38 protein-coding genes (2 of these 38 cut by a window edge) are annotated in these 57671 nt (G+C 71.0%); 13 read left to right on the plus strand and 25 right to left on the minus strand.

Annotated elements, in window-relative coordinates:
- Both AC1DWJ_RS07420 and AC1DWJ_RS07425 read right to left on the minus strand, forming a co-directional pair.
- A protein-coding gene (locus AC1DWJ_RS07420) for an SDR family NAD(P)-dependent oxidoreductase (protein ID WP_477620412.1) crosses the window boundary here: on the minus strand, window positions 1-570 show its 5' portion. The gene continues 291 nt to the left of window position 1, outside the view; 570 of the gene's 861 nt are visible here — the first part of the coding sequence; its start codon is at window positions 568-570; its stop codon lies off the left edge, out of view.
- On the minus strand, window positions 554-2047 hold the full coding sequence (locus AC1DWJ_RS07425) for a flavin-containing monooxygenase (protein ID WP_477620413.1): 1494 nt from the start codon (window positions 2045-2047) through the stop codon (window positions 554-556). The genes AC1DWJ_RS07420 and AC1DWJ_RS07425 overlap by 17 nt, the downstream gene beginning before the upstream one ends.
- Window positions 2048-2099: 52 nt before the next feature.
- Here AC1DWJ_RS07425 and AC1DWJ_RS07430 point away from each other — a divergent pair, with 52 nt between their 5' ends.
- Entirely contained in the window at window positions 2100-2744 is a 645-nt protein-coding gene (locus AC1DWJ_RS07430; protein ID WP_477620414.1) for a TetR/AcrR family transcriptional regulator, read from the plus strand.
- On the opposite strand, the gene AC1DWJ_RS07435 is transcribed toward AC1DWJ_RS07430, so the two are convergent.
- The 7 genes from AC1DWJ_RS07435 to AC1DWJ_RS07465 form a co-directional block, all read right to left on the minus strand.
- Window positions 2727-3704 carry a Ppx/GppA phosphatase family protein gene (locus tag AC1DWJ_RS07435; RefSeq protein WP_477620599.1) on the minus strand — a complete coding sequence of 326 codons (978 nt, stop codon included), beginning with the start codon at window positions 3702-3704 and terminating at the stop codon, window positions 2727-2729. The genes AC1DWJ_RS07430 and AC1DWJ_RS07435 overlap by 18 nt on opposite strands.
- A 16-nt stretch (window positions 3705-3720) precedes the next feature.
- On the minus strand, window positions 3721-4236 hold the full coding sequence (locus AC1DWJ_RS07440; RefSeq protein WP_457252810.1) for a DUF501 domain-containing protein: 516 nt from the start codon (window positions 4234-4236) through the stop codon (window positions 3721-3723).
- Complete coding sequence (locus tag AC1DWJ_RS07445) at window positions 4233-4982, minus strand: FtsB family cell division protein (protein ID WP_477620415.1); 750 nt, start codon at window positions 4980-4982, stop codon at window positions 4233-4235. Before AC1DWJ_RS07445 ends, AC1DWJ_RS07440 begins: the two co-directional genes overlap by 4 nt.
- A 23-nt stretch (window positions 4983-5005) precedes the next feature.
- On the minus strand, window positions 5006-6295 hold the full coding sequence (gene eno / locus AC1DWJ_RS07450; RefSeq protein WP_457254512.1) for a phosphopyruvate hydratase: 1290 nt from the start codon (window positions 6293-6295) through the stop codon (window positions 5006-5008).
- Window positions 6296-6502: 207 nt separating this feature from the next.
- Window positions 6503-7432: a pseudouridine-5'-phosphate glycosidase gene (locus AC1DWJ_RS07455; protein WP_457254513.1), complete on the minus strand. Its 930-nt coding sequence runs from the start codon at window positions 7430-7432 to the stop codon at window positions 6503-6505.
- Window positions 7429-8700 (minus strand): PfkB family carbohydrate kinase, encoded by a 1272-nt coding sequence (locus AC1DWJ_RS07460; protein WP_477620416.1) that lies wholly within the window; start codon window positions 8698-8700, stop codon window positions 7429-7431. Before AC1DWJ_RS07460 ends, AC1DWJ_RS07455 begins: the two co-directional genes overlap by 4 nt.
- A 108-nt stretch (window positions 8701-8808) precedes the next feature.
- Window positions 8809-9126: a hypothetical protein gene (locus AC1DWJ_RS07465; RefSeq protein ID WP_457254515.1), complete on the minus strand. Its 318-nt coding sequence runs from the start codon at window positions 9124-9126 to the stop codon at window positions 8809-8811.
- A 151-nt stretch (window positions 9127-9277) separates the two neighbouring features.
- Here AC1DWJ_RS07465 and AC1DWJ_RS07470 point away from each other — a divergent pair, with 151 nt between their 5' ends.
- Window positions 9278-13462: an nSTAND1 domain-containing NTPase gene (locus tag AC1DWJ_RS07470; RefSeq protein ID WP_477620417.1), complete on the plus strand. Its 4185-nt coding sequence runs from the start codon at window positions 9278-9280 to the stop codon at window positions 13460-13462.
- Between the two features lie 134 nt (window positions 13463-13596).
- Window positions 13597-17793 (plus strand): nSTAND1 domain-containing NTPase, encoded by a 4197-nt coding sequence (locus AC1DWJ_RS07475; RefSeq protein ID WP_477620418.1) that lies wholly within the window; start codon window positions 13597-13599, stop codon window positions 17791-17793.
- Window positions 17794-17898: 105 nt separating this feature from the next.
- Here the strand turns inward: AC1DWJ_RS07475 and AC1DWJ_RS07480 are convergent, their stop codons facing one another.
- The gene (locus AC1DWJ_RS07480) at window positions 17899-18573 is read right to left on the minus strand and encodes a hypothetical protein (RefSeq protein ID WP_477620419.1); all 675 of its coding nucleotides are present in this window, start codon (window positions 18571-18573) and stop codon (window positions 17899-17901) included.
- 151 nt (window positions 18574-18724) lie between these two features.
- Here AC1DWJ_RS07480 and AC1DWJ_RS07485 point away from each other — a divergent pair, with 151 nt between their 5' ends.
- A complete protein-coding gene (locus AC1DWJ_RS07485) occupies window positions 18725-22891 on the plus strand; it encodes an nSTAND1 domain-containing NTPase (RefSeq protein ID WP_477620420.1) in 4167 nt (1388 codons plus the stop codon).
- Here AC1DWJ_RS07485 and AC1DWJ_RS07490 read toward each other — a convergent pair.
- The 3 genes from AC1DWJ_RS07490 to mfd form a co-directional block, all read right to left on the minus strand.
- Window positions 22849-23871 carry a nucleoside triphosphate pyrophosphohydrolase gene (locus tag AC1DWJ_RS07490; protein WP_457254521.1) on the minus strand — a complete coding sequence of 341 codons (1023 nt, stop codon included), beginning with the start codon at window positions 23869-23871 and terminating at the stop codon, window positions 22849-22851. The genes AC1DWJ_RS07485 and AC1DWJ_RS07490 overlap by 43 nt on opposite strands.
- Window positions 23872-23878: 7 nt before the next feature.
- Window positions 23879-24406: a SurA N-terminal domain-containing protein gene (locus AC1DWJ_RS07495; protein ID WP_477620421.1), complete on the minus strand. Its 528-nt coding sequence runs from the start codon at window positions 24404-24406 to the stop codon at window positions 23879-23881.
- 65 nt (window positions 24407-24471) lie between these two features.
- Window positions 24472-28068, minus strand: coding sequence for a transcription-repair coupling factor (gene mfd, locus AC1DWJ_RS07500; protein WP_477620422.1), 3597 nt, complete (start codon window positions 28066-28068; stop codon window positions 24472-24474).
- Window positions 28069-28325: 257 nt separating this feature from the next.
- On the opposite strand from mfd, the gene AC1DWJ_RS07505 reads away from it, so the two are divergent.
- The 6 genes from AC1DWJ_RS07505 (at window position 28326) to AC1DWJ_RS07530 (ending at window position 34692) form a co-directional block, all read left to right on the plus strand.
- The gene (locus AC1DWJ_RS07505; protein WP_457254525.1) at window positions 28326-28742 is read left to right on the plus strand and encodes an FAD synthase family protein; all 417 of its coding nucleotides are present in this window, start codon (window positions 28326-28328) and stop codon (window positions 28740-28742) included.
- Window positions 28742-29542: a CDP-alcohol phosphatidyltransferase family protein gene (locus AC1DWJ_RS07510; protein WP_477620423.1), complete on the plus strand. Its 801-nt coding sequence runs from the start codon at window positions 28742-28744 to the stop codon at window positions 29540-29542. The genes AC1DWJ_RS07505 and AC1DWJ_RS07510 overlap by 1 nt, the downstream gene beginning before the upstream one ends.
- Before the next feature lie 146 nt (window positions 29543-29688).
- On the plus strand, window positions 29689-30810 hold the full coding sequence (locus tag AC1DWJ_RS07515) for a DUF1972 domain-containing protein (protein ID WP_457254527.1): 1122 nt from the start codon (window positions 29689-29691) through the stop codon (window positions 30808-30810).
- An 81-nt stretch (window positions 30811-30891) separates the two neighbouring features.
- Window positions 30892-31989 (plus strand): Gfo/Idh/MocA family protein, encoded by a 1098-nt coding sequence (locus AC1DWJ_RS07520; RefSeq protein ID WP_457254853.1) that lies wholly within the window; start codon window positions 30892-30894, stop codon window positions 31987-31989.
- On the plus strand, window positions 31989-32861 hold the full coding sequence (locus AC1DWJ_RS07525; RefSeq protein WP_457254528.1) for a hypothetical protein: 873 nt from the start codon (window positions 31989-31991) through the stop codon (window positions 32859-32861). The genes AC1DWJ_RS07520 and AC1DWJ_RS07525 overlap by 1 nt, the downstream gene beginning before the upstream one ends.
- A gap of 118 nt (window positions 32862-32979) precedes the next feature.
- A complete protein-coding gene (locus AC1DWJ_RS07530) occupies window positions 32980-34692 on the plus strand; it encodes a tyrosine-protein kinase domain-containing protein (protein WP_457254530.1) in 1713 nt (570 codons plus the stop codon).
- A gap of 24 nt (window positions 34693-34716) precedes the next feature.
- Here the strand turns inward: AC1DWJ_RS07530 and AC1DWJ_RS07535 are convergent, their stop codons facing one another.
- Window positions 34717-35400, minus strand: coding sequence for an arsenate reductase/protein-tyrosine-phosphatase family protein (locus AC1DWJ_RS07535; protein WP_457254531.1), 684 nt, complete (start codon window positions 35398-35400; stop codon window positions 34717-34719).
- Between the two features lie 114 nt (window positions 35401-35514).
- On the opposite strand from AC1DWJ_RS07535, the gene AC1DWJ_RS07540 reads away from it, so the two are divergent.
- Window positions 35515-36837, plus strand: a complete 1323-nt coding sequence (locus AC1DWJ_RS07540) for an O-antigen ligase family protein (protein WP_457254532.1) — start codon at window positions 35515-35517, stop codon at window positions 36835-36837.
- On the opposite strand, the gene AC1DWJ_RS07545 is transcribed toward AC1DWJ_RS07540, so the two are convergent.
- From AC1DWJ_RS07545 to AC1DWJ_RS07585, 9 genes are all read right to left on the minus strand, one after another.
- Entirely contained in the window at window positions 36789-37937 is a 1149-nt protein-coding gene (locus AC1DWJ_RS07545; protein WP_457254533.1) for a glycosyltransferase family 4 protein, read from the minus strand. The two genes, AC1DWJ_RS07540 and AC1DWJ_RS07545, sit on opposite strands and share 49 nt — an antisense overlap.
- Window positions 37938-37942: 5 nt before the next feature.
- A complete protein-coding gene (locus tag AC1DWJ_RS07550) occupies window positions 37943-42655 on the minus strand; it encodes a PKD domain-containing protein (RefSeq protein ID WP_477620424.1) in 4713 nt (1570 codons plus the stop codon).
- A gap of 102 nt (window positions 42656-42757) precedes the next feature.
- The gene (locus tag AC1DWJ_RS07555; RefSeq protein ID WP_477620425.1) at window positions 42758-47737 is read right to left on the minus strand and encodes a PKD domain-containing protein; all 4980 of its coding nucleotides are present in this window, start codon (window positions 47735-47737) and stop codon (window positions 42758-42760) included.
- Window positions 47727-49043 carry a polysaccharide biosynthesis protein gene (locus AC1DWJ_RS07560; protein ID WP_457254536.1) on the minus strand — a complete coding sequence of 439 codons (1317 nt, stop codon included), beginning with the start codon at window positions 49041-49043 and terminating at the stop codon, window positions 47727-47729. Before AC1DWJ_RS07560 ends, AC1DWJ_RS07555 begins: the two co-directional genes overlap by 11 nt.
- On the minus strand, window positions 49040-49699 hold the full coding sequence (locus AC1DWJ_RS07565; protein WP_477620426.1) for a hypothetical protein: 660 nt from the start codon (window positions 49697-49699) through the stop codon (window positions 49040-49042). The genes AC1DWJ_RS07560 and AC1DWJ_RS07565 overlap by 4 nt, the downstream gene beginning before the upstream one ends.
- Complete coding sequence (locus tag AC1DWJ_RS07570; protein WP_477620427.1) at window positions 49699-51174, minus strand: sugar transferase; 1476 nt, start codon at window positions 51172-51174, stop codon at window positions 49699-49701. Before AC1DWJ_RS07570 ends, AC1DWJ_RS07565 begins: the two co-directional genes overlap by 1 nt.
- A gap of 298 nt (window positions 51175-51472) precedes the next feature.
- A complete protein-coding gene (gene pth / locus AC1DWJ_RS07575) occupies window positions 51473-52075 on the minus strand; it encodes an aminoacyl-tRNA hydrolase (protein ID WP_457254539.1) in 603 nt (200 codons plus the stop codon).
- Between the two features lie 84 nt (window positions 52076-52159).
- On the minus strand, window positions 52160-52855 hold the full coding sequence (locus tag AC1DWJ_RS07580) for a 50S ribosomal protein L25/general stress protein Ctc (RefSeq protein ID WP_457254540.1): 696 nt from the start codon (window positions 52853-52855) through the stop codon (window positions 52160-52162).
- A 150-nt stretch (window positions 52856-53005) separates the two neighbouring features.
- Window positions 53006-53980, minus strand: a complete 975-nt coding sequence (locus tag AC1DWJ_RS07585) for an EamA family transporter (protein ID WP_457254541.1) — start codon at window positions 53978-53980, stop codon at window positions 53006-53008.
- A 94-nt stretch (window positions 53981-54074) separates the two neighbouring features.
- Here AC1DWJ_RS07585 and AC1DWJ_RS07590 point away from each other — a divergent pair, with 94 nt between their 5' ends.
- Entirely contained in the window at window positions 54075-54632 is a 558-nt protein-coding gene (locus tag AC1DWJ_RS07590) for a CGNR zinc finger domain-containing protein (RefSeq protein WP_457254542.1), read from the plus strand.
- A gap of 48 nt (window positions 54633-54680) precedes the next feature.
- The gene (locus tag AC1DWJ_RS07595) at window positions 54681-55538 is read left to right on the plus strand and encodes a hypothetical protein (RefSeq protein WP_477620428.1); all 858 of its coding nucleotides are present in this window, start codon (window positions 54681-54683) and stop codon (window positions 55536-55538) included.
- On the opposite strand, the gene AC1DWJ_RS07600 is transcribed toward AC1DWJ_RS07595, so the two are convergent.
- A complete protein-coding gene (locus AC1DWJ_RS07600) occupies window positions 55539-56519 on the minus strand; it encodes a ribose-phosphate diphosphokinase (protein WP_457254544.1) in 981 nt (326 codons plus the stop codon).
- Window positions 56516-57671, minus strand: partial view of a bifunctional UDP-N-acetylglucosamine diphosphorylase/glucosamine-1-phosphate N-acetyltransferase GlmU gene (glmU, locus tag AC1DWJ_RS07605; protein ID WP_457254546.1) — the 3' portion only. The gene runs 368 nt beyond the window's last position; only the last 1156 of its 1524 coding nucleotides appear in the window; the start codon falls outside the window, past its right edge; the stop codon is at window positions 56516-56518. The genes AC1DWJ_RS07600 and glmU overlap by 4 nt, the downstream gene beginning before the upstream one ends.

The following is a 57671-nucleotide window of genomic DNA, read 5'->3' on the forward strand; positions in this document are numbered from 1 at the left end:
CAGCGGGGTGTCGACGAAGCCGGGGCACAGCACGCTCACCTGCACGCCCTGGCTCGCCGCCTCCGCGCGCAGCGCCGTCGAGAGCCCCACCACGGCGTGCTTGGTGGTCGTGTAGGGCAACATCGCCGGGGCCGGGATCAGGCCCGCGAGCGAGGCGGTGTTGAGGATGTGACCGCTGCCCTGCGGGCGCATCACCTCGTATGCCGCCGTGACCCCGTTGATCACGCCGCGCAGGTTCACGTCGAGCGCCTTGGCCCAGTGCCGCTCGTCGAGCTCCTCGAGCAGGCCCCCGATCGCGACGCCGGCGTTGTTGACCATCACGTCGAGGCGACCGTGCTCGGCGGCAACCTTCCTGACCAGGGCGGTGACGGCTGCCGCGTCCGCGACGTCGAGCGTGGCTGCGCTGGCCAGCGGGCCCAGCTCGCCGGCGGCCCGGACCGCCCCGGCGCCGTCGAGGTCGGCGACCACGACGTGGCTGCCGCGGGCGACGAGCTCAGCGGCGATGGCACGGCCGATTCCTGAGGCAGCCCCCGTGACGATCGATACCTTGGGCTCAAATGCCTTGCGCATCAACGGATTCCTTCGCTGGGGAGTGGAGGCTGACTGTTTCGAACTGGGAGTCGTCCACCGTGCGGGTGCGGAGCCAGTAGCCGAGGGTCGAGCCCGGCCACAGGGCGGTGTTGTTGCCGAACCGGTCGAGGTACCAGCTGCGGCACCCGGTGGCCCAGATCGTGTGACGGGAGCGCCGCACCATCTCGCGGGTGAAGGCGTCCTGGGCCTGTCGGGTGGTGACCCGGGGACCAGCCGCGCCCCGGTCGAACGCCTTGAGCACGTAGTCGCTGGCGAACTCGATCATCGTGACGACGCTGTTGTGGCCGAGCCCGGTGTTGGGTCCGAGCAGGAGGTAGAGCTCGGGGAAGCCCGCCACGGTGATGCCGAGGTTGGTGTGCATCCCCTCGCTCCAGGCGTCGGCGAGGGTGCGTCCGCCGAGACCGCGGACGTCGATGCGGTCGGTGCTGCCACTCACGTCGAAACCCGTCCCGAGGACGAGCACGTCCACCTCGTGCCGCGTGCCGTCGGCCGTGACGACCGCGTCGGGCTCGACCCGCACGATCGGGTCGGTCACGAGGCTGACGTCGGGGCGGGCGAAGGTCGGCCAGTAGTCGTTGGACAGCAGGATCCGCTTGCAGCCGATCCGGTAGTCGGGCGTCAGCGCGGCCCGCGTCACCGGGTCGGGGACTGCCGCAGCCAGCTCGCGCAGGGCGATCCGCTCGACGAACCGCGCCAGCCCCGGGAGCCGGACGAACAACGGGGCCCTGGCCTCCAGCGACCAGTAGGTCCGCCAGCGCACCAGCCGCTGCAGGGTCGGCCAGCGCGCGAAGAGGCGTTGCCGCGTGGGGCTCCACTCCTGGTCGTGCTTGGTCATCGTCCAGGCCGCGGTCCGCTGGAAGACGGTGGTGTGGGCTGCGACGGGCGCGGCCTCGGGGACCAGCTGCACGGCACTCGCCCCGGTGCCGACGACGCCGACCCGCCGACCCGCCAGCTCGGTCCCCTCGGGCCACCTGGCGGTGTGCGCCAGCTCGCCGGCGAAGGACTCGAGCCCCTCCAGATCGGGGAGCTTCGGCTCGTGCAGGGCTCCGACGCCGAGGACCACGGCGTCGCAGGTCCACTGGCGACCGTCGCCGGCGGTCAGGGTCCAGCGACCGGTCGACTCGTCGAACTCCGCCGCGCGCAGGTCGGCGCCGAACTCGATCCGGTCGCGCACGGCATACCGGTCGGCGACCTGGCGCAGGTAGGACCAGATCTCGCCGGCCGTCGCGAAGTCGCGGGACCACCTCGGGAACTGGGCGAAGGAGAAGGAGTAGAGCCGCGACGGGACGTCGCAGGCGCAGCCCGGGTAGCGGTTGTCGCGCCACGTGCCACCGACCTCGTCGGCCTTCTCCAGGACGACGTAGTCGTGGTCGCCGCGCTGGGCGAGGCGGATCGCCAGGCCGAGCCCGGAGAACCCGGTGCCGACGATGACCACCCGGTGGTGAGGTGTCGCCATGGCGCCAACTTACCATCAGTAAGTTTGGTCGCCGCCACGGTAGAGTTGCCGCGTGCCGCCGAGTCCCCAGCCGCCCATCGCCACTCCCGTGCCGCGCGTGCGGATGCCGCGTGCCCAGCGCGAGGAGCAGATCCTGCGCATCGCCGAGGAGGTCTTCGCGGAGCGGGGATTCCAGGCGACCACGATGGAGGACATCGCCGAGCGGGTAGGAGTCACCAAGCCCCTGATCTACGAGTACTTCGGCTCCAAGGAGGGCCTGCTCTCCGCCTGCATCACCCGGGCGCGCACCCAGCTGCGGGTGGCGACCGAGGCGGCCTGGCAGGACGTCGGCGCCGACGCACCGCTCGAGGTGGTGTTCCGCGCCGGGGTCCGCGCGTTCTTCGAGTTCATCGACGAGCACGCCAACGCGTTCGTCCTCATCCAGCAGGAGGGGGCGGTCGCCTCGCAGGCCAGTCCGCTCATCGAGAGCATCCGCGAGCAGCAGTCCGCGGCGACCATGGCCACCTTCCGCAAGGCGCCTGCCCTCGCGGGGGTGCCCGACCGGCTGCTCGAGGGCTACGTCGAGGTCATCATCGGCGCGTGCGAGCGGGTCGCCGTGTGGCGCACCCGGCGACCCGGGGTCTCGACGCAGGAGGCGACCGACGTCGTCGTGTCGACGGTGTGGACCGGGCTCGACGCCCTACTCCCCCGCCGCTGAGTCCGGCGGCGTCGCTGACGCTGCCGCCGAGAGCGCGATCCCGTCGAGGATGTCGTGCTCCGACGTGATGACCCGGTGCACGCCCAGACCGGCCAGCCTGCGCACCACCTCGTGCCAGATCAGTGCCCCTGCCCCGATGACGTCGACCCGGCCCGGGTGCATGAACCCCAGCGCCGCCCGCTCCGCGCGGGTCAGGTGCAGCAACGACTGACAGGCCGCCAGGACCTGGTCGGAGTCCAGCTCGGTGAGGTGGATCCGCTGCGGGTCGTAGGCGGCCAACCCGAGCGCGTGGGCGGTGATCGTCGTGACGCTGCCGGCCAGCCCGACCAGCGCCCCGACCCCCGCGAAGTCGACCACCTCGGCAGCACTGTCGATCGCAGCATCGATGTCGCGCACTGCTGCCGCGATCTCGGTGTCGGTCGGCGGATCCGACCGCAGGTGCCGCTCGGTCATCCGCACGCAGCCGATGTCGACCGAGCGCGCAGCCTCGACCGAGTCGGTGCCGCGGACGAACTCCGTCGAGCCACCACCGAGGTCCACCACCAGATACGGACCGGGTATGCCGCGTGCCCGCAGCTCGCCCGTGGCCCCCCGGAACGAGAGCGCGGCCTCCTCGTCACCCGAGATGACCTCGGGCGCGATCCCGTAGTGGGAGAAGGCTTCCCGCACGCCGACCACGAACTCGTCGGCGTTCGCCGCGTCTCGTGACGCGGAGGTGGCCACGAAGCGCACCCGCTCCGCGCCCAGCTCACGGCACTGCGCGGCATACTCACGGGCCATCGCCAGCGTGCGCTCCATGGCGACGGGGTCGATCCGGCCGGTGCGGTCGACGCCGTAGCCGAGCCGCACCACCTCCATGCGACGCGCGACGTCGACGAGGGTGCCGCGGTCCGGGTCGACGTCGGCGACCAGGAGGCGGATCGAGTTCGTGCCGCAGTCGACTGCAGCGACGCGGGTCACCGCACCCATGACGCGCTCACTCCTCGCCATCGGCGGCCGGAGCAGCCACGCAGGAGCCCGACGCCCACCAGTCGTCGAGCAGGGCCAGGGACTCGTCGCCGAGGGGGTTCACGCCGGGGCCGACGGCCAGCGAGTGGCCGACCAGCACGTGGAGGCACTTGACGCGGGTGGGCATGCCACCGGCGGAGATGCCCTCGATCTCCTCGACCTGGCCCAGCTCGGCGCGACGCGTCAGGTAGTCCTCGTGGGCCGCGGCGTAGGCGGCCGCGAGGTCGGGATCGTCGGCGAGGCGGTCGCTCATCTCCTTCATCAGCCCGGTGGACTCGAGCGTCGAGATCGCGCCGGTCAGCTTGGGGCAGGTCGCGTAGAAGGTCGTGGGGAACGGCGTGCCGTCGGGGAGGCGCGGCTCGGTCTTGAGCACGTCGGGGTGGCCGCAGGGGCAGCGGTGGGCCACGGCGGCCACGCCCCGCGGGACGCGACCGAGCTGGGCCTGCACCGCGTCGAGGTCGGCCTGGGTCGGCTGGTCGCTCACTTGGCCGGGGTGCCGGAGGTCGTGCCGGAGGTCGCACCGGTCGCGGCCGGGCCGGCGTCGGCGACCTGCACCGACTCCCAGAGCTGGCCGTACCACGGGTGGTCGCTCGAGGCCGCTGGCGCCGTGGCCACCCCGGGCAGCGCCTTGGCCGAGGGCTTGCCGTCGATCACGGTGTAGGACTTCTCGCCGACCTTGACGAACTTGAGCCGCTCGCGCGCCTGCTGCATCACGTAGGCGTCGTCGTGCCAGCGGGCCTGCTCCTTCTGCAGGTCGCTCACGCCCTGGCGCTGCTGGCTGACCTGGCCGCGCAGGGCGTCGATCTCGCCCTGCTGGCGCAGGTAGGACCGCAGGGTCGGGACCAGGGTGACCGCGAGGAGCACGAAGATCGAGGCGAGCACCACCACGCGCATCACCCCGCGGGAGCTGCGCCGCTCGGGCGGGAGCGGCGAGCCGGCCACCTTGCGGGCCGTACCCGAGGCGGTGGCGCGGGAGCGACCCGGGCCGGCTCCCGGTCGGGCCGACGCCCCCCGCGCCGTGCCGGGTCGCCCGGTGCCGGCGCGAGGGGTGGTCGACCGGGGCGCCGTGGTGGACCGGGTCGAGCTGCCGCGGGACGTCCCGGCGCGGGCGGTCCCGGCGCGCGGGGTCCCAGCGCGCGGGGTCCCGGCGCGCTCGGTCCCGGCGCGGGGCGCGCTGGACCGCCGGACCGGCTTGTCCTGCCCGTCCGTGCCGTGTCCCGAGTCGGCCATCGTCAGTCCCTGCCTGCCCGCCGTCAGGCCTGTGCCGAGAACCGCGGGAAGGCGCCGGCGCCGGCGTAGACCGCGGCGTCGTCGAGCTCCTCCTCGATGCGCAGCAGCTGGTTGTACTTGGCGACCCGCTCGGACCGGGCGGGCGCGCCGGTCTTGATCTGCCCGCAGTTGGTCGCGACGGCGAGGTCGGCGATGGTGACGTCCTCGGTCTCTCCCGAGCGGTGGCTCATCATGCAGCGGTAGCCACTGCGGTGGGCCAGGTCGACGGCGTCGAGGGTCTCGGTCAGCGAACCGATCTGGTTGACCTTGACCAGGAGGGCGTTGGCGGTGCCCGACTCGATGCCGCGCAGCAGGCGCACCGGGTTCGTGACGAACAGGTCGTCACCGACGAGCTGCACCCGGTCGCCGAGGCGGTCGGTCATGGCCTTCCAGCCGTCCCAGTCCTCCTCGTCGAGGGGGTCCTCGATGGACACCAGCGGGTAGGAGTCGACGAGGTCGGCGTAGTAGTCGACCATCTCGGCCGAGGACTTGGCGGCGCCCTCGAACTGGTAGGTGCCGTCCTCGTTGTGGAACTCACTGGCAGCGACGTCGAGGGCCAGCGCGATCTGGGTGCCGGCCTGGTAGCCGGCCTTCTCGATCGCCTCGAGGATGAGGTCGAGGGCCGCGCGGTTCGACTCGAGGTTGGGGGCGAAGCCACCCTCGTCGCCGAGGCCAGTGGCCAGGCCGCGCTCCTTCAGCACGCCCTTGAGCGCGTGGTAGACCTCGGCGCCCCAGCGCAACGCCTCGCGGAAGGTCTCGGCGCCGATCGGCGCGATCATGAACTCCTGCACGTCGACGTTTGAGTCGGCGTGGCTGCCGCCGTTGAGGATGTTCATCATCGGCACGGGCAGGACGTGGGCGTTGGGTCCGCCGAGGTAACGGAACAGCGGCAGGCCGGCCGACTCCGCAGCGGCCTTGGCGACCGCGAGCGAGACGCCGAGGATGGCGTTGGCGCCGAGCTTGCCCTTGTTGTCGGTGCCGTCGAGGCCGAGCATGACTCCGTCGATGAGGCGCTGCTCGCTGGCCTCGTAGCCGACGAGCTTGGGGTTGATCTCGTCGAGGACAGCGTCCACCGCCTGCTCGACACCCTTGCCGAGGTAGCGGTTCTTGTCGCCGTCACGACGCTCGACCGCCTCGAAGGCACCAGTCGAGGCACCGGAGGGAACGGCGGCGCGGGCGATGGTGCCGTCATCCAGCGCCACCTCGACCTCCACCGTCGGGTTGCCGCGCGAGTCGAGGATCTCGCGAGCGCCTACTGCGTCAATGGTGGCCACAGAATTCTCCATCGGATTGCTGAACAGACGGTGCCGGACAGATACGAACCGAGGCTACCCGCCCGCACCCCGCCCAGCGACGACCGACCCGCACCGTGGACGCACCCCGTGGAGCCGGCCCCGCGGCATACCTCACCTTTATCGGGTCAAGGGACTTTGTTGCGCTTCACCCGACAACGCAAGTCGGGTGAAGCGCAACCTTTCCCCCTAAACCCGAGAAAGTGCCTGGTATGCCGTCGCGAGCGCGGCTCCCAGCCGGGCGTTGTGGCGCACCAGGGCGATGTTGGTCTCGAGGCTCGCACCCCCGGACAGCTCGACGATCCGGCCCAGCAGGAAGGGCGTGATGTCCTTGCCGTGGATGCCGCGCTCGGCGCACTCGGCGAGGGCCTGGTCGATGAGCACGCCGATCTCGGCGGCCGGGATCTCGTCCTCGACGGGCACCGGGTTGGTGACCGCGATGCCGCCGGACAGGCCCAGCGACCACTTCGCGCGCATCATCGCGGCGAGGTCGTCCGCACCGTCGACCCGCATCGGCGCCGGGTGGCCGCTCTCGCGCGAGTAGAAGGACGGGAACTCGTCGGAGCCGACGACCACGACGGGCACGCCCAGGGTCTCCAGCGACTCCAGGGTCAGGCCGATGTCGAGGATCGACTTCACGCCGGCGCTGATCACGGCCACGTCGGTCTGGCCCAGCTCGGTCAGGTCGGCCGAGATGTCGAAGCTCGTCTCGGCGCCGCGGTGCACCCCGCCGAGGCCGCCGGTCACGAACACCCTGATCCCGGCCAGGGCAGCCAGCCGCATGGTGCTGGCGACGGTCGTGGCGCCGTGCGCGCGACGGGCGATGACGTAGGGCAGGTCGCGGATGCTGACCTTGGCGACGTCGGGGTGGGTCGCGAGGGTCTCGAGCTCGTCGCGGGTGAGGCCGATCCGCGGCACCCCGTCGAGGACCGCGATCGTGGCCGGCACCGCACCGCCGGCACGGATGATCTGCTCGACCTCGAGCGCCATCTCGACGTTGCGGGGGTAGGGCATGCCGTGGCTGATGATCGTGCTCTCGAGCGCCACGACCGGGAGGCCTGCAGCGAGCGCCTCGGCCACCTCGGTCGTGAGCTGGAGCGAGGGGTGGGGGGTGGTCATGCGCTCTCCTTGGCCTGGCGGTTCTGGGTCTTGCTGGTCGGGGTCTTGCTGTTCGGGGTTCTGCTGGTCGGGGTCTTGCTGGTCGGGGTCTTGCTGCTCGGGGTCTTGCCACTCTGGGTCGTGTCACCCGGGCTCGGGTCACGCAGGGCCTTCCGGAGCTCCGCGTCGATGAGTCGGGGGGTCAGGTCGGGTCGGACCGTCTCGGGGCTGGCGACGGTGAGGGCGGCCGCCATCTGGCCGAACCGGGCTGCGTCGACGGCGCTGTCGCCGCGCATGAGGGCGTGGACGAACGCGGCGGTCATCGCGTCGCCGGCCCCGGTGACGTCGACCGCCGTGACGGGCGGGGCGGGCAGCGTGACCACAGTGGCCCGTCCGGTGTCACCGAGGCTGCTGAGCAGGCTCCCCTTGGTGCCACGGCGGACCCAGACGTTCTGGACCCCCACGTCGTGCAGCCGACGGGCCGCTCGGGCGATCGCCGCACGGGTCTGGGTCACCGGTTCGCCGACGATGGCCGACAGCTCGTCGAGGTTGGGGGTGAGGGCGAGCACGGGCCGCTGCGGGGAGAGCAGGTGGGCGAGGGGACGCGCCTTGGCGACGCTGACCGGGTCGAGCACCACCGGCACCTCGACCGCCGCGGCGAAGTCGAGCAGCCAGGCTGCCGGCGCCTCGGGGATGTTGCCGTCGAGGACGAGCAGGGTCGCGTGGCTGAGCAGGTCGCGCGAGGCCATCAGCTGGCGCACGGTCAGCCGGTCGGTCGCCCGCATGTTCGACACCGCCACCACCAGCTCGCCGCTGGAGTCCAGCACCGCGAGGTAGGTACCGGTCGGGTCGTCCGACGCGATCAGGTGGTCGACGACGACGCCGGCAGCGCGGGTCGCCGCCACGATCTCGTCGCCGAACGAGTCGCCACCGACCGGGGCCACGAGGTGGGTGGGGCTGCCGAGCCGGGCCAGGTTCTCCGCGATGTTGCGCCCCACGCCGCCGGGGGTGCTCATGGCCGCGCCGGGGTTGGACGTGCGCAGCTCGATCGGGTGGTTCGAGTGGGCCTTGATGTCCATGTTCGCGCCGCCCACCACGACGACGGAGTGCGCATCCGGGCGGACGATGTAGCCGCGACCGAGGATCGCGCCCTTCCGCGTGAGGTTGGACAGGTGCACCGACACCGCCGCCTTGGTCGACCCGAGCCGTTCCGCGATCGCTGCGGCATCCAGGAGGGGCTGGGCACGGAGCAGGTCGACGATGTCCCGCTCACGGTCGGTGAGGCTCATGCTTGGAACTCTAAGGGAACTTGGTATTCCAAACAAGAGCCCGATGCAACGCCGGGGGGTCCGACACCTGCTCGGTGCCGGGCCCCCGCGGGTCGGTGTACGGGGCGATCAGGCCGGGTGAGCCAGGTGGCCGTGGCTGCGGCGTGAGAACGCCGCCGCACCCGCACCGGCGAGGGCGATACCCGCGAGCAGGCCGGCGCCGAGCTGCAGCACCTCGACCCCGCTTCCGTCGATCGGGCCGGGCACGGTCCGCTGGCTGCCGCCCGTCGTCCCGCCCTCGTAGCAGTTGGTGGAGCAGTGCTGGTCCGCCCAGTCGCCGTTTCCCGGGACCTGCCGGGCGCTGGCCGGCCCGGCCATCGAGAGGGCGATGAGTCCGGTGGCTCCGAGGATGGAGGCCGACCGGCGGATGCTGGTGTGGTGCGACATGGTCCTGGTCCTTTGCTTGCGCTGGTGGTTGGTGCCGGACGGGGTGTCCACGACCTTTGTCGCACCGACCGGTACCGGGGCAGCGCCGGTCGGGTATCAGCCGGGTATCAGGACCGTTGACGGGGTACCGGCAGAGGGTCACATTCAAGGTGTGCGCATCGCCGTGCTCGGCCCCCTCGAAGTCGATGAGGGACGGATCCTCCTGGCGCCGCGGGACCAGGTCGTCCTCGAGGCGCTGGCCGCCCGCCCCGGTGAGACCGTGCGGGCCGAGGCCATCGCGGAAGCCCTCTGGGGTGAGCACCTTCCCCCGTCGTGGCCCAAGGTCGTCCAGGGGTGCGTCTCCCGGCTGCGCAAGGAGCTGGGGACCCCGGCGATCGTGACCTCCAGCGCGGGCTACCGGCTCGTGCTGCACCGCGACGACTTCGACCACCTCTGCTTCGAGGACCTGCTGCAGCGGGCCGGGGAGCTGCTCGCGACGGGTGAGCCGGAGCGGGCCCGGTACGCCAGCGGACAGGCGCTCGGTCTCTGGCGCGGCGACCCGCTGGAGCGGCTGACCGAGTGGGAGGCCGGGCGGATCGAGTCGGAACGGCTCGGTGAACGCCGGCGCGATGCGGAGGACCTGTATGCGGAGTCGACCATCCGCGCGGGGCGGCACCGCGACGTCCTCGGTGAGCTGCATCGCATGGTCGCCCAGCAGCCCACCCGCGAACGCCGGTGGGGGCTGCTGGCCCTCGCGCAGTACCAGGCGGGCCGTCAGGCGGAGGCCCTCGGGACGCTCCAGCGCGCCCGGGCCACCCTCGTCAACGAGTTCGGGCTCGACCCCGGGCCCCAGCTTGCCGAGCTCGAGGAGGCGATCCTGCGGCAGGACCCCACCCTCGTGACCCAGGGCACGCCCCCCGAGCAGGACGCCACCTGTCCCTACCTCGGACTGGTCGCCTACGACGTCGGTGACGCCCCGGCATACTTCGGCCGCGAGGCGGACGTCGTCGCCTGCCTGCAACGCCTCGACGAGGCCGGCGTCCTCGCGGTGGTGGGGCCGTCCGGGTGTGGCAAGTCGTCGCTGATCCGCGCCGGGGTGGCCGCGGCACTGGTCCGTGACGGTCACGCGGTGAAGATCGTGACGCCCGGGACCCACCCGGAGGAGGTGCTGGCCCTGGCGCCGGCCGGCGTTGGTGCGGTGTTCGTCATCGACCAGTGCGAGGAAGCCCTCGCGCTCCCGGAGACCTCACCGGAGCGGGAGGCGTTCTTCGCAGGACTGGGCGAGTTCGCCGCACGCGGTCGACTCGTCCTCTCGCTGCGCGCGGACCGCCTCGGCGAGCTCGCCGTCCACCCCGAGTTCGCCCACCTCGCCGAGAGGGGCCTCTACCTGTTGGGCGGCATGGGTCCGGCTGAGCTGCGCAGTGCCGTGCAGGGCCCGGCCGCCCAGGCTGGGCTGCGGCTCGAGCCGGGGCTGGTCGACCTCCTGGTGCGCGAGGTGGAGGGCTCGCCGGGGGCGTTGCCCATGCTGTCCCACGTTTTGCGGCAGACCTGGCGGCGCCGCGAGGGCGACACGCTGACGGTCAAGGGGTATGCCGCGACAGGAGGAGTGCGCGAAGCCGTCGCCCAGTCCGCCGAGCGGCTCTACCGCGAGCTGACCCCGAGCCAGCAGGGCATGCTCCGTGACCTCATGGTGCGGTTGGTCTCGTCGGACGACGCCGGGGAACCAGTGCGCACCCGGGTGCCCCGACGCGTCGTCACGGCGGACGACGAGCACACCGCGGTCGTCGAGGCCCTGGTCGGGGCCCGGCTGCTGAGCAGCGACGGCGACACGGTGGAGATCGCGCACGAGTCGCTGGCGGTCGCCTGGCCGCGGCTGCGCTCGTGGCTGGACGACGACGTGGACGGACTCCGGATCATGCGCCACCTCACCGTGGCCGCCGAGAGCTGGGACGAGCTGGGGCGACCCGACAGCGAGCTCTACCGCGGCGTGCGGCAGGCCAGGGCAGCGGAGTGGCGGCGCAGCCACGACCCTGAGCTCACGCCCCCGGAGCGTGCCTTCCTCGACACCTCGGCCGAGCTGGCCGAGACCGAACAGCGCGCCACCGAGGAGCAGGTCCACCGGGAACGGCGCTCCAACCAACGGCTCCGTGCCGGTCTCGCGGCAGTCGCCGTGCTGCTCGCCGTGTCGATCGTGGCCGGGGCGCTGGCCAAGACCGCTGCCGACCGGGCCGACCAGCAGGCGACCGTGGCCGCCGCACAGACCCTGGGCAACGACGCGCGCAGGCTCAGCGCAGAGGCACTTCGATCCACCGAGATCGACCGCTCACTGCTCCTCGCTAGCGCCAGCACTGCCCTGGACGACTCCGCCGACACCCGCTTCGCACTGGCGCAGGTGCTCGACCGGGCGCCTCAGCTGATCCGCGCCACCCGCAACCACGGCGGGTTCATCTCGCTGTCCCTTCACCCGGACGGCAGGACGATCGCCGCTGCCGAGCCCGTGGGAGGAGTCGCGATCTTCGACGCCACCACGCTTGCCGAGGTGGCCCGCAACGACGAGGTCACCACCCGGTCGGTCCGTTTCAGCCCGGACGGCACGCAGCTGGCTGCCAGCGCCAACCCGTGGGCGCCCACGGGCGAACGGCCCGTCCAAGCGATCCCCCTGCGACTGCTCGACCCACGGACCGCGAAGCTGTTGCCGACCCAGCTCGGCGGCATGCCGGCAGGGCGCGTGCTCCACGAGAGCTTCGCCTACAGCGCCAACGGGAAGTGGCTGACGGCCGGCTTCATCCACCCTCGGGAGGCGGACGGCAAGACCGTCTTCCGGGTGTGGGACACCGGGAACCTCAGACGGCCGGTCGCGGCGTTCTCCGTGCCCTACATCACGGGCAGCACGCCCGTGGTCAGTGGCGACGGCCGACGGGTCTTCATCACCTCGGGAGAGGGCGGTCACGTCTACGACAGCTCGACGGGTCGAGAGCTTTCCTCGCTCGCGGCCACGAACCCGGAAGGCTTCGTGGCGAGCCCTGACGGGTCGCGGCTGGGCCTCCGGGACGGCAACCAGATCAGGGTGCTGGACGCCGCAAGGCTGACGACGGTGGCCACCCTGAGCGAGGACGGGCAGATCGATCACCCGCTCGCGTTCGACCCTGAGGGCAAGCGAGTGGCGTACGTGGTCGACGGGACGACGGTGGTCCGCTCCGTCGTCCGGCCCGACCTCCCGGGGGCGCGCTACCCGACGGGTGACAAGACAGCAGCTGCGGGCCTGGCCTTCGGACGAGATGGGACGACGCTGTACGGCGGTCGCACGGATGGGCTCCTGCTCGCCTGGGACCTCAAGGGTGATCGCCGATACGTTCCGTCGTCCGCCTCGGTGGAGCACGAGCTCGCTGGCGACCCGCTCATCTCAGCCGCGTCGCCCGACGGTCGAACGGTCGCCTACTTCGAGCGCACCGAGCACGGGGACGTGCTGCAGTTCAGGGACGTGAAGGGCGGCACCCTCTCTCCGGCGACGCCCACGCGTCAGACGGAGGGATGGTATGTCGGGCTCGCCTGGCGACCGGACAGCCAAGCTGTGGCCTCGCTGCTCGACGACGAGTGGGTCAGGGTGTGGGCCCGCGACGGTGGCCGACTCCTCGAGGAGCATCGAGTCCCCGCTGATGGTGTCTTTGCGGCTGCCTTCACCGGCGACGGCTCTGGCCTCGTGATCGGCACGAGGAACGGCTGGGTGAGGACGTTCGGCATAGGAGGCCGGGCTTCCGGACCCGACATCCAGATCAGCTCACAGAAGCCAGCGGGCGCCGTGGCGGTGACCAGGGACGGCCGGCGCGCGGTCGCCATCGCCGGCGAGCAGGTCGTCCTCCTCGACCTCGAGTCAGGCAGGGAGCTGCGCAGAGCCGACCTCGGGTTCGTTGCCATAGGCCTCCGCTGGGCCCCCGACGGCCGCACGATCGCCGCCAGCGGTCTCGCCCCCTCTCAGGCCTACTTCGGAGCCACGGCGGTGCTCGACGCCACGACCCTCGTCGTAGCTGCTCCCGTGGTGGGACCTCAGGCTGGAGGTGACTTCCCGACCTACTCCCCTGACGGAACGGAGTTCATGACCGTCGGGGACGAGCAGGTGCGGGTGTACGACGGGCACAGCGGACTGGTGGGGTCGATGCGGTCCGAAGGGCTTGCCGCCGCGTCGTTCGAGGCGGACGGGTCGACCATCACGCTCGTGTCGTCCACGGGGGCCCTCTCGCACTGGGACTACCGCCCCGAGGCAGCCCGAAAGGCTGCCTGTCGGATCGCGGGGCGAGGGCTCAGCGACGACGAATGGAGCAAGTACCTCCCCAACCGGGCCCGCGTGAAGGTCTGCTGACAGCGGTAGCCCGCACGCGGCATACGCCTCCCTGACCTGGCTTTAGCCGTCTCGGTGACACCGTCGTGCGGCGCCGGTGTCAGTCCGGTGTCAGGGCTGTTGACGCCGTCTCGGGTGAGGATCACTGTCGAGGCATGCGCATCGCGCTGTTGGGAACGCTGCAGGTCAACGAGGGTCGGACGACTCTCGGCCCCCGCGACCGCATCATCCTGCAGGCCCTCGCCACCCGTCCCGGCACGGACCTGAGCGCGGAGGTTCTCGCCGAGACCCTGTGGGGCGACGACCTGCCCGAGACGTGGCAGAAGGTCGTCCAGGGCTGCATCGTGCGGCTCCGCAAGGCGCTCGGTGCCGAGGCGATCGAGACCTCACCGCACGGCTACCGCCTGGACCTGCACCAGGACGAGGTGGACCACCTCCACTTCGAGCACCTCCTGACCCGGGCTCGCTTGCTGTTGGCGAACGGCGAGCCCGAGCGGGCCCGCTACGTCACCGGGCAGGCCAGGGAGCTGTGGCGAGGCGAACCGCTCGTCGAGCTCGCGGACTGGGGCCCGGGACGGGTCGAGGCGGAGCGGCTCGTAGAGCTGTGGCGCGACGCGGACGACCTCCACGCCGAAGCTGGGCTGAGGTCCGGGCGCTACCAGGAGGTCCTCGGTGATGCCCTGCGGATGGTGGCCGAGCAGCCGACTCGCGAGCGCCGCTGGGGCCTGTTGGCTCTCGCGCAGTACCAGGCCGGACGGCAGGGTGACGCCCTCCAGACCCTGCACCGGGCCAAGCTGACACTCGTCCACGAGCTGGGCCTCGACCCCGGTCCCGAGCTGGCCGAGCTGGAGCAGGCGATCCTGCGCCAGGACCCCTCAGTGGCCGCGCGGACGGTCCTCCCGCCGACCAGTGTCGAGTGCCCCTACCTCGGGCTGGTGGCCTACGACATCGCCGACGCCCCGACCTTCTTCGGCCGGGACGAGGTGACCGCAGCCTGCCTGCACCGCCTCGACCGGGCCGGCGTGCTCGCGGTGGTGGGGCCGTCGGGATCCGGCAAGTCCTCCCTCGCGCGGGCGGGCATCGCGGCCGCCCTGGAGCGCGACGGCCGGGTCGTCCACGTGCTCACGCCGGGCAGCCGTCCCCTGAGCGCCCTGACTGGCGTGCCGACGCGCCGGGGCACGGTGCTCGTCGTCGACCAGTGCGAGGAGGCGCTGGCCGTCGACGAGGCCTCACCGGATCGGGCCGAGTTCTTCGCGACCCTGGTCGAGTTCGCCGAGCGGCACTCTCTGGTGGTCACCTTGCGTGCGGACCGGCTCGGCGAGCTGGCTCCGCACCCAGACTTCGCGCGGCTCGTCGAGGGCGGCCTCTACCTCCTTGGCCCGATGACCGAACCCGACCTGCGACGGGCCATCGAGGGCCCAGCCGCCCAAGCGGGCCTCCGGCTCGAGCCGGGCCTGGTCGACCTCCTCGTGCGCGAGGTGGCCGGGGAGCCCTCGGCCCTCCCGTTGCTGTCCCACGTGCTCCGCCAGACGTGGCGCCACCGGGAGGGCGGCACCCTCACGGTCGAGGGGTATGCCGCGACAGGTGGCGTTCGCGAGGCGGTCGCGCAGTCGGCCGAGGGGGTGTTCCGCACGCTGGATCCTGCGCGCCAGGCCATGCTCCGCGACCTGATGCTGAGGCTGGTCACGCCCGACGAGGGCGGCGACCCGGTGCGCACCCGGGTCCCGCGGCGGTCGGTCACCGGGGACGAGGAGCACCTCCAGCTGGTCGAGCAGCTGGTCGTGGCCCGGCTGCTGGCCAGCGACGGCGACACCGTCGAGATCGCGCACGAGTCGCTGGCGGTCGCGTGGCCGCGCCTGCGGTCGTGGCTGGACGAGGACGTCGACGGGTTGCGCACGCTGCGCCACCTCACCGTCGCGGCCGAGAGCTGGGACGAGCTCGGGCGCCCCGACAGCGAGCTCTACCGCGGCGTCCGCCAGGCGCGCGCGGCCGAGTGGCACCGGCGCACCAGCGCCACGCTGACAGACGCCGAACGCGACTTCTTGCACGAGTCAGCCCTGCTGGCCGACAAGGAACAGCGTGCGACCGAGGCGCAGGTGCGGCGAGAACAGCGGTTGAACCAGCGGCTCAGCCTCGGGTTGGCGGCCGTCGCGGCCCTGCTGGCCGTCGCGATCGTCGCTGGGGCCGTGGCGCTCTCCGCCCAGCATGCCGCGGATCGGCAGGCGAGGGTGGCCGACGCCCGACGCCTCGGTGCCGAGGCGCTGCGGTCCGGCGAGCTCGACCGCGCCCTGCTCCTGGCGGCCGCTGGGGTCACCCTGGACGACGCGGTGGAGACCCGCACCAACCTGCTGGCCACGCTCGACCGCGCACCGGCGCTCGCGGGCAGCGGTCGAAGCGCCGGTCGCATCCTGAGCCTGGCAGCGAACACGGCCACCGATCAGGTCGCGGTGATGGCCGGTGACGGCAAGGGGCTCGAGCTCTACGACGGACCCACGCTGCGCCGGATCCCCCTCCCGGAGAAGCTCGTCGGCGGGTCGGTCTACGCCCGACCCGACGGCCGCGGATATGCGGTGTCGATCGTGGCTGACCTCATCGCTGATGGGCTCGAGCCGCCGATCGTGCTGCTGGACAGTGCTGGCGCGAGGTCCTCGGTCCAGCTGGGCGGCCTCCCGGCCAGCTACCACTCCAAGGACGCTGCGCCATACCCCCACAACCGCTCGTACCTCGGGTACTCCCCCAACAGCCGCTGGTTCACCGCCTCCTTGATCCAGATCCAGGAGGAGGAGCCCACCGCCACCTTCGTCTGGGACCTTCAGTCGCCCGGCCGGCCAGTGGCGAGGCTCGAGCTCGGCAGCGAGGGAAGCGCCCCCACGATCAGTGCGGATGGCCACACGCTCTACTCGGCACAGTACGAAGGGGGCGGACACCTGCTCGTCACGGACGTCCCCAGTGGGAAGACGCGTCGCGCCCTCGCACCCACCGACCTCGGTGTCCGCCAGGTCGACGATGTGCTCGCGCTCAGCCCGGATGGCCGGACCCTGGCGGTGGGTGCCGGCATGGACGCCGTCCTGGTGGACACCGCATCGCTGACGCCCCGCGCCCGCCTCTCTGGTCAGGGCGAGACCACCTCGCTGGCCTTCTCGCCGGACGGCACCCACCTGGCAGCCGCCGGAGATCGCCTCGTGGTGTGGGACCTCAGCGCGAAGGAGCCGGTCGAGGTCTTCGCCCAGGAGGGCGCCGCCGATGACCCGGCGTTCAGCCGCGACGGCACGATGCTCTACACCGCGACCTTCCAGGGCCTGGTCCAGGCGTGGGACCTCGTCGGCGGACGGCGCTTCCTGCCGGCCGCCCCCGCTGGTGACCGCCTCGGCTGGGCCGAGCCGGTCACCAGGTTCTCGCCGGACCTGAAGCGGATCGGCTATGTCGCGGTCGCTCCCCAGTTCCGCGTGCGCGACGTCACCACGGGCGAGCTGGGCCCGATCGTGGCCCCTGACATGACCCAGGCGAACGTCGACGACCTCGCGTGGCATCCCGACGGCATCACGCTCAATGTCACCTCCGGCGCGCAGGACGTCCGGACGTGGGACAGCACCACAGGTCGACAGGTGGCGCAACGACGGCTGGCACCACCCGGCTCGGATGAAGGGGCTGACATCGCGTGGTTCAGCCTCGACGGGAAGTACCTCCTCGTCGGCACGACCAAGGGCCGGATCCACGTGCTCGACGCGCGCACTCTTGCCCCCACCCGGGCGCCGATCCAGGTGTACAAGACCACAGAAGGGGCGCCGAGTCCGCAGGAGATCAGCGCGTTCAGACCCAGTGGAGACCTGCGGACGCTGTGGATCAGTGATGCCATCGTCGACTACACGTCCGGGACGGTCCGTCCGATGCCAGACCTCGGCACGGAGGTCGACGCGATGTACCCCTCCCCCGACGGCAGGCGCGTGCTCGTCAACACCGGACCCACGGGCGCAGGGTTGCTCGACGCCCGCACCCTGAAGTGGATCTCCCGACCCAGCCCCGCCCAGACCGGGCTCGTCGGCGACAACACGAACTGGAGTGCGGACGGGTCCCTCGTCGCCAGCGCCAGCGACGGACACCTGAGCTACTGGGACGGCCGGACCGGAACCTACCTCGGCAGCGCGACCGTGGGCGTGGCTGGGGACCCGTCGTTCTCGGCGGACGGCAAGCGGCTCCTGTTCGCCGGGGCGGACGGCTCCGTCCGGAGCTGGGACCTCGACCCCCGGTCGTGGGTCGCGGCAGCCTGTCGGCTGGCCGGCCGCCCCCTGACCGAGCAGGAGTGGCACAACTACCTGCCAGACCGCCCGTTCGTGCCGGTCTGCGCCTCCTGACCTCGAATCGCTGCCGGGCCACAGCGTTCGGTCGGTGGGCCCCAAGAGGTGGGTGTGGCGAGGCCCCTCCCCCCACATCTGCCCCCCACCCACTCGACCTCGCCGTCAGGTGAGCGCAGCGCAGAGCGGCGCGATGGCCGCTGCGTCGCCATTGACGAAGTAGTCGTCGAACCGGTGCGGTCCGGCCTGGAACTCGATGGTCCCGTCGGCCTCGCGGATCACGGTGCGCCCGGCGTCGACGAAGATCGTGGAGCCCGCGTCGTTGACGACCCTCAGCCGAGTGGTCATTTCCTCGGTGCCGGTGGTGTTGTCGCCGGGCACGGCCAGGTCGTGCAGGATCCGGTCGGCCTGCGCGTAGGTCGCCGAGCGGTCACTGACCCTGTTGGTCATCGTGCCCGCCCACTCGTCGCGGAAGTGGCGCCGCAGCAGAAGGCCGTCCCCGTCGTAGAAGCGCTTTCCGACGACCGACCGGGTGTTGGTCTCGATCAGCTCCACCGGTCCGGCTGGGGTGTCACAGACGACACCGTTGGGTTCGTGGTCGAGCACGACCTCGGTGAAGTGCAGGTCGCAGGTGATGCCGACGCCGTTGTGGGTGCAGGTGGCGTTGAAGAAGTCCGGCGGCGCCGGGGTGAGGGTCGCCGGGTCGACGGGTGCAGGCGCTGCGCCGGCCTGACCAGCGGTGGCGGTGAGTGCGCCCATGGCCAGGACGAGCGACGCCGCGGCCAACGCGGCGGACCCGCGCGACGGCCGACGGAGGCGAGAGGCAGTGAAACGGTACATATCCGTGCCTTTCCGTAGATCCTGCTTCGAGGTGTGGCCTGGCGGCCTGAAGGTGTTGTGTCACAACGCGGTTCACTGGCAGCACCGCGTCGGTATCACGGGGGTATCGCACTGGTTGACGGCCCGGACCGCAGGCCTCACCGTCAATGACATGGGTATCGCCGTGCTGGGACCGCTGGAGGTCGACGGTGCTGCGGCGAGCCTCTGGCTCCGCGACCGGGTGGTCCTCCAGGCGCTCGCCCTGCGCCCCGGCACCCCGGTTCGACCAGAGGCCCTCGCCGAGGCCCTGTGGGGCGACTCACTCCCCGCCTCGTCGACCAAGATCGTCCAGGGTTGTGTGGTCCGGCTGCGCAAGTCGCTCGGCGCTGGTGCGATCGAGACCTCGCCCCAGGGGTACCGACTGACCTTGCACGTCGACCACCTCGACCACCTCCACTTCCAACGCCTCCTCGGGCGTGCCCGCGAGCTCCTCGCCCTCGGCGAACCCGACCGCGCGGCATACCTCTTGACCGAAGCCCTCTCCCTCTGGCGAGGGGAGCCGTTCGCAGAGCTCGCCGAATGGGCTCCCGCGCGCGCAGAGGCGGAGCGGCTGCTCGAGCTGCACCGGCAGGCCGAGGAACTGTCAGCCGAGGCGATGCTCCGCTCCGGACACGCCCGCGAGGCCGTGGCGCCCGCGGTCCGGCTGGTCAGCGAGGAGCCCTACCGGGAACGCCGCTGGGGACTGCTGGCCCTGGCGCAGTACCAGGCCGGCGCCCAGCAGGAGGCGTTGGAGACGCTCCACCGGGCGCGCAGCGTCCTGGGCAACGAGCTGGGCCTCGACCCGGGCCCGGAGCTGGCTCAGCTGGAGCAGGCCATTCTCCGCCAGGACCCTTCTCTCGCCGTGCAGACGGTACTCCCCCCGACCAGCGCCCAGTGCCCGTACCTCGGGCTGATCGCCTATGACCTAGCCGACTCCCCCACCTTCTTCGGCCGCGAGGCCGACATCGCCGCGTGCCTGCAGCGCTTGGACGAGAGCCGCGTCCTGGCCGTGGTCGGGCCCTCCGGGTGCGGCAAGTCATCGCTGGCCCGCGCCGGCGTCGCGGCCGCCCTCGAGCGCGATGGTCATCGAGTGCGGGTGCTGACACCGGGGGGCCGCCCGACCGACTCCCTGTCGGCCACGAACCCCCGCGCCAGCGACGTCCTCGTGGTCGACCAGTGCGAGGAGGCACTCTCGCTCGACCTTGAGTCGCCCGAACGCACCGAGTTCTTCGACCAGCTCGTCGCCTTCACCACGCACGGGCACGGGGTGCTCGTCGTCACCCTGCGCGCGGATCGTCTCGGCGAGCTGTCCACGCACCCGGAGTTCGCCAGACTCGTCGAGCGGGGCCTCCACCTGCTCGGCGCCATGACCGAGCCCGCCCTCCGGTTGGCCATCGAGGGGCCGGCCGCGCAGGCCGGGCTCCGGCTCGAGCCCGGTCTCGTCGACCTGCTCGTGCGCGAGGTCCAGGGCGAGCCTGCCGCCCTCCCCCTCCTGTCCCACGTCCTGCGCCAGACCTGGAGACGGCGCGAGGGGACCACCCTCACCGTCGCCGGTTACACGGCGACCGGAGGGATCCGCGAGGCGATCTCGCAGTCCGCCGAAGGACTCTTCCGCGATCTCACGACCGGTCAGCAGGGCGTCCTTCGCGACCTCATGGTGCGGCTCGTGGTCTCGGACGACCTCGGCGAGCCCGTGCGCCAACGGGTCCCGCGCCGCTCCGTCGCCACCGACGAAGACCACACCCTGCTGATCGAACGGCTTGTGGGCGCCCGCCTGCTCAGCACCGACGGCGACACCGTGGAGATCGCCCACGAAGCCCTGGCCATGGCGTGGCCCCGGCTGCGGTCCTGGCTGGACGACGACGTCGACGGGCTCCGCATCATGCGACACCTCTCGGTCGCCGCGACCAGCTGGGACGACCTGGGCCGCCCGGACAGCGAGCTCTACCGAGGCGCGCGGCAGGCGCGGGCCGTCGAGTGGCGCGAGCGTGCCACCGCGTCCCTCACACCCGCCGAGCAGGACTTCCTGACCGCGGGAGCCGCCCTGGCCGAGACCGAACAGCGCGCCACCGAGGAGCAGGTCCGCCGGGAACACCGCTCCAACCAGCGCCTGCGGGCCGGGCTGGCCGCCGTCGCCGTGCTGCTGGCTGTCGCGATCGTCGCGGGGGCCATGGCCAGGACGGCCGCCGACCGGGCCGACCGACAAGCCCTGGTCGCAGACGCCCGCCGTCTCGGCGCCGAGGCGCTGCGCGCCGATGACCTCGACCGCTCCCTGCTGCTCGCCGCCGCGGCGGTGACCCTGGACGACACGGTCGACACTCGGAACGCCCTCCTCGCCACCCTGGACAGGGGTCCGTCCCTCGTGGCCAGCGCTCGCAGCACCGGCCGCATCTTCAGTATGCGGGTGAACAGCGCCACGGGACAGGTCGCCACCGTGGCGGGCGACGACGTCGGGCTCGAGCTGCGCGACGGCCGGACGTTGGAGCAGGTGCGGGTCCCGAAGCCGATCAAGGGGATCGGGGTGGTGGTCAGCCCCGACGGGTCGCGCTACGCGGTCTCGACGTGGGCCGACCTCGTCGAGAGCGGCACCGAGCCGGCGGTCCAGCTGCTCGACCGGACGGGCGCGCGGTCCACGACGCAGCTCGGTGGGCTGCCAGCAGGCTTCCACGTGTTCGACACCATGGGCTTCAGCCCCAACGGTCGCTGGCTCGCGGTCGGCTTCCGGGACCTCCTCGGTGAGAAGCCCGGGGTCACCGCCGTGTGGGACCTGCGGGCACCGGGGAAGCCCTTGGCCGTCCTCGAGCTCGACGACGGAGGGACCCCCAACGTCAGCGACGACGGGCACACGCTCTTCACCACCAGCTCGGGAGGTGGGCGTCTGGTCGTGACCGCCCTCCCGGGCGGGACGACGCGACGCGTCCTGGAGGCCGCCGACCTCGGGGTCCGCCAGCTCGACGAATCCCTGGTGCTGAGCCCCGACGGGAGGCTGCTCGCGGTCGGCGCCGGGGTGGAGGCCGTGCTCGTCGACACCTCAACGCTGAAGCCGCGCACCTATCTCTCAGGCCAGGGCTGGACGAACGGACTGGCCTTCTCGCCTGACGGCACCAAGGTCGCGGCCTCCGGGGACCGTCTGACGGTGTGGGCGTTGGATGGGGACGAGGCACGCGAGATCCTTGCCGAGGACAGCCCTGCCGCCAACCCGGCCTTCAGCCTTGACGGTCGGACGATCTACACCGCGACGCTCGCAGGGCTGGTGCAGGCGTGGGACCTCGACGGCTCCCGACGGTTCCTCGCCTCCCGGGTGGGCGCGCCCACCGGGTTCGGACAGCCCGCGGTGCGCGTCTCGCCCCGCCTCGACAAGGTTGCCTACGTCGAAGGAGGACCGCAGCTGCGCATCCGTGACGTCGCCACGGGCCGCCTGGGACCGCTGCTCGAGCTTCGCATGCAGCAGCGGAACTACATCGACCTGGCCTGGCACCCCGATGACACGACCCTGAACGTCACGACCGGCGACCCGGTGGTGCGCACCTGGGACGTGACCACCGGTCGTGTGCTCGCGGAGCATCGGCTGGGCCCCCTTGACTCGAGCGAAGGGGCCGCGATCGCGTTCTTCACCCTCGACGGGAAGTACCTGCTCGTCGGCAGCACGACGGGCAGGCTGCACGTTCTGGACGCGCGCACGCTCCTGCCGGCTCGCGCGCCCATCCAGGTGCAGCCGAGCAAGGAGGGGCAGACCGAGGCGCCTCCCCTGGATGGCATCGTCCCGAGCGGTGACCTGCACACGGCCTACGCGGGTCACTCCATCGTCGACTACCTGTCGGGCGACGTGCGGCCGATGCCCGACCTCGGGGCGCTGGTGAAGCAGCTTCAGGTGTCGCCCGACGGCACGCGGCTCCTGGTCGACCTCGGCGACCGAGGGGTCGGGCTCCTGAGCGCCCCGTCGATGACGTGGCTGTCCGAGCCCAGCCCCACCCAGGTGGGCCTGATGGGCTACTACACCCGGTTCAGCGACGACGGCCGGCTGGTCGCGAGCGTCAACGAGGGCAAGCTGAGCCAGTGGGACGGCATCACCGGCGCCTACCTCGGCTCCACCACGGTCGATGATGATGGCGCACCCGCCTTCACCAACGACAACAGCCGGATCCTCTTCGCCGGTGCCGGCGGGTCGCTGTTGACGTGGACCCTTGACCCGCGGTCCTGGCTGGCCACCGCTTGTCGGCTGGCGGGCCGCTCCTTGACCGAGCAGGAGTGGCGCAACTACGTGCCGGACCGCCCGTTCGTGCCGGTCTGCTCGTCCTGAGCAGTCGCGTCGAGCCTGGCCAGGGCCACGCGCACCAGGGCTTCCGCAGACTCCCCGCGCTCGCGCGCCCGTGCCGCCAGCGCCACGATGGCCATGCCCAGGTCGTCGTCCCCCTCGCCCACCGTCGCGAGGTCGCCACCGGTCCGGTCGAAGCGGGCCAGCACCTTCTCGGCGGCGAGCAGGCTTGGCAACGACCTCGGTATGCCGTGCATCAGCCCCGGGTGACCGTCCTCGCCCCCGCCGTGCGGAGCCTTGGCGGCGCGCTCGGCTGCCTTGATCTGCTCCCAGGCGCGCTCCACCTCGGCGGGGGTGGAGGCGTCGCCGTCGGCGAAGACGTGCGGGTGCCGGCGGACCAGCTTCTCGATGATGGCGCCGGCCACGTCGTCCACGTCGAACGGCGCGGTGGCGTGCTCCTGGGCGACGCGGGCCTGGAAGACCACCTGGAGCAGCACGTCGCCGAGCTCCTCGCGGATGTGGTCGCGGTCGCCGGACTCGATCGCCTCGGCCGCCTCGTGACTCTCCTCGATGAGGTACTTCACCAGCGTCTCGTGGGTCTGCTCGGCATCCCAGGGGCACCCACCCGGCGAACGCAGACGGTCCATCACCGCCACCAGGTCGAGCAGCCGCGACCCGGGGACGTCCCAGGAGGCGACGAGGACCTCGACCTCCGGCGGCGAGCCGAGGCGCGACACCTCTGACGCGATGGCGTCGGTGAGGCCGGGGTCACCGTCGGCCGAGGAGACCCACACGACGTCTCCCTCGGCCGCCCGGTCCATCAGCGTCCGCGCCAGGGACGGCGGGGTGAGCTCGCCGAGGTGACCCACCGGCACACCTGACTCGGAGACGGCGTCGGCGAGCGGTTCCGAGTCGTCGCGGGCCAGCACCGCGTCTGCGGCGCCCAAGGTCTCCCAGGCGGTGCGGGTGAACAGCCCGGGCGCGATGCGAGGGCTGCCGACCAGCAGGGTCAGCCGACCCGTCACCGGTCGCTCAGCCCGCGGGGGTGGTCGGAGCGGGCTCGGCAGGCGCGGGTTCGGCCTTGATCCAGTTGGGCTGGCTGGCGTCGAACCGGACGTTCTTGGCGTCGAAGGTGCCGTAGCGCGGGTTCATGGTGACCTTGGCCTTCTTGGCGAGGTCCACGACGTGCCCCTGCTCGATGGTGGTGAGCTGCTGCGAGGCCAGGCTCGACTTGACCAGCTCGAGGGTCGCGGCGCTCGGGTCCTCGATCTCGGTGATGGCGGCCTTGGCAGCGCTGTCGGACAGCCCCTTGCCGGACTCGTCGGCGATCTGGTTGATGAAGCCGGCCATCACGAGGCTCGACAGCGCGTTGGCCGTGTTGAGCGACGAGTCGGGGTAGGCCTTCGTGATCTGGCTGGTGGCCTCCTGGACCTCCTGCTCGGTGATCCGGTGGCCGTTGACGACGGCAGCGGTATCGGCAGTGGCGCAGCCGGACACGGCCAGGACGCCGGCGACGGCGACCGCCACGACGGCCCCACGCAGGACGCTGAATGCCTTCACGGGATGGCCCTTCGTCATGTACTGCCCTCTCACCTTGCTCAGTTTCACCATCTGCGGCGCCACGCTCATCGAGCCGAGTCCGCACCCTGGCGGGTGCCCACCCGGGCGGCGTCGGCGACGCTGCCCAGCAGGACGGACCGGATGAGGTCGCTGGCCCACTGCAAGACTGCCGTGTCACGCAGCGGTTGGCCACCCACCCGAGCCGTCATCGGCTTCGGCACCAGAATGGTATGCAGCGCGTCCTTGACGAGCGACTTCGGGTAGAGCCGCTGCAGCCTGAGCTGCGCCGACTCGGGGAGGTCCACCGGCCCGAACCGCACATAGTTGCCCTGCACGGAGATGTCGGCCACCGACGCCTGGCGGGCCACCGTGCGCAACCGCGCGACCTCCATGAGGTTGCGCACCGGCTCGGGGAGCGGACCGTAACGGTCGACCAGCTCGGCCTCGATCTCGGCCAGGGCCGGCTCGTCGACCACGCTGGCGAGCTTCTTGTAGGCCTCCAGCCGCAGCCGCTCCCCCGGCACGTACTCGTGCGGGAGGTGGGCGTCGACCGGCAGCTCGATCTTGATCTCTCCCGGAGCGGTCTCGCCGTCACCGCGGAAGTCGGCCACGGCCTCCCCCACCAGTCGCACGTAGAGGTCGAAGCCGACGCCGGCGATGTGGCCGGACTGCTCGCCGCCCAGCAGGTTGCCGGCCCCGCGGATCTCGAGGTCCTTCATGGCGATCTGGATGCCCGCACCGAGGTCGGTGTGGCTGGCCATCGTCTGGAGCCGGTCGTGCGCCGTCTCGGTCATCGGCTTCTCGGGTGGGTAGAGGAAGTAGCAGTAGGCCCGCTCTCGCCCACGCCCCACCCGACCACGAAGCTGGTGGAGCTGGGAGAGACCGAGCACGTCGGAGCGCTCGACGATCAGCGTGTTGGCGTTGGAGATGTCGAGACCGGTCTCGACGATCGTCGTGCAGACGAGGACGTCGAACTTCTTGTCCCAGAAGTCGACGACGACCTGCTCGAGTTTGTGCTCGCCCATCTTGCCGTGGGCGGTTGCCACCCGGGCCTCCGGCACGAGCTCACGGATCCGGCTGGCGGCGCGCTCGATGCTCGACACCTTGTTGTGGACCAGGAAGACCTGGCCCTCGCGGAGCAGCTCGCGCCGGATGGCGGCCACGATCTGCTTCTCGTCGTAGGCGCCGACGTAGGTCAGCACGGGGTGCCGCTCCTCGGGAGGCGTTGCGAGAGTGGACATCTCACGGATGCCGGTCACGGCCATCTCGAGGGTGCGCGGGATCGGCGTGGCCGACATCGCGAGCACGTCGACGGCCGTGCGAAGGGTCTTGAGCTGCTCCTTGTGCTCGACACCGAAGCGCTGCTCCTCGTCGATGACGACCAGCCCGAGGTCCTTGTAGCGGATCGAGCCACCCAGGAGCCGGTGCGTGCCGATGACGAGGTCGACGCTGCCGTTGGCCAGCCCCTCGATGGTCTCGCGCGCCTCCTTGTCGCTCTGGAACCTCGACAGCGCCCGAACGGTCACCGGGAACTGCTGGTAGCGCTCGGTGAAGGTCTGCAGGTGCTGCTGCACGAGCAGCGTGGTCGGCACCAGGATGGCGACCTGCTTGCCGTCCTGGATCGCCTTGAAGGCAGCCCGAACCGCGATCTCGGTCTTGCCGTAGCCGACGTCTCCACAGATGAGGCGGTCCATGGGGACGGTGCGCTCCATGTCGGCCTTGACCTCGTCGATGGAGCTGAGCTGGTCGGGGGTCTCGACGTAGGAGAAGGCGTCCTCGAGCTCACGCTGCCACGGGGTGTCCGGCGCGAAGGCGTGACCGGCCGTCGCCATCCGGGCCGAGTAGAGCTGGATCAGCTCGGCCGCGATCTGCTTGACGTACTTGCGCGCCCGGCCCTTGGTCTTGGCCCAGTCGCTGCCGCCCATCTTGTTGAGGGCCGGCATCTCGCCCCCGACGTAGCGGGTGACCTGGTCGAGCTGGTCGGTCGGCACGAACAGCCGGTCGCCCGGTTGCCCCCGCTTGCCCGGCGCGTACTCGATCACGAGGTACTCGCGCGTCGCACCGCCGACCGTGCGCTGCACCATCTCGACGAACTTGCCCACGCCGTGCTGCTCGTGGACGACGAAGTCGCCGGGCTTGAGCTGGAGCGGGTCGACCTGGTTGCGCCGCCGCGAGGGCATCTTGCGCATGTCCTTGGTCGAGCCACCCTGACCCGGCGTCCCGGTCAGGTCGGTCTCGGTGATGAGTGCGAACTTGCTTGCCGGAGCGAGGAACCCGCTGCCGACCGTGCCGGTGGTCAGGTGCACGACGCCCTCGGTGAGGTCCGTGAGATCGGAGTCCAGCCGCGCTGCCACGGACTCCCCCGCGAGCACCTCGGCCACGCGCCGGGCCAGTCCCGGTCCCTCGGTGACGACGACGACCCGCCACCCGTCGGCCACCCAGCCCTGCAGGTCGCCGACCGCCTCGGGGGTGCTGCCGCGGTAGCGCGGCGCCTCCTCCAGACCGGTGTTGACCACGACCGCGTCGCCGTCGGCGAGCTCCTCGTCGGCGACGAACGGGCCGAGGTCCCACCACGGCATACCCGACTGCGCGGCGTGGGCGCGCAGGTCGGCGAGGCTCCAGAACGAGGCGGTGCCGAGGATGCCCTGGAGGTCGATCGGCACGCTGTTGCCGACCGCTGCGTTGGCCCAGCCGGCCTCCAGGAACTCCTGGCTCGTGGCGACGAGGTCGTGGGCGCGGGTGCGGACGCGCTCGGGGTCGCACAGCACGACCGCGGTGCCGTCTCGCAGGGTGTCGAGCACGCTCTCCATGCCGTCGACGAGGGCGGGCGCCAGCGACTCCATCCCCTCGACGGCGATCCCCTCGGCCAGCTTCGAGAGCAGGTCGACCGCGCCCGGGAGCTGGTCGACGAGGGCGGCTGCGCGGGAGCGCACCGACTCGGTCAGCAGGATCTCCCGGCAGGGCGGGGCCCAGAGGCCGTGCTCCGCGACCTCGAGGCTGCGCTGGTCGGCGACCTTGAACCAGCGGATCTCCTCGACCGTGTCGCCCCAGAACTCCACGCGCACCGGGTGGTCCTCGGTGGGCGGGAAGACGTCGAGGATGCCGCCGCGCACGGCGAACTCACCACGCCGCTCGACCAGGTCCGTGCGGGAGTATGCCGCGGCCGCGAGGTCCTCGACGACCTGCTCCAGGGGCGCCTCGTCCCCGGCCTTCAGGGCGACCGGCGCGAGGTCACCGAGGCCCTGGGACACCGGCTGCAGCACGGCCCGCACCGGGGCCACCACGACGTCGAGCGGGCCGTAGGTGGGGTCGGCGGGGTCGGGGTGCTTGAGGCGCCGCAGCACCGCGAGGCGCTTGCCGACGGTGTCGCTGCGGGGGCTCAGCCGCTCGTGCGGGAGCGTCTCCCACGCGGGGAAGTCGGCCACCCGGTCGGCGTCGAGGTAGCAGCCGAGGGCGGCGACGAGGTCCTCGGCCTCGCGGGTGGTCGCGGTCACCGCGAGGATCGGCCGACCACTGTCACGGGCCAGGGCGGCGACCAGGGCCGGTCGGGCGCCGGCCGGCACGGTGAGATCGGCGGCCGGTTCGCCGGCCCGCGCCACCACGAGGGCCCGCGCGACGGCGGGATCGGTGCCCAGCAGGTCGAGCAGCGGGGCGAGGGTCATGAAGGGGCTCCTGGGACAGACCGGGTGTAGACAGCACAAACGCCCCACAGCAAACGGCTGGTGGGGTGGGGGTCCACCCTAACCCCGCAGACGGGGTGACCCGTCGTCAGTCGTTTGCATGAGTCGCCCGGCGCGGCCGTCCAACAAACTTGGGTGAACTGCATACGACGACGTAAGAAACGGCTGTAGGGGGACCAGGAATGAGTGAGCTCGTGAGGCCGGGCGGAGGGGCGCCGTGGCCTGGAGGAGGTGAGGCAATGGTTCGGGGCTACGTTCCCGGGGTCTTCGACCTCTTCCACATCGGTCACCTCAACATCCTGCGCAGCGCCCGCGAGCAGTGCGACTGGCTGATTGCCGGGGTGGTCACCGACGAGAACGCCTACCGCGCCAAGTCCAAGATGCCGGTGATCCCCCTCGCCGAGCGGGTGTCCATCTTGGAGCACATCACCCTCGTCGACGAGGTCATCATCGAGCACCAGCCGAGCAAGCTCGACGTGTGGCACGACCACCCCTTCGACGTCATCTTCAAGGGCGACGACTGGCGGGGGACCCCCAAGGGCGAGCGGCTCGAGCGGGACCTCGGCACCGTGGGGGTCGAGGTCGCGTACTTCCCCTACACGATGCACACGTCCAGCACGCTGCTGCGTGCTGCCCTGGAGCAGTTCGCGTCCTGATGTCCGACGAGACCCTCAGCCCGCCGGTCCGCCGCATGGCCCAGGCCCGGGCCCTGTCCGCCGGTGCCGGGAAGTCCAACCGCGGGGCGCCCGGCTACTCGCGGTGGATCAACCGACCCGCCGGCCGCCAGCTGGCCATCCTGGCCTTCCGCATCGGGCTGTCGCCCAACCAGGTCACCCTGCTGTCCGGCTTCACCAGCCTGGTCGGCATCGTGGTGCTGGCGCTCGCGCCGGCCACCGTCCCGATCGGCTTCCTGGTCGCCTTCCTCCTGGCCCTCGCCTACGCGCTCGACTCGGCCGACGGCCAGGTCGCGCGCATGCGGGGTGGGGGCAGTCGCACCGGTGAGTGGCTCGACCACGTGATCGACTGCCTCAAGATCGCCGCGCTGCACGCCGCCGTCCTGATCGCCTGGTACCGCTCCTACGACGTGCCCGACGCGCTGCTGCTCGTCCCGATCGTCTTCGGGATCCAGGCCTCCACCTACTTCTTCTCCAAGATCCTCACCGACCAGCTCCGCGCCTCCGCCGCTGTCTCGGCTGCTGCTGCCTCCCCGCTCGCTGCCGAGGCACCGGTCGAGCCCACGACACCGCCCGCCGTCAGCGTCGACGACGGGCGGCCCCCGGTGCTCGCCTCGCTGCTCGTCCTACCCCTCGACTACGGCCTGCTGTGCGTGACGTTCGTCCTGCTCGGCTTCCACCAGGCCTTCATCTGGGCCTACTGCGCGCTCGCCCTGATGGGCGTGGTCCTGCTCGTCGCGGCCTTCGGGAAGTGGTACCGCGACCTGTCCCGCGTGGCCTGAGCGGGCCGATCGCGGTGGCACGACTGGTATGCCGGGTGGTCGGCGCGCCCTCTAGGGTGGCCACGGCGGGGCCGCGGCTGGGCGCGCGGCTCGGTCACGAGCGAAGTGACTGGTTCGATGGGCGTTGACGACGGGGGGCAGGAGACATGACGCGGACGGTACGAATCCTGGGCACCCACGGCGTGCCGGCGGCATACGGGGGCTTCGAGACGGCAGCCGAGCAGATCGGGCTGTTCCTCGTCGGGCAGGGCTGGCGGGTGGTCGTCTACTGCCAGGCCGAGGGGAGGGGCCCCATCACCTACGACACGTGGCGCGGCATCGAGCGGGTCACCATCCCCCAGCACCGCGAGGGCTGGCTGGGCACGTCGGCCTTCGACTGGACCTCGATCCGGCATGCCATCCGGCACGACGACGTCTGCCTCACGTTCGGCTACAACACCGGTGTCTTCAACATCCTGCAGCGGGTCAAACGGATCCCCAACGTCATCAACATGGACGGCATGGAGTGGACCCGGCGGCGCTGGGGCATCCCGCGCCAGGCCATCCTGCTGGCCAACGAGCGGTTCGCCAGCCTGTTCGGGCACCACCTGATCGCCGACCACCCCGACATCGAGCGCTACCTCGCGCGGTGGGCCCGGCGCAGCCGGATCAGCATGATCACCTACGGCGCGCACGCGGTCACCGAGGCACCCCCCGGTCCCGTCGAGGCGATGGGACTCACCCCGGGCGGCTACCTCACCGTGATCTGCCGCCCCATCCCCGAGAACTCGCTGCTCGAGATCGTCGAGGCGTTCTCGGCAAAGCCCCGCGAGCGGACGCTGGTGGTCCTGGGCGACCTCGACGGCGCGACGGACGACTACCACCGGCAGGTGCTCGCGGCCGCGAGCGACGAGGTCGTCTTCCCGGGCGCGATCTACGACCCGGAGGTGGTGCAGGCCCTGCGGTTCCACTCGCTCGCCTACGTGCACGGCCACACGGTGGGAGGCACGAACCCCTCGCTGGTCGAGGCGATGGCCGCCGGCAACCCGGTCATCGCGCACGACAACGTCTACAACCGCTGGGTGGCCGGGCCCGCCCAGCGCTACTTCACCACAGCGCAGGAGCTCGAGGCCCAGCTCGACGAACTGCTCGCCTCTCCTGACGTCCTCCACCAAATGCACGACGCGTCCCGGGGTCGCCATGCGGAAGAGTTCACGTGGGAGCACGTCGCGGGCCAGTACGAAGCCGTCCTCGCGCGCTTCCATGCAGGACTCATGCACCGCGCCTGAGGGGGCGCTGCCGGTCGCACCCGCCGACCGGCATCGAGGTGGATGGGGGCCACAGATACGGAGTCAGTCGTCGTGATCACCATGGGGGTCGTCGGGCTCGGCAAGATGGGCCTCTCCCACCTGTCCATCTTCCGCGCGCACCCGGATGTCAACCTGGTCGCCGTGTGCGACTCCACCGGCTACGTCCTCGACGTGCTGAGCAAGTACACCGGGCTGCGGACCTACAAGGACCTCAGCGCGATGCTGGCGGCGGAGCAGCTCGACGCGGTGGTCATCGCCACCCCCTCCCACCTGCACGCGCCCATGGTGCGGACCGCGCTCGAGGCCGGCGTGCACGTGTTCTGCGAGAAGCCGTTCACCCTCGCCGACGCCGACGGCGAGGCGCTCACCGCCCTCGCCCGCGAGCGCGGGCTGGTCACCCAGGTGGGCTACCACAACCGGTTCGTCGCGGCGTTCGCCGAGCTCAAGCGGCTGATCGACGGCGGCGCCCTCGGCGCGGTCACCCACGTCGTCGCCGAGGCGTACGGTCCGGTCGTCCTGGCCCCCAAGGGTGGCACCTGGCGCAGCCGCCGGTCGTCCGGCGGTGGCTGCCTCTACGACTACGCCGCGCACCCGATCGACCTCGTGCAGTGGTACCTCGGCATGCCGACCGGTGTGGAGGGCAGCCGGCTCAACCGGATCTTCTCCGCCGAGACCGACGACGAGGTGGTGTCGACCCTGATGTACCCCGGCGACGTCACCGCCCAGGTCTCGGTGAACTGGTCGGACGAGTCGCAGCGCAAGATGACGACCAAGATCAGCGTCTGGGGCACCACCGGTCGGGCGGTCGCCGACCGGCAGGAGGTGCAGGTCTACCTGCGCGACACGGCCGCCGTCCCAGAGGGCTACCGCACCGGCTGGAACGTGCACTACACGACCGACCTCACCGAGCAGCCGTGGTTCTACCTGCGCGGCGAGGAGTACAGCGCGCAGGCCGACACCTTCGTCGGCCGGGTCGCCGGCCAGGTGACCGAGGGCCCCAACGTGTTCAGCTCCGCCGCGGCCACCGACCGCATCCTGTCGATGATCTCGGCCGATGCGCAGGGCACCGCCGGCTCCCGCGAGCGCGCCGCCTCGACGGCCACGGTGGCCCCGACCCATCGCCGACGACTGGCCTTCGGGCGAAGGAGGACTGCCTGATGGACCGCCTCCTGTTCGGTGACAACCAGTTCTTCGGCGTCAACCACATGTCCGAGGAGAAGGCGCGCAGCCAGCAGATGCGCTTCCAGGACCTCGGCGCGGTCATGGAGGTCCTCGACGCCGCCTACGACGAGGGCGTCACGACCTTCATGTGCACGACCCACGACCGGGTGGCCGAGATCTGCGACCTCGTGCGCGCCGACCAGGACCGCTACGCGCGCATGGAGTTCTTCCCGTGCATGCCCTACGCCCACAAGTACGCCAACGCGATGACCGAGGACGGTCCGCTCGGCGCGCTGCGGCGCTTCCTGCCCGACCAGAGCGTCTTCAGCGCCGCCCTGACCGGCACGAAGTCGTTGGCCAGCAAGGACATCGACGGCATCACGCGACTCCTCATCGACGCCGAGATGTCGATGTTCCGCGGGCTGCGGACCCCGGTGGTCTTCCTGCAGAACGTCGTCGTCGACCTGCTGCTGGGGCTGGGCTTCGACGAGGCGTTCGTCATCTTCGCCGACCACGTGCGCACGCAGTACGACGCCGAGCCCGGTTTCATCACGATGAACCTCCCACGCCTCCTCGACACCCTCGAGCGCCTGGGGATCGACAACCCCATCGTGTGCTCCAACATCAACAAGATCGGCTTCCGGATGCCGGGCGGTCTCGAGGCCTACGAGACCGCCCTGCGCGACCGCCGCTTCCGGGCGATCGCGATGTCGGTCTTCGCCTCGGGCGCCATCCCTCCGGAAGAGGCCATCGACTGGGTGTGTGCCCAGCCCAACATCGAGTCGATCGTCTTCGGGGCGTCCAGCCGCCGCAACATCGCCTCGACGAGGGCCCTGGTCGACAAGAGCTGGGCCCCGGTGCCCCGGTGATGCTCTCCACCTTTCGGACGAGTGGCTGGGCCGCCCCCGGAACGCAGAATGGAACCACGAGGACCCACCCGCGCACGCACGGCGAACGCCGCCACAGGAATGGAAGGAGAGGCAGCCGATGACCTTGCGCGCCTATCTCCAGATCCTGCTCAAGCGCTGGCGGATCGTCGTCGCGTGCACTGTGCTCGTGCTCGGCGCCGCGGCCACCCTCACCTACCTCACCCCACCCACGTATGCCGCGAACGCGACGGCCTTCGTGTCGATCAGCTCCACCGGGAGCACGGCGGACACCTCGATCTACGCCAGCTCGCAGTTCGCCATGCAGCGGGTGAAGTCCTACACCGAGGTCGTCAAGAGCCCCGACGTCCTCCAGCCGGTCATCGACGAGCTCGACCTGCCGATGACAGTGGGAGACCTGCGCCAGGTCGTCGCAGCCGAGAACCCGGTCGACACGGTCCTCATCAAGGTCAGCGCGACCGACCGCAACCCCGCGCGCGCCCAGTCCATCGTCAACGCCGTGAGCGACCAGCTCGGCGTCGTCATCGAGCGGCTGGAGACACCCCGCGAGGGCGGGCAGCCCCCCGTCAAGGTGACCACCACCGTCCCGTCCCAGAAGCCGCAGTTCCCCATCTCTCCGCGGATCCCTCTCAACATGGCCCTCGGACTGCTTGCCGGGCTGGCTCTCGGCGTCATCGTCGCGGTGATCCGCGAGCAGCAGGACACCACCGTCAAGGGTGACGAGCTCGAGGACCTCACCGGCCGCCCGGCCCTGGCGCTCATCGGGCTGAACTCCCAGGTCAAGACCCACCCCCTGATCACGATGCAGGGACATGGTCGAGGGGTGGAGGAGTTCCGCTCCTTGCGCACCACCTTGCAGTTCGTCGACGTGGACCAGCCGCCGCGCGTCATCGTGATCACCTCGGCGCTCGCTGGCGAGGGCAAGACGACCACGGCCTGCAACCTGGCCATCGCCTTGGCCCAGTCGTCCCTGAGAGTCTGCCTCGTCGAAGCCGACATGCGCCGACCCAACGCTGCCACGCTCATGGGCATCGACGGCTCGATCGGCCTGTCCAACGTCGTGGCCGGCCAGATCGACCTCGCTGACGCGCTCATGCCGTGGCACCGCGGACTGTTGACGATCCTGCCGGCCGGGACCACCCCGCCGGACCCGACCCGGCTGCTCGGGTCCAAGAACATGGCGGCCGTGCTCGCCACCCTGCGGGCGGACTTCGACTTCGTCATCATCGACGCCCCGCCGATCCTGCCGGTGAGCGATGCCGCGGTGCTCGCCCGGGGCGCCGACGGAGCCGTGCTGGTGGCTCGATACGGCAAGACCCGTCGCGAGCAGCTCACCAGCGCCATCGCCGATCTGGACGCCGTCAAGGCCCGGCTCATCGGCACCGCGCTGACCATGGTGCCAGCCCGCGGGCAGCGCGACCTGCGTGGGCACGACGAGGACTACGCGGCCCTCGCCGCGGTGTCCGAGAGCGACTGGGCGGCCCTGCCGACCTCCCCCAAGGAGAGCTCCGACCCTGAGGCCGATGGTGCGACGCAGGTCGTCCACGCGCCGGACGCCGGGCCCGAGGACCGGGGCCCGGCCCCAGCGCCGTCGGACCGGCCGCGGCCCGTCGCGGAGGGCATCGCTGACCCGGGCCGTGACCGCAGCCGCGATGGTGACCGCGACGGTGACCGCAGCCGCGATGGTGACAGCACCCGTGACCGCGACGGCGCCGGCACCCGCGACGACATCCGGGAACGGCCGATCTCGTTGGATCCCAAGGTGGTCGGCACCAGCTTCTCGAAGCCCTTGGGGCGGGGCAGAGTTCACTGACGTGGCACGCATGGCCACGGTCGGTCAGGCCGGAACGGTCCTCGGCGAGGCGGCGGCCAGGCTCGCCGCGAACGAGTCCAGCGCGTCGCGCACGGCCGGAGCAGCCTTGCGGTGCGAGCCGCGGTCACCATGGGGGTCGAGGATGTCGTGCCCGACCACCTCGACGCTCTTCCCGAACCGCCTGCGCCAGCCGCGCGGCTCCTCGGGCGGTAGCGCCACGAGGCCGCGCACGGCGTTCATCTCCTCCAGCAGCCACAGGAGCCGTTCGCGGGTGCCCAGCCGTCCGGTGCCGGACTGCACGGCCCCCTCGAGCGACGGGGCGGCCCCCTCGCTCACGGTGCGGGCCAACGCCTCCTTGGCCAGGATCGCCGCCTCCAGGAAGGTGAAGGTGTGGTCGGCGCTGCCGGCGTCGAGAAGCCTCGTGGAGCCGCGGTACTTGCGCTCGGACACGAGCACGAGGTCAGCGGCCCGCGCCAGCTCGGCGGTCACCTGCTGCGCGCGGTGCGGTCGCATGATGAGGTCGTGGTCCTTGGTCAGCTGCGCGCTCATCTGCGGACACCACCCGGCACCGACCTCGGCACGGATCCCGGCCGAGACGACCTGGACCTGCCACTCGCCGTGGGCCTGGAGGGCTGTGCGCAGGATGGTCGAGGCCGCCGGCGCAAGGCACCGGTCGTTCGCGCACAGGACGAGCACCGTCGTCTCCATACCCACCTCGTCCCGCCGAGTAGTCGCGTCCCCCCAGTATGGGTCGCTACAACCGGGTGCAGATACCAACAATCTGGCGAGTCGGCCTGCGTCATCCGACGGACCGGAACCGGCATGACCCCGACAAAGCGGACACCCCGGCCGCGCCCCGACATCGCCCGGTGGCAGTTGTACCTCTGCTGCCTGCTACTGGTCGCGTGCACGATTCCCTGGCGCCGTGCCACGTACTTCTCGGGAGCGCTCGACCCAGTCGTGGCGGCCAAGGGACTGATCGGCAGCATCGGGCTGGCGATGGCCTTCCTGATGTCCCGTCGCGTTACGCGGCACACCCCGCTGGGCGCTCGCACCCTGACCTTCGCCGGCCTCTATCTCGCGGTGTCGTGCCTCGGCGGATGGGCGGCCGGCCAGGCGCTGCCCTCGGTCGTGGTGGCCGTGCGGGTGGCCATGCTGCTCGGGAGCCTGGTCATGCTGCTCCAGGCGGTCGGCGTGAGTCGCCTGATCACCGCGATGGTGCGCACGATGGGTCTCGTGGCGCTCTTCGCCGTGGGCACCGGGGCCGGCACCCTCGGCAGCGGTCGTCTGCAGGGCGCGGTCCCGCCTTTGGCCCCCAACGAGATCGCGTTCCTGACCGGGACCGTGCTGCTTCTCACGATCCAGCGGATGATGGAGGGTCAGGCCCGGCGCTCGGAGACAGCCCTGGCAGTGGCCCTCTTCGGCGTGGTGTGGCTGACTGGGTCACGGACGACTGCGGCGACGCTCTTCCTCGCCGTGGCGGTGATGGTCCTCCAGGCCCGGAAGTTTTCGGCCCCTGGCTTCCTCGTGCTGGTCGCAGCCGTGCCGGTGGTCGCGTTCGCGGCCCTCGGCACGAGTGCGGTCACCAACATGCTGCTGCGCGGTGGCGACCAGAACGTCACCACGCTCAGTTCGCGAACCATCGCCTGGCAGGCGGCGCTGACCATGAACGGGTCGACCTGGCAGCGCTGGTTCGGCGGGGGTCTGCCGATGAAGCACATCCCCGTCTCGGGGCAGTACTGGCAGACCCAGCTGCTCGACAGCAGCTGGATCTCCGCGCTGGTGCAGACCGGACTGGTCGGGCTCACGCTCACTGCGGTCTGGGTCGTGGCGGCCCTGGCCTCGGCGTTCCGCACTCCCCGGCCGTGGCGTCCGCTGTGGGTGGGCTTGGTCGTGTTCATCGGGTTGCGCAGCCTTCTTGAGAGTGGGTTGTTCGACGCCAGCACCTCGTTCATCGTCTTCGCGATGGTGAGCCTGATGAGCGAACGAGCCACTCGCACCGCACCAGACCCGGGCGCACCCGCGGCGCTGGAGGCGGCCGACGGAGACCACCTCGTCGTGTCAGACGCCACTCTGCGCGAGCTGCAGCTCCAGGGTCAGCGGGACGCGAGGTCCTCGAGGACCGCATTGACCGCCCGGCGGTAGCGCTCCGGCGCGTAGCGAGTGGCCGACTCCTCGGCATCGCGCAACGCCTTGGCCCGCGTCTGCGGCCAGTCGCCCAGCAGCTTCCGGACGGCCCCCGCGACGGCCTCGGGATCGTCGGCGGGGACGGCGACGGCCGCCTCGAGGTGCGCAGCCGCCTCCCTCAGCCCGGTGTGATCGCTGAACACCACCGGGCGAGCGCTCAGCGCCGCCTCGATGACGCCGTTGCCGAACGACTCCTCGGCCCGTGACGGCACGAGGACGATGTCGGCGGCCCGCAGGTGTGGCCAGACATCCGGGGTGAAGCCGTGGAAGCTCACCGCGTCGGCCAGCCCCTCCGTGCGCACCAGGTCGCGCAGCTCGGTCTCGTACCACTCGTACCCCGGGAAGACGGCGCCCACGAGGTCCAGCGAAACCGGGGAACCGTCCCTCCGCAGGCAGCTGAGCGCCCGGACCGCGACATCCACTCCCTTGCGCGGTGAGAGTCGCCCGACGAACAGCAGCCGCGGGTCGCTCACCGACTCCCGTGGCGACTCGATGCTCTCGGGGCCCGTCACGCCGTTGGGGATGACCTGCATGCGGCTGCGCCGACCACCGGACCGGGCGGCGACCTCGAGGCTCGTGGCGCTGTTGCAGATGACCCGGTCGGCCAACCGCGTGGGCACCGTCAGGCCGTACCTCGCCAGGGCCGGAGCCGAGCTCTCGGCCTCGTGGACGTGGATGGCCGAGGGGATGCGCAGCAGCCTGGTGACGACCAACCAGAACGGGATCGTCAGGGTGTTGACGTAGACCACGTCCGGCTCGACCCGCCGGACCAGGCGCACCATGGCAGGCACCCCGCGCAGCACCTGGGCCACGAGCCGGAGCATCCCGCGCAGACTGAGGTTGCTGCGCCGCACCACCGGGGAGGGGCAGACCTCGACGGTCGCCCCGGCGGCCAGCAGCTCCCGGTCGAGCGGACCGCGCTCCGACGCTGCGACGACCACGGTCCAGCCGAGCTCGCAGAGCCCACGCACGGTCTCGAGCATCATCCGGTCGGACCCATAGAGATCGGCAGACGGGTTGGCCACGAGGGCCACCCGCCTGCCGATCTCCGAGGGCATGGACGTCACGGCTGAGGCGGCCCAACCCACCACTCGTCGAACGAGTAGACCACTGGCCCGTTGGTCGAGGTGCTGCTGAGGTAGGGGTACAACCCGGCCGAACCTGCCGCCTGGAACCCTGCCGTGTTGTCGGTCGACGTGAGGCTCCACGTCGCCGGCTCCGTGGCACCGACCTTCCACACCTTGACCCGGACGGTCGTCGGTGCGGTGCCCGTCACCTGCAGGCGCACCCGCAGCGAGTCACCGGCCCCGTAGTTCACACCGGTCAGTGTGGCACTGGTCAGCACCGTCTCGGCGCCGCTCTGGTTGCGTGTCAGCCAGACCGCCACCGCGCCACCAGCGGCCATCCGCACCTTCGCGCGGTAGTCGACCGTGGAGCTGACCCGACGACCGATGACGCTGACGTACTGTCCGCCGCCGGTGGGCACCTTGTCGGTCGTGACCAAGGTCTTGACCTCGGTGCCCGTGCTGCTCACGCTGGGCAGGTACGCGTTGTACCCGTCGCCGACGTTCAGGCTCACCTTGCCGGTGCCGCCCGAGACCGACCAGCGCGAGGCCAGCCCGCCCAGGGTCCACGGACCCCCGACGTCGGCGCTGCCCCAGCCGTTCGCGACGGTCCGACCGAAGTCGTCCCGGGCGAAGACCGTTGCCGCTGCCACCGTGACGGCGTCGGACACGTTGGCCGTTCCGCCCCGGTTGTCGGTCACCGTGAGGGTCACGGTGTAGGTGCCCGCCGCGGCATAGGTGTGGTTGGCCGTGGAGCCCGAGCCGTTGGCGGTCAGGTCACCCCAGTTCCACGAGTATGACGCGATGGTGCCGTCCGGGTCCGAGGACCCGGTGCCGTTGACCGAGGTGGTCAGGGCGTTCTCGCTGTGCGTGAACGCCGCAGTGGGCAGCTGGTTGGGCGGCGCCGTGACGGTGACCGACGCAGTTTCGCTGTCGGTCTTGCCCCCGTTGTCGGTGACGGTGAGGGTCACCGTGTAGGTGCCCGCCGCGGCATACGTGTGGGTGGTCGTGGCGCCACTGCCGGCGGCGGTCGCGTCACCCCAGTTCCACGAGTACGACGCGATGGTGCCGTCCGGGTCGCTCGACGTGGTGCCGTTGACCGAGGTCTGCAGGGCCGTCTCGCTGTGCGTGAACGCTGCCGTCGGAGCCTGGTTGTCGACCACTGCGACCGAGGCGGTCTCGGTGTCCGTGGCCCCGTCGTCGTCGGTCACGGTGAGGGTCACCGTGTACGAACCGGCTGCGGCGTAGGTGTGGTTGGCCGTGGCCGCGGCGCCAGTGGTGTCCGGCGTGCTGTCACCCCAGTTCCACGAGTACGACGCGATGGTGCCGTCGGCGTCACTCGAGGTCGACCCGTTGACCGAGGTCTGCAGGAACGTCTCGTTGTGCGTGAACGCCGCGGTGGGCACCTGGTTCGGCGGCGGCGCCGCCACCGTGACCGTGGCGGCCTCGGTGTCGGTCTCGCCGTCGTTGTCGGTCACCGTGAGCGTGATCGTGTAGGTGCCGGCCACTGCATAGGTGTGGTTGGCCGTTGCCCCGGAACCCGCAGGAGTGGCGTCACCCCAGTTCCACGAGTAGGACGCGATGGAGCCGTCCGGGTCGTTCGAGGTGGACCCGTTGACCGAGGTCTGCAGGAACGTCTCGCTGTGCGTGAACGCCGCGTGGGGCGCCTGGTTGGCGACGTTGCCGCCACCGAGCTGGAAGTGCTGCGTCGCCGCAGTGCCCGGGAGCACCGAGGAGTAGACCGCGACCTCGTCGATGGTGCCGGCGAGGAACGGGCTGCAGCAACCCCAGTGGTTGTCGCCACCGACCCGCCAGTACCCGTCGTATGCCTGGGCGTCCGTCTGCCCGTTCGTGCCGACCAGGGCGCCGTCGAGATAGAGCTTCATCCCGTCGGCGTTGCTCTGGGTGGCCATCACGTGGTGCCACTGCCCGTCGTTGTAGGCGAACGGCGAGTCGATCGTGTTGGTGAAGCCGGTCCAGACCCCGAAGGTGATCCGGCCGTCGTTGTTGACGTAGATGTGCCGGTCGTAGCAGCCCGAGGTGCCGACATTGGAGCAGCCGAACCCGAGGATCTTCCCGCCGCTGGTCGACGTGGTCTTGAACCATGCCTCGAGCGTGTAGTTGTGCGGGTTGCTGTAGACCGCCTTCGACGCCACGAACCCGTCGTTCCCGTCGAAGGCCACGGCCTTGTTCGTCGCTCCGTCGAACGCGCCGGTCTGGCCCTGGCTGTAGCCACCCCGGTAGTCGCCGTCGGACTCGTTCGGACCGGAGTCCTTGGCCGTGGCGTTGGTGTCACCCAGTCGCCAGTAGAGGTCCGGGTTCGCGTCCCACACCGCCTGCCCGTAGGCGTCGGCCGGACGGGTCGGGATGTTGAGCGTGCGACCGCTGGTCGTGAAGTGCGACTGGACCGTCGCGAGCGGGATGGCCGTCGGGTAGATGGCCACGTCGTCGATGTCACCGGCGAAGTAGGGGTTGCCACTCCACGGGCTGTCACCACCGACGCGCCAGTAGCCGGAGTAGGCCTGACCCACCGAGGTTCCGGCGTTGCGGCCGATCCGCTTGCCGTCGACGTAGAGGGTCACGCCAGAGGGGTCGAGGGTGCCGACCGCCTGGTGCCACTGCCCGTCGTTGAGGGAGGTGGGCGACGTGACCGTGAAGAAGCCGTCGTGGTAGATGCCGAAGGTGATCCGGCCGTCGGGCTCCATGTAGATGTGGCGGTCGTAGTTGGTGGACGTGCCGGTGTTGAAGTTGCCGAAGCCGACGATCTTGCCGCCGCTGGTGGTGGTCGTCTTGAACCACGACTCGACGCTGAACACATCCGGCCCCGGTATGGGCGTCGGGGTGGCCCCGAAGCCGTCGCTGCCACCGAAGCTGGTCGCCTTGTCGGAGTCTCCGATGATCGCGCCGGTGGCCCCACGGGTGTAGCCGCCGTTCATCGTGAGGTCGTCGAACCCGGCCCAGTCGAGTGAGTCACCCGACGAGTCACCGAGCCGCCACAGGTGCTGGGCGCCGTCGTCGATGACCTTCTGCGCGTAAGCGCTCGTCGCGCCTGTTGCAGGGACGGTCACGGTGTTGGACACCGGGCTCCAGAGGATGTTGCCGTCGGCGTCGGTGATCCGCACCTGGTAGCGCACCGTCGTGCCCGGGGCCAGGCCCCTGTCGAAGAACCCCTTGTTGGGCAGGTCCCAGAACTCCGAGTCACCTGTGGTCGTGTAGACGAAGGTGTTGTTGTTGCGCAGGACCTCGTACTTGAGGTTCTTGTCCTCCGGGTCCCAGGCGGAACCCCAGGAGACGCGCACGGTACCCGCGCCCATGGCAACTGCGCGGGTGGGCGGGGTGGGGGTGGCCGGAACGGTGTCATAGCGCGGCCCACGCAGCTTGGGTGCGGTGGGACGGGTCTTCATGCGCGTGAGTCCCTGCTGGAGGGCGCCATTGACGCGGGGGAACTCGCCACCCATGACGACGTAGTCCCCCGAGGTGTCGACTGCCCAGGCTGCCTGTTGGGCCGAGGTGAAGTTCCCGAAGCTCAGGTCGGGCCACCAGTGCAGCTGCCGCGCGTACTGGTAGCCGGTGTAGTTCCAGCCGTACACGTCGTTCCGGGTCGTCAGGTCAGTCGGGTGGTTGTACGAGACGACGGCCTTCTGCCACCGGGCCCGCGGGCTGGTGTCGGGGATCGAGTCGATGGCGGTGCAGTCGTGGTAGTGGCTCACTGCATAGAGCAAGTCCTTGACCGGGGCGACGTCGTAGGTGTCACCGAGGCAGTCGTTGACGAAGTTGATCGCACCAGTCGCGGGGTCGAGCCCGAAGGTGCCCTCGAAGTTCGCCTGGTCCTCCTGGCCGAGCACGAAGGCGTAGGCGCCGCCGTAGACCTGCTGGCCGTCCGACTTGAGCGTGGTGATCGCGGCCTGCGGTCCGCCGGCGTGGATCTTGGACGACGCCGCCCAGGGCAGCGTGGCACCGGTGGCCGCGTCGATCGCGCCCATCCCCATGGCCGGTGAACCGTTGAGCGTCTGGAACGACCCGCCGGGGATGACCTTGGTCTTGTCCGGGGTCATCGTCATGGTCCACACGTAGCCGCCCTCGGCTGCCGGGGCCCACGGGAGCATGGCGCCGTTGGAGTTCGCGAAGGCCGCGAGGCGAGTGCGGGCGACACCGTTGGCGGACAGGAAGTTGCCGCCAACGTAGACGCTGCTGGCCGTGACCCCGAGACCACGCACCTGAGCGCCGACGTTCGGGGGCGTGTAGCCGGGCGGCCCCACGAGGGCGCCGGTGGCCGTCGTGAAGGCAGCCAGGTGTCCGCGCGCGATGGTGTCGACCTGCGTGAAGTCACCACCGACATAGATCCTCGAGCCGTCCGGTGACGCCTTGATGACCAACCCCTGGGCGTTGAGCGAGTGGTTGAAGGACGCCACGCGGTTACCCGTGGTGAGGTCGTAGGCGAAGATGTTGTTCGCCACGACCTCCCCGGCACCCCCGGCCGCCACCCCCGGCGGCCTGGCGCGGGTGAACGAGCCCGTCACGTAGACGGTGTTCCCGACGATCACCTGGCTGTAGACGACACCGTTGATCTGCCACGTGGGCAGCGCGTCGGTCGTCACCACATCCGGCGTGGCTGGGTCGACGGCGGCGCTGGCGGCCTGGACTGGCACGACCAACCCCAGGATCGCGAGCGCCCCTGCCGCCGAGAACGCGGTGAGGCGCCTCGTCCACAATCTCATCGTCCTTGGTGCTGCCGTCCCTGCCATGACTGCCCTCCGGGGGATTGCCCCGCTGACGCGGGGGTGCTGCTGACTGATGTGCGTGTCGGTTGTGGGTTATGGGAGCTCGGTGACCGTGAGGTCGTCGACGCCGTAGGACACCGGCCCGTTCGTGACGGTGGCGCTGAGGTACGGGTAGACCGCCACCGAACCGGGTGCCTGCAAGGCCGCCGCACTGTCTGTTCCCGTGAGGGTCCAGGCGGTGGGCTCGGTGGTCCCCTGCTTCCAGATCTTGACCCGCACCGTGGTCGGCGACGTGCCGAAGGTCTGCAACCGCACCTGCATGCGGTCGTTGGTCAGGTAGGTCAGGCCGGGGACGGTGACGCTGGTCAGGACGGTCTCCGTCGCACCCTCGTTGCGCGTCAACCACACGGCCGTGGCCCCACCAGCGGCGAAGCGGATCTTGGCCCGGTAGTCAGCCGTCGTGGTCACGCGACGCCCGATCACGCTGATGTACTGGCCACCACCGGTCGGGTCCTTGTCGGTGGTCACGACGACGTTCACGTCGCTCTTCGTGCTCGAGACGCCGTTCAACGCCGCGGTCGAGCCCTCTCCTGCGTTGAGCCAGACCCTTCCGAGGCCGGCCGCGACCGACCAGCGCGCGATCTGACCACCCAGGGTCCACGCTCCACCGGTTTCCGCGCTGCCCCAGCCGGAGGCGAGGGTCCGCCCGAAGTGGTCCTCGGCGAGCACCGACGGTGCGACGACGGTGACGCTGCGGGTCGTCGTGTCGGTGGCGCCCCGGTTGTCCGTCACGGTGAGTCCCACCGTGTAGGTGCCGGCCGCGGCATACGTGTGGCTTGCCGTCGCGCCCGAGCCGGCCGGAGTGCCGTCACCCCAGCTCCACGAGTAGGACGCGATGGTGCCGTCCGCATCCGTGGAGCCCGTGCCGTTGACCGAGAGCGCCAGGAAGGTCGCGGAGCTCGTGAAGGAGGCTGTCGGCGCTTGGTTGGTCACGACGGAGACGGAGGCACTCGTGGTGTTCGTGGCGCCCTCGTCGTCGCTCACGGTGAGCTGGACGGTGTAGGTGCCGGCCGCGGCATACGTGTGGGTTGCCGTCGCGCCCGAGCCTGCCGGCGTGCCGTCACCCCAGTTCCACGAGTACGACGCGATGGTGCCGTCCGCGTCCGAGGAGCCGGAACCGTCCACCGACACCGCGAGCAGGTCCTTGGTGCTGGTGAACGAGGCCGTCGGCGCCTGGTTGCCGACCACGGAGACCGAGGCACTCGTGCTGTTGGTGGCGCCGTCGTCGTCGGTCACGGTCAGCTGGACCGTGTAGGTGCCAGCCGCGGCATACGTGTGGGTCGTGGTCGCGCCCGAGCCTGCCGGCGTGCCGTCACCCCAGTTCCACGAGTACGACGCGATGGTGCCGTCCGCGTCCGAGGACCCAGAACCGTTCACCGACAGCACGAGCTTGGCCTTGGTGCTGGTGAACGAGGCCGTCGGGGCCTGGTTGGGGGCCTCGGCCACGGTGACGCTCTTCGAGGTAGTGCCCGTGCCACCGCGGTTGTCCGTCACGGTCAGCGCGACCGTGTACGTCCCTGCCGCGGCATACGTGTGGGTCGCCGTCGCGCCCGAGCCCGCCGGCGTGCCGTCACCCCAGTTCCACGAGTACGACACGATGGTGCCGTCCGCGTCGGTGGAGCCGGAGCCGTCGACCGACGCGGCCAGGAAGCTCGACGAGCTCGTGAAGGACGCGGTCGGGTTCTGGTTGGCCACGACGGTCACAGGTGCGCTCGTGGTGTTCGTCGCGCCGTCGTCATCGGTCACCGTGAGGGCGACGGTGTAGGTGCCCGCTGCGGCATATGTGTGGGTCGCCGTCGCGCCCGAGCCTGCCGGCGTGCCGTCACCCCAGTTCCACGAGTACGACGCGATCGAGCCATCGGCGTCCGAGGACCCCGAGCCGTCGACCGAGAGGGCGAGGAGGTCCTTGGTGCTGGTGAACGAGGCCGTCGGGGCCTGGTTCGGGATGGCGCCGCCAGCAGCCTCGAAGTGGCTGCGCACCTGGGCCGCGGTGAGGGCCGTGGCGTAGACCGCAGCCTCGTCGACCGTGCCGGCGAGGTAGTTGCTGGTCTGGCCGCCGTAGCAACGGTCGCCGCCCACGCGCCAGTAGCCGACGTAGCTCGCCGCGTCGGTGGCGGTGTTGCTCGCCACCTGGAGGCCGTCGACGTAGAGCTTCATGCCGTCAGCACCCTGGGTCGCCACGACGTGGTGCCAGGCGTTGTCGTTGAACGACGTGGTGGTCTCGGCGAGGTTGCGCACCGCCCCCGAGGTCCCGAACTGGAGCCGGCCGTTGTTGAGCATGCAGATCTGGCGGTCCGCGGTGCCTGAGGCGCTCAGGGTGGTGGACGAGCTGTTGCCGAAGCCGATCAGGCGACCACCACGAGTGGTGTTCGTCTTGAACCACAGCTCGGTCGAGTAGGTCTTCGGCGACGTGGACGTCTCACGGCCGACGATCGCACCGCTGCTGCCGTTGAGCGTCGCCGCCCGGTTCACCGCGCTGGCCGGCGAGCCCGCGGCCCCCCAGGTCACGCCGGCGAGGACGGTGCCGTCCTGACCGCTGCTCGACGAGTCGAGCACCGAGCTGCCGGAGGTCTCGTCGAGCCGCCAGAACTGGTCCGGCGTCTGGGCGTTGACCGCTGCCGAGTAGGCATCGACGGGAGGCGTGCTCCACGCCGCCGCACGGCCCGAGGCGAGGTAGTGCGCCTGGAGCTGGCTCTGGCTCAGCTGGGTCGGGTACACCGCGAGCTCGTCGATCGAGCCGTTCAGGGCTCCGTTGGACGGGCGGTTGGGCAGCCCGGACGTCTGGTCCGCGAGGATCCGCCAGTAGCCGGCGAAGTCCAGCATCGAGACCGGCGTCTGGTCGCGACCGACGCGGCGTCCGTCGACGAACAGGGAGATCCCGGCCGCGCCGAGGGTGGCCGCGACGTGGTGCCACTGACCGTCGTTGACCGTGCGGGCGCTGCGCACCGAACGGACGGTGAGGTTCGGCAGCGTCTGCGTCACGGCGAGGCGGTTGCCGCTGTCGACGTAGAGCACAAGGTCGTTGGTGGACGACGCGCTGTTGCCGGACTGGCTGTTGCCGAAGCCGATGATGCGGCCGCCCGAGGTGCTCGAGGTCGACATCCAGCCCTCGATCGTCACCTCGTCGGGGTGCTGCTCGTTGAAGTTCGGGTAGAGCTTGGGCCCGGTGCCACCGGAGGCACGGACCGCGGTGTCACCCGGGACCGCCCCGGCCTGACCGAAGGTCGCGCTCGTCGACGTCCCCTGGTCGTTGCCCGCGAGGTCCGTGAAGGTCGGTCCGGCGTCACCGAGGCGCCAGTGGTGCGTCGGGTTGTCGGCGCGCACGGCCGCGACGTAGGTGGGCGTCGGGTCGGACGACACGGTCACGGTGTTGGAGGCCAGGCTCCATTGGACGTTGCCGTCCTTGTCCTTGGCCCTGACCTTGTACGTGTGGGTCGTGCCCGGGGCGACGCCGGTGTCGGTGAAGCTGAGGCCGGGCAGGGTCCAGAAGTTGCTCGCCGCGTTGATCGACCCGATGGACGGGCCGTTGTCACGGTAGACGTCGTAGGTCAGCGTGGCGTCGTCCCAGTCGTAGACGGCGCCGAAGTCGAGGTTGACGCGGCCGGACTCGATCGAGGTGGCGACCGGGTCGAGGGAGGTGCTGTAGAGCGGCTTGGCCTGCCGTGGCGCGGCCGCGGGCAGCGCGAACCGGACGAGACCCTGCTGGGCCTTGCCGTTGACGGTCGGGAACTCGCCACCGAAGGAGAGGTAGTTGCCCGACCCGGTCACACTCCACGCGGCCTGGCGGTCCGGGGTGAAGGTGCCGAACTTGAAGTCGGGGAACCAGTGCAGGATGCCCGCGTAGGGGATGCCACGGAAGTCCCACCCGTAGGCGTCGGTCCGGGCGGTCATGCCGATCGGGGTGGTCGGCTCGGCCGTCACCTTCTGCCAGCGGGCCCGGGGGCTGGTGTCGGGGAAGGATCCCACCACGGTGCAGTCGTGCGAGTGGCTGACGGAGTAGAGCACGCCGGCCAGCGGGAACGAGCTGTAGTGGTCGCCGAGGCAGTCGTTGACGTAGTTGAGGTTGCCGGTCGCCGGGTCGGCCGCGAAGGTGCCCTCGAACGAGGCACCCGAGCCGAATGCGTAGCCCGTCCCGAAGACCTGCGTGCCGTCGGTGCTGAGGCTGGTGATGCCACCGTTGTAGCCCGCCGTGTGGATCCTGCTGGTCGCGGCCCACGGCAGGACGGCACCGTTCACGGCGTCGACCGCGCCCATGCCGTATGCCGCCGTACCCGACAGGGTCTCGAACGAGCCACCGAGGATGACCCGGCTGTTGTCAGGCGACAGGACCATGGCCAGCACGGTGGCGTTGACGCCACCGGCGGACGGGGCCCAGGTGGTCGACAGGGTCACCGGGCTGGTGACGGAGAAGGCGGCGAGCCCGGCGCGGGCCTGGCCACCGGCCGAGGGGAAGCTGCCACCGGCGTAGAGGGTGGAACCGGAGACGACGAGCGCGCGCACCTGGCCGCCGACGACGCCGCTCCACGGCAGGAGCGAGTTGTCGGCCGTCGAGAAGGCTGCGACGTGACCGCGCGCGATGCCGTCGACGGTGCTGAAGTCGCCACCGACGTAGACACGCGACCCGTCCGGCGACTTGGTGATGGCCAAGCCCTGGGCGTTGAGCGCGTGGTTGAACGACGTCACCCGGTTCCCGGTCGTGACGTCGTAGGCGAAGATGTTGAGGGCATCGATCTCGCCCGCTCCACCGACCGCGACGCCCGGCGGGCGGGCCTTGGTGAAGCTGCCGGTCACGTAGACCGTGTTGCCGACGATGACCTGGGCCCAGACGACCCCGTTGATCTGCCAGGTGGGCAGCGCGTCTGCGGTCACGGTGGTCGGCGGGGGCGCCGGCGGCTCGACGTCCGCCGCGTGGGCTGCGGGGCTCGCCACGAGGAGGCCGAGCCACACCAGGGCGGCCGCGGTGACGGTCGCGACGACGCGACGGCCAGTTCCTCGGAGTTCATCAGCGTGCATGGTGTGCTGCCTCTCGGGGCTGCGCGGTGGCGGGTGCTGCCATGGCGGGGGCGGGCTGCTCCAAGCGGAGCATGGAACCGATCACGAGGGCGCGGGTGGCGAGGCCACCCACGATCGGACCGGCGGCGAGGGCGAAAGGTGTTGCGGTGAAAGGCATCCCGGCCCACAGCAGCAGGGAGAGCGCGCCGAGCGAGACCGTCGCGTCGACGGCGCGGATCGCCAGGGGCGCCCGCTGCTGCCCGCGCGATACGGCCAAGCACAGCAAAGGGGTGAAAGTGGCTGTCGAGGCGGCGTACACCGACCAGCCGAGGACCGTGACCGCCGGGAGGGTGAACGACCCGCCCGTGATCCACGGACCGACCACCGGCACAAGGGCCCACAGGGCCGCCCCCACCAGCAGCACGCCCAGAGCGAGGACGGCGGAGGCGCGGACCGCACTGGGGACCAGGGAGGCCAGCGGGCGATCGCGGTCACGCGCGTAGGACGCGAGCAGGTAGGAGCCGAAGCCCTGGATCGCCAGGATGGTTGGGGCGACGTAGATGCGGGCGGCCTCGACCTGCCCGAGCGCAGCGCCACCGGCGGAGGCCACGACGAGGACGCGCATCGCAGTGAAGACACCCGGGTTGACGGCCACCTGGGCCCCGCGCCAGGCGCCGAAGGCGGCCACAGCACGCAGGCTCGCCATCGACATCGGAGCCAGCCAGCGCTCGTGCGACGGCAGGAGCCGGATGGCTACGACGAGTCCGGCGAGCTGGCCCACTGCGACCGCTGCGAGGAAGGTGCCCAGGGTGATGGATCCGAGGGAGGCCGTGAGGACGACCGTGGTGAGGGCCACGACCAGGGCGGTCCCGTCGACGACCACGAGGCGCCAGAATCGCAGCCCGGCCATGAGCAGGCGACGAGCCACCTCTTCGACCTGGAAGAGGGCGGCGGCGACGACGAAGACGGCCGACTCACGGCCGTCCAAGGTGCCCGTCACCCACAGCACCGCTCCCGCCACTCCCGGCCCGATGACGGCCAAGGCGGCCGTCCACACCTGGAGGGCTGCGCGGACCCGCGCGTCGGCCCGGTCCAGCACCGTCAGCGAGTCGCCGACGAAGCCACTCGTGATGGCGGTGGTGAGGACGATGACACCGAGGCACAGCGCCACGACGCCCAGCCCACGGGCGCCGAGGAGGTGGGCCGCGATGACCTGGAGGGTGAAGCTCCCGGCCGCCTGCCAGACCTGCGCGACGACGGCCCCGGAGGCGCGTGACGTCGCGAGCGACCGCAGCCGCCCGGGTCGAGAAGGAGAATCGTGGGTCACTTGGCCACGACCGCGCCGGTGTAGGTGGCCGAGGTGTGGAGGCCGTCGAAGTCGACGACCATCGCGACGCGGTTCAGCTGCTTGGTCGGCACGGCGAAGGCATAGAGGGCCGTGGCGGAGGCGCCGGGCTTCACCGTGCCGGAGAAGTCGTAGGTGCCGGCGCTCTCGGTGTACACCGGGGCGGCCAGCTGCTTCGTCGCGCCGTAGGTGGTCGTCAGGACCACCTGGTTGAGATTGACGGCCTTGGTCGAGCCGTTGGTGAGCTTGAGCGTGAAGCGGACGTACGCGCGCCCGGCCATGACGCCGGGACCGTGGCCGGTCTCGACCCCCTTTACGGCCTTGGTGATCACCAGGGTGACGCCGTCGGGGTACGTCACCACGCCACTGAACTTCGCACCGGGCGCGCTCACCGACGGCGTGTTCGGCTGCCCGACCCGCTTGACCTTCGGGACGGACTTGACCGGCTGCGGAAGCGGGGGCGCCACGGTGGTCGGCGTCGTCTCGGTCTCGGGGGTCTCGGTCGGCGCCGGGGAGGACGTCGAGGACGTGCCAGGGGTGGAGGCGAGGGCCTGGCCGTTGCCAGCACAGCCGGAGAGGCTGGTGGCGACGAGGGCGAGAACAGCCAGGCTGGCGGCGAGACGGAGACGCGGCGTCATCAGTAGGCGCCCTTTCCACGAAGGACCGCGCGAGCGGTGCGGACGATGATCTGGAGGTCGAGGACCAAAGACCAGTTGTCGACGTACCAGAGGTCGAGCCTCAGCGACTCGTCCCAGGACAGGTCGCTGCGACCGCTCACCTGCCAGAGACCGGTCAGGCCAGGGCGGACCCGGAGGCGGCGCACGGCGTCGGACTCGTAGCCGGCGACCTCGTCGGGCAGTGGCGGCCGGGGCCCGACCAGGGACATCTCACCGCGCAGGACGTTGACCAGCTGGGGCAGCTCGTCGAGTGAGTAGCGGCGCAGGAACCCGCCGACCCGGGTGATCCTCGGGTCGTGGCGCATCTTGAACAGGACCGTGTTGCCGGCGTCGGCCTCGGCGGCCAGCTGGGCCAGTCGTTGTTCGGCGTCGACGCCCATGCTGCGGAACTTGAGCATGTTGAAGGTCTCGCCCCGGGCCCCGACCCGCGTCTGACGGAACAGCACGGGGCCCGAGGAGTCGAGGCGGATCGCGATGCCGATGGCCACGAGCACCGGGAGGGCAGCGACCGTGAGGCCGAGCGCGAGGCACCAGTCGACGGCCCGCTTCACCACGCGGCGGGCGCCGGACATGGCCGGCCGTTCGACGTGGAGCAGCGGCATCCCCGCCGCGGGACGGATGGAGAGCCGCGGTCCGGCGACGTCGAGCAGCCCGGTCGCGACCACGAGGTCGACGGCCCGCTCCTCGAGTGACCAGGCGAGGCGGCGAAGGGCCCGACCGCTCAGGTCCGGGTCCCCCGACACTGCGACGACCTCGGCGTTGAGGAGGTCGATGGCATGCAGCGCCTCCTCCGGGTAGCCGAAGACCGGGATGCCCTCGACCTCGGAGGAGAAGTCGCCACCATTGGTGATCCCGGAGACGCAGGCGCCGACGACGTGCATTCCCTCGCCCGGAGCCTGCTGGAGCTGGCGGATCATCGGACCGACCGTGCGGACGTTGCCGATGACCACGGTGCGCTGGGTGTCGCGACCGTTGGTACGGCGCCGGAGGAGGGAACGGCGGAGCAGGTTGCGGCAGACGAGCCCGAGGAGCATCAGCATCGGGACGACGATGAGGACGAGCCCGCGGGCCAGCTCGAAGTGCAGGAGCCACGAGCTGAGCACCGCCGCGACGCCGAGGCTGATCGCCGCCCTGGCGACGGAGCGGTACTCGTCGGTGGTGATGCCGAGGAACCGTCGCTCGTAGCCGTGGAACAGCTGGAGCATGAGGATCCACACACCGGGCAGGAGCAGCGCAACGCCCCACCGGACGGACACGGGGGCGCCGCCGACCGGGAGGACGATCACGGCCGCTGAGGTGACGACGGCCGTGGCGGCGTCGGACAGGAGCGCACGACGCCGGTAGCCCACGTGCCAGGGGCGCGCGGGCTTCGTGCTCTGGGGTGCGTGACCGGGCGGCGCCGAGCGCGACGAAGCCGTCGTCGTGCGCTTCCGCACCCATTCCGCCCCTAGTGGCGAAACGGACTTTGCCCCCGCAAGATCCGTCATGGCTACTCCCCTAAACCGCTCAGCGCCTGAAGGTAACTCCCAAGTGGACTTACCGATGTGCCCTCATGAGAAGACGTCCTCAGGCTCTGGAAATGCTGTCACCGCAAGGGATTGCGCACATACGATCCCGGGGCTAGGCCAGACAACCTCACCTTGACTACGGGGTATGCCGTACCCCACTCCACCGTTTGGGGGAGAAGGTGGTGACGTTCGGGGCGGGATGGCTCCGGTTGGGTGCAGACGGCCCTCAGGCCGGGGAGTGGTACTTCTGCTGGGCCGCGACGAGCCCCTCCACCACGACCATCTCGGCGGCGTCCGCGGCGTCTCCGAGGAGGAACGGGAGCTCCTTGCGCTCGGTCGTCCCGAAGTCCCGCAGCACGAAGTCGGCGGGGTCCATCCGACCCGGCGGGCGGCCGATTCCGACCCGCACGCGCAGGTAGTCCCTGGTCCCGACGGCGGAGGTGATCGAGCGCAGCCCGTTGTGGCCGCCCTCTCCCCCGCCCTTCTTGAGCCGGACGTCGCCGGCCGGGATGTCGAGCTCGTCGTGGATGACGAGCAGCCGGTCGACCTCGACCGAGAAGAACTTCATCAGCGCCTTGACCGGGCCGCCCGACTCGTTCATGTAGGACGACGGCACGGCGACGACTGCGGCCGGGCCGGGGGCCCCGCCGGGGCGCATGCCGATCCGCACCGTGGCGGCGGACGCGCGCGCCTTGTGCGAGGTGAGCTTGGCGCTGGCCCGCGAGGCGAGCTCGTCGACGACCATGGCGCCGACGTTGTGACGGTTGCCCGCGTACTTGGGGCCGGGGTTGCCCAGGCCCACCACGAGCCAGGTGCCGTCGTCACTCACGGGGCGCAAGTATGCCGGAAGGCCAGGTCCCCGATGACACTACTCAGGGGACCTGGCCTTCCGGCATACAACGGTGAGCGGGACTCAGGCGTCCTCGGACTCGGCCTTCTCGCCGGCGGGGGCGTCGCCCTCGGCAGCAGCCTCGCCGTCCTCGCCCTCGGTGGCCTCGGCGTCGCCGGGCTCCTCGTGCTCGATGCCGGCCTCGGCCTCGGCCTCCGCCATCTCGGCGTCCAGCGCCTCCTGCGAGATCTGCTGGGTGATGTTGACGACGAGGGTCTCCTCGTCGACGACCAGGGTCGCGCCGGAGGGGAGCACGAGGTCGGACGCCTTGATCTGCGTGCCGGCCTCGAGGCCCTCGACGGAGACGACGATGTGCTCCGGGATGTGGGTGGCCTCGACCTCGAGCTGGATGGTCTGGGAGTCGACGGTGACGACGGTCTCCGGGGCAGCCTCACCCTCGACGTGGACGGGCACGTCGACGGAGACCTTCTCGCCCTTGCGGACGACCACGAGGTCGATGTGCTCGATGACGGGCTTGATGGCGTCGCGCTGCACGTCCTTGGCCAGGGCGAGCTGCTCCTTGCCGTCGATGACGATGGTGAGGAGCGCGTTCGCGACCTTCAGCGCCATCATCGTGTCGTGGCCGGGCAGGGTGATGTGCACGGGCTCGGCGCCGTGGCCGTACATGACGGCGGGGATCTTGTGGTCGCGGCGAATCTTGCGGGCTGCGCCCTTGCCGAACTGCGTGCGCGTCTCAGCGACGAGCTTGTTGTCAGACACGGAAATCTCCTGTGCGGTGGGGGACTCGAGGATGCGGTGGGCCTCGACGCGGGGCGCAGCACGGAGACCACACCGCGTCGAATTACGGACGTGACCGGCCCCAGGTGGTGGCGGCCGTGCAGTGTCCCTCGCCGAGGCAACCCCGAGAGTCTAGGCGACGCCTGCGGGGAGTGCGAAATCCGCGTCCTCGGCGACTGCCGGGCCCTGCTCCACGCGGGCCCGCCGCAGCTCACCGAGGCGCACCGCGACCACCCCGGCGACGATGCAGACGCCACCGGCCAGCTGGACGAGACCGGGCAGCTCGTCGAGCAGCAGCCACGCGAACAACACGGCGAACAACACCTCCGTGAGCCCCACGAACGAGGCCACCGTCGAGCCCAGCATGCGGGCCGCCGTGACCCCGAGGAGGTATGCCGCGGCAGCGGCGATGAGGGCCAGCTCACCGATGGCGACCCACCAGGGCGCCGTGCCACCCATCAGGGTCACCGGGGTGGAGGCGAACTCGAGCGGGATGACGCGAGCGGCACCGAGGATGCCGAGGGCGACCGAGCCCGCGGCCATACCGAGCCCGGCGAGCGCGACGGGCGGCAGGGTGCTGTCCTCCGCCGCGAGGACGAAGAAGGTGGCCAGACCGGTGGCGGCGACCAGGCCCCACGCGACCCCCAGGAGGTCGGGGCGGCTCTGGCCGGAGAGGTCGAGCACGAGGACCAGCCCGGCCACGGCGAGCACCACACCGAGGCCGGTGAGGGCGCTGGGGGCGCGTCGGGTGCGCAGCCACACCCACAGGACGACCAGGACGACCCCGAGGTACTCCAGCAGCAGGGCCACCCCGACGTCGAGCCGCTGCACCGCATAGAAGTAGGCCACCTGGCAGCCGGCCACGGCGACCGCGCCGTAGACGAGGATCGTCAGGAGGTTGTCGCGCACGAGCGACCAGCGCCCGCGCAGGGCGAGGATCGTCGGCACGGCCAGGACGAGGGTGGCTCCGGCCACGCGGAGCAGGACGATCGCGCCCGAGCTCCAGCCCTCGACGAGCAGCGACTTCGCGAACGGACCACTGCTCCCGAAGGTCGCCGCCGAGGCGAGCGCGAACCAGAGCCCGAGGCCCTTCGATCGTGCCGCCATGCCGCGTCCTCCCCGTCTGTCTGCGCGCCCTGCCTGTAATTGGTCAAACGCCTTATACTCATGACGGTAGCGATCGAGCGGGTCAGGAGTCAAGATGCTTTTTGCCCATGACACGGAGCTGGCCCTTCGCGGGGCGGCAGCCCTGGTCAACACCGCGGCGACCCTGCCCACCGACACCGAGGACCTCGCCACGGTCGCCGACCTCGACGAGTTCCTCCGCGACTGGGAGTGGACCGGGTCGCACACCGGTGAGCCGGCCGAGCTCGACGCCGTGCGCGAGCTGCGCCCGAGGCTGCGACGACTCTGGACCGCCGAGACCGACGACGCCGTCACCCTCGTCAACGAGCTGCTGGCCGAGGCAGGAGCGCTCCCTCAGCTGGTGCGGCACGGCGAGTGGTCCTGGCACCTGCACGCGACCCCACCCGAGGCACCGCTGGCCACCCGCATGGCGGTGGAGGCGGCGATGGCGATGGTCGACGTGATCCGCGCCGACGAGCTCGCCCGGCTCAGGGTCTGCGCAGCCGACGACTGTGCGGACGTGGTGGTCGACCTGTCCAAGAACCGCTCCAAGCGGTTCTGCGACGGCGGCTGCGGCAACCGCGCCAACGTCGCGGCCTACCGAGCACGCCGGTCGGGGCGAGCCCTATCCTGATCGCTCGCAGACCGGAGAGCTGGGGCTGCACGACGGCAAGGGGGACAGGTGTTCGCACCGATCAGACTGGTCCATGGCGGGTGGCCCGCGTTCGTCGAGCGGTTGCTGGGCCGCTTCGTCTGGGCCGATCCCCGGGTCGTCACGTCCGACACGACCCCGGAACGCTTCCGAGAGGCCATGAAGGCCTTTCACCTCGGGGGGACCTACAAGATCACCGGCACCAACCGGCACCCCGAGGCTGACGACCTGCTCGTCTCCAGAGTGACCACGGACCGGGCTGACATCGTGGACATCGGCGCCTCCGACGGATCCACCTCGGCGGACCTGGCCGCACGGCTCGGCGCCTTCGCCACCTACACGATCGCCGATCTCTACCTCGAGGTCTCCCACGTCGACGTCGGGCACCGAACCGTCTTCTTCGACCCGAGGGAACAACCGGTCCTGATCGTGGGCCCGCGCCTCCTCGCGTGGCCGGAGATGTCCCCCGTGGTCGGCCGCCTCTACCGCCGCACGATCAGGCGTGCGACGAAGGACCGGGACCAGCGGACCACCATCCCGCTGCTGAACCCCACGGTGCGCCAGCTCATGCGCGACGACCCGCGGATGCGTGCGCGCACCCACGACGTCTTCACGGTGTGGCCCGTGCCGGTGGACGTGATCAAGGTCGCCAACCTCCTGCGTCGGCTGTACTTCAGCGACGACCGCCTGCTCGAGGGGCTCCGCTCGATCCACGCATCGCTCGTCGAGGGCGGCCACTTCCTGCTCGTGGACAACCCACGGATCGCCGGGATCGACGAGCGCGGAGGCCTCTACCGCAAGGAGGGTGGCGGCTTCGTCACGGTCGCCGAGACCCCGCACCAGCCGGAGATCGCCGACCTTGTGGCGAGGGTGGGCGCTCCCGTCTGATCAGGCGTGGCCGTCGAACAGGCTGGTCACCGAGCCGTCCTCGAAGACCTCCTGGATCGCCCGGCTGATCAGCGGCGCGATCGACAGGACGGTCAGCTTGTCGAACTCGTGCGCCTCGTCGATCGGCAGCGTGTTGGTGACAATGACCTCGACGGCGCTGCAGTTCTTCAGCCGGTCGATGGCCGGACCGGAGAGGATCGCGTGGGTCGCGGCGATGATGACCCCCGCGGCGCCGTCGGCCATCAGCGCGTCGGCCGCCTTGGTGATGGTGCCGGCGGTGTCGATCATGTCATCCACCAGCACGCAGACCCGGCCCTTGACCTCACCGACGACGCGGTTGGCAACGGTCTCGTTCGGCCGGTTGATGTCACGGGTCTTGTGGATGAACGCCAGCGGCGCTCCCCCGAGCCGCTGCGACCACTGCTCGGCGACCTTGATCCGGCCGGCGTCCGGTGAGACGACCGCGAGCTTCTCGTGGCCGTACTTCGTGGCGACGTGGTCGGCCAGGATCGGCAGCGCCATCAGGTGGTCGACCGGACCGTCGAAGAAGCCCTGGATCTGCGCGGTGTGCAGGTCCACCGCCATCAGCCGGTTCGCGCCGGCCGTCTTGAACAGGTCGGCCATCAGCCGGGCCGAGATCGGCTCGCGGCCGCGGTGCTTCTTGTCCTGCCGGGCGTAGCCGTAGAACGGGAGCACGACCGTGATCCGCTTGGCGCTGGCCCGCTTGAGCGCGTCGATCATGATGAGCTGCTCCATGATCGCCTCGTTGATGGGCGTGGTGTGGCTCTGGATGACGAACGCGTCGGACCCGCGCACCGACTCCTCGTAGCGCACGTAGATCTCACCGTTGGCGAAGTCGTAGGCGCTGGTCGGGACCAGCCCGGTGCCGAGCATGCTCGCCACCTCTTCGGCGAGCTCGGGGTTGGCTCGCCCGGTGAAGACCATGAGGTTCTTCTCGGTGGTCTTGGTGATGCCGGTCACGCCTGGGCCTGCCCTTCGCTGGAGTCATCGGTATGCCGCGTGCTCGCCTCGGCGACGTCGTCGCCGTGGCCTTCGGTCACCTGCGCGAGCGCGGCAGCAGCCGCCTCGGCGGTCTTCGTGCCGGCCCGGGCCCGGGCGACCCAGCCGTCGATGTTGCGCTGGCGCCCGCGGGCCACCGCGATCTGCCCGGGGTCGACGTCGCCGGTGAGCGCGGAGCCGGCGCCGACGTAGGCGCCGTCGGCGATGGTCACGGGAGCGATGAGCACGGTGTCGGACCCGACGAAGCTGTGCTTGCCCACGGTGGTGTGGTGTTTCGCCACCCCGTCGTAGTTGGCGAAGATGGTGCCCGCCCCGATGTTGGCACCTTCCCCGATCGTGGCGTCACCGGCATACGTGAGGTGCGGGACCTTGGCCCCGGCACCGATCTTGGCGTTCTTCGTCTCGACGAACCCGCCGATCTTGCCCTTGGCGCCGAGTTCGGTGCCGGGGCGCAGGTAGGAGAACGGGCCGACGGTGGCGCCCTCGCCGATGACGGCCAGGAGGGCTTCGGTGCGCTTGACCTCGGCGGCGGCGCCGACCTCGGTGTCGGTGAGCGTGGTGTCGGGGCCGATCGTGGCGCGCTCCCCGATCGTGGTGGCACCCAACAGCTGCGTGCCGGGGAGGATCGTGGTGTCGCGGCCGATCGTGACGTCGCTGTCGATCCACGTCGTGTCGGGGTCGATGATCGTCACGCCCTCGCGCATCCAGCGTTCGGTGGTGCGACGGTTGAGCTCCTTGCCGAGTCGGGCGAGCTGGACGCGGTCGTTGACGCCCTCGGTCTGCCACAGGTCGGCGATGAGGTGGGCGCTGACCCGCCCGCCGGCCTTGCGCGCGATGGCCAGGACGTCGGTGAGGTACTTCTCGCCCTGGGCGTTGTCGGTGCCGACCTGGCCGAGCGCCTCGACGAGGACGGCCGCGTCGAAGGCATAGATGCCGGAGTTGATCTCGGTGATGGCGCGCTGCTCGTCGGTCGCGTCCTTCTGCTCGACGATCCCCTCGACGCCGTCGTCGGCGCCGCGCAGGATCCGTCCGTAGCCGGTCGGGTCCTCGAGGTGGGCGGTGATGACCGTGACCGCGCTCTGGGTCGCGACGTGCTCCTCGACCAGCGACCGG

The organism is Pedococcus sp. P2_D7 (genome assembly GCF_056404295.1).

Bases quoted from the DNA above. Each gene is read 5' to 3' on its own strand.
- AC1DWJ_RS07425 (WP_477620413.1), bottom strand. From the start codon at position 2,047: ATGGCGACACCTCACCACCGGGTGGTCATCGTCGGCACCGGGTTCTCC.
- AC1DWJ_RS07445 (WP_477620415.1), bottom strand. From the start codon at position 4,982: ATGGCCGACTCGGGACACGGCACGGACGGGCAGGACAAGCCGGTCCGG.
- AC1DWJ_RS07455 (WP_457254513.1), bottom strand. From the start codon at position 7,432: ATGACCACCCCCCACCCCTCGCTCCAGCTCACGACCGAGGTGGCCGAG.
- AC1DWJ_RS07460 (WP_477620416.1), bottom strand. From the start codon at position 8,700: ATGAGCCTCACCGACCGTGAGCGGGACATCGTCGACCTGCTCCGTGCC.
- AC1DWJ_RS07465 (WP_457254515.1), bottom strand. From the start codon at position 9,126: ATGTCGCACCACACCAGCATCCGCCGGTCGGCCTCCATCCTCGGAGCC.
- AC1DWJ_RS07475 (WP_477620418.1), top strand. From the start codon at position 13,597: ATGCGCATCGCGCTGTTGGGAACGCTGCAGGTCAACGAGGGTCGGACG.
- AC1DWJ_RS07480 (WP_477620419.1), bottom strand. From the start codon at position 18,573: ATGTACCGTTTCACTGCCTCTCGCCTCCGTCGGCCGTCGCGCGGGTCC.
- AC1DWJ_RS07485 (WP_477620420.1), top strand. From the start codon at position 18,725: ATGGGTATCGCCGTGCTGGGACCGCTGGAGGTCGACGGTGCTGCGGCG.
- mfd (WP_477620422.1), bottom strand. From the start codon at position 28,068: ATGACCCTCGCCCCGCTGCTCGACCTGCTGGGCACCGATCCCGCCGTC.
- AC1DWJ_RS07505 (WP_457254525.1), top strand. From the start codon at position 28,326: ATGGTTCGGGGCTACGTTCCCGGGGTCTTCGACCTCTTCCACATCGGT.
- AC1DWJ_RS07510 (WP_477620423.1), top strand. From the start codon at position 28,742: ATGTCCGACGAGACCCTCAGCCCGCCGGTCCGCCGCATGGCCCAGGCC.
- AC1DWJ_RS07515 (WP_457254527.1), top strand. From the start codon at position 29,689: ATGACGCGGACGGTACGAATCCTGGGCACCCACGGCGTGCCGGCGGCA.
- AC1DWJ_RS07520 (WP_457254853.1), top strand. From the start codon at position 30,892: ATGGGGGTCGTCGGGCTCGGCAAGATGGGCCTCTCCCACCTGTCCATC.
- AC1DWJ_RS07525 (WP_457254528.1), top strand. From the start codon at position 31,989: ATGGACCGCCTCCTGTTCGGTGACAACCAGTTCTTCGGCGTCAACCAC.
- AC1DWJ_RS07530 (WP_457254530.1), top strand. From the start codon at position 32,980: ATGACCTTGCGCGCCTATCTCCAGATCCTGCTCAAGCGCTGGCGGATC.
- AC1DWJ_RS07535 (WP_457254531.1), bottom strand. From the start codon at position 35,400: ATGGAGACGACGGTGCTCGTCCTGTGCGCGAACGACCGGTGCCTTGCG.
- AC1DWJ_RS07540 (WP_457254532.1), top strand. From the start codon at position 35,515: ATGACCCCGACAAAGCGGACACCCCGGCCGCGCCCCGACATCGCCCGG.
- AC1DWJ_RS07545 (WP_457254533.1), bottom strand. From the start codon at position 37,937: ATGCCCTCGGAGATCGGCAGGCGGGTGGCCCTCGTGGCCAACCCGTCT.
- AC1DWJ_RS07555 (WP_477620425.1), bottom strand. From the start codon at position 47,737: ATGCACGCTGATGAACTCCGAGGAACTGGCCGTCGCGTCGTCGCGACC.
- AC1DWJ_RS07565 (WP_477620426.1), bottom strand. From the start codon at position 49,699: ATGACGCCGCGTCTCCGTCTCGCCGCCAGCCTGGCTGTTCTCGCCCTC.
- AC1DWJ_RS07585 (WP_457254541.1), bottom strand. From the start codon at position 53,980: ATGGCGGCACGATCGAAGGGCCTCGGGCTCTGGTTCGCGCTCGCCTCG.
- AC1DWJ_RS07590 (WP_457254542.1), top strand. From the start codon at position 54,075: ATGCTTTTTGCCCATGACACGGAGCTGGCCCTTCGCGGGGCGGCAGCC.